The following is a 57026-nucleotide window of genomic DNA, read 5'->3' as shown; positions in this document are numbered from 1 at the left end:
GTGCACGATCACTCCCGGCAAATGCGCGATTTTTGGCATGTCGCGAATCAACTGATTGGGTTCGAGGAACGCATTGTTGACGAAGTAGTGACACTCGATGCGCGCAATCGACAGGGCGCGGTGGGTATCGGCGAAGCGCTCGACCACCTGCGGGTTGGGCCGCAGGGTCAGGGTCCGCCCCTCCCAAGTCGACCAGGCCTTGGCCGCGTGCATCTGGGCAATCTGATCGGGCCCGGTGAGGCGCTTATAGAACGCCTGCATCAACTCGCCGCGCTCCTCAAGCGGGATCGGCGCCAGGTAATCCTGCCAGTAGTCGGGGAACATGCGGCTGGCGCCTTCCTGGTAAAACCAGTGAAAATCCTGCGGCCGGCAGAGGAAGATGCCGCGCAGGATCAGCGCGTGCACCCGCTCCGGATGACGCTGGGCATAGGCCAGCGACAGGGTCGACCCCCAGGAGCCGCCGAACAGTACCCACTTGTCGATGCCCAGGTGTTCACGGATCTGCTCGAGGTCGGCAACCAAGTCCCAGGTGGTGTTGTTGTCCAGGCTGGCGTGCGGCGTCGACCGCCCGCAACCGCGCTGGTCGAACGTCACTATGCGGTACAGATTAGGGTCGAAAAAGCGCCGACTCAGGGCATCGCAACCGGCACCCGGGCCGCCGTGAATGAACACCACCGGCAACCCATCCGGCGAGCCGCTTTCGTCCACATACAGAACGTGCGGCGCCTCTACGGCCAACTCGTGGCGGGCGTAGGGTTTGATCTCCGGATACAAAGTCTGCATGGTGCACTCCTGGATTGATGCGTACGGTACGACCCAGCCACTGGGTCAGCGACCAAGCCGCCCGGGTTGGCGCCGCTAGCGTTTTCCGCTCTGCCCCGCATCATAACCATGAAAAAGGAGTTCAGCATGCCAACACGGAAATTAGCCCTATCTTTCATGATGTTGTTCGCCCTGCTAAGCGGTTGCGGGGAAGCCGACAACCCACAGGCCGCACTCGAAGCTGCCGTGCAGCAACTGCAAGACAACCTGGAGGCCAAGCAGACCGGTGCGGTACTCGAGCAGTTGCACCCAACCTTCTCAGCCCAACAGCAATTCGATCGGGACTGGGCGCAGCGCACCATGATGCTGCTGTTTATCCGCCACAAGAACATCAAGGTCATCGCCCTGAGCAAAGACAGCCGGGTCGACCCGACCTACAGCGAAAAAGGCCACACCGAAGCCCAAGTCGCCATGGCCGGAGCCGAAGGCCTGATCCCCGACAGCGCGCGGCATTACAGTGTAAAACTGGAATGGTGGCTGGAAGACGGCGACTGGAAGCTGGCGCGCCTGAATTGGGAATAGCCGCTGGCGTTACCGCACAATAAGCAACGCCCCTTACGGGGCGTTGCTTATTGCATTGGCATCTGCGCATCCGGCGTACGCCAGATCAGCTCAGACGTGTCATAACCCTGCCCGCGTGCCACCTCCACCAGCTTGTCACGCATGGCCGGCGCTACTTGCGGGTTGCGCGCCAGCAACCAGAGGTACTCGCGGTTGGGGTGTCCGACCAGCGCCGTCTGGTAATCGTCGTCCAGGTACAGCACCCAGTATTCGCCCTTGGCCACGCCCGGCAGCAGGTTGCTGAACCAGTTATCGAAGCGGACCCACAGCTTATCGGTCTGGCCCTCGACCTGCGGCACTGCCCTGCCGCTGACCTGCTGCCATTCGCCATCCAGGGTGCGGCAGCGATTAGTCACGCCGACCCCGCCATCATCCTGCAAGGCATAGTGCGCTTCGGACTGCGCGCAATTGCGCTGAAAAAACATCGGCAGTCGTGCCAACTCGTACCAAGTCCCCTGATAACGCTGCAAATCGACTTTATCGACAGTTTTCGGCGGCACCACACCCGTACCGGAATTGGCACAGCCGGCGAGCAGGGCGATAGCCAATAGCCCAACCAATACGCGCATTTTCGCCTCCTTATTTCAAACCCTTGCCAGAAAACATCAGCACCTTGTCACCGGCATACTGCACGCTGATAAAACTCTCTTGATCGCCCCAGGTGCAACTCGACATGCCCAGCGCACCGGAACACTCTGCCGGGCCACCGAGCAGGCTTTCCACCTCGGGCTTGCTCATCCCGGCTTTGAGCTTGGAATAGTTTTCCTGATTGATCTTGCTGCATGCAGCCAACAACACACAGCACGACAGCACCGCGAAATAGCGCAACGACATGGCACAAACTCCTGGATGAACGGTGTCGGCAAGCGTGGCACAGCAGCCCGCCGCTTGCCTGGTTGGACGTCAGAAACGCGAGCCGGGTTCCTCCAGGAACGCCAGTTCTTCCGCACGCGAAGAACGCCCGAGAATGCTGTTGCGATGGGGGAAACGGGCAAAGCGGGCAATGACCCGCTGGTGGCGCTCGGCATAATCCAGATAATCGGCGAATAGCGCACGCTCGGCGCTCGACGCTGCATCGCGCAGCGCGGTGAAGTGCTGGACGGCCAGGTTTTGCGTCGCCAGATCTTCGGCATGCTCAAGCACCAGATAAACGAATACCTGCTGGATTGGCGCCAGCTGCCGCTCAAGACTGCGCGCCAGCCCTTCCTGCACCAGCGCCTGGGCCAGGCGATCGCCGGCGAAGGCACGCGGGGTATCGCGGTAGATCATCCGTGGCAGTTGGTCGAGCAACAGCAGTGTCGCCAACCAACCCTGCGCATGCGCTTGCCAATCGCCCAACTCACCAGCCAGCGCCTGCTCGACCAGCGTGCCGAAACGCTGGCGCGCGTCGACATCCTGGCGGTCATGTTTACCGAACCACAGCTTGGTGCGCGCCGCAGCGACCTCGACAGCGGTTGGCGCGGGGCCGCAGCCGGCCGCACCGAACCACCAGTCAAGCAACGGCTGCCAGGCGGCGCTCATGGCTCAGTTCTGGTGATAGGCGGTGACGCGCTCGACTTCTTCCTTGGAGCCAAGGAACACCGCCACTCGCTGGTGCAGGGAGGTCGGCTGGATGTCGAGGATGCGTTGCACGCCATTGGTTGACGCGCCGCCAGCCTGCTCGATGATGAAGGACATCGGGTTGGCCTCGTACATCAGACGCAGCTTGCCGGGTTTTTCCGGCTCGCGGGAATCGCGCGGGTACATGAACAAACCGCCACGCGTGAGGATGCGGTGCACGTCGGCCACCATCGCTGCGACCCAACGCATGTTGTAGTCCTTGCCCAGCGGGCCGGTCTTGCCCGCCAGGAGCTCCTCGACATAGCGCGTGACCGGTGGCTCCCAGTGACGCTGGTTGGACATGTTGATGGCAAATTCCTGGGTGGTTTCCGGCACTTTGATATTGTCGTGGGTCAACACGAAACTGCCCAGCTCACGGTCCAGGGTGAAGCCTTTGACGCCATTGCCCAGGGTCAGCATCAGCATGGTCTGCGGGCCGTAAATCGCGTAACCGGCGGCAACCTGCCGAGTGCCTGGCTGAAGGAACGCGTCCTCGCCCAGGTCACCATTTTCGCCATTGCGCTCAGGGCAACGCAGCACCGAGAAAATCGTGCCGACCGAGACATTGACATCGATGTTGGACGAGCCGTCCAACGGGTCGAACACCAGCAGATAGGCGCCTTTCGGGTAGCGCCCAGGAATCTGATAGGCATTGTCCATCTCTTCCGAGGCCATGCCGGCCAGGTGGCCGCCCCACTCGTTGGCCTCCAGGAGAATTTCGTTGGACAGCACATCGAGCTTCTTCTGCACTTCGCCCTGCACGTTCTCGGTTTCCATGCTGCCGAGCACGCCGCCCAGAGCGCCCTTGGACACCTGATGGCTGATCGCCTTGCAGGCACGCGCCACCACCTCGATAAGGAAACGCAGATCGGCGGGAGTGTTGTGGCTACGGGTCTGCTCGATCAGATAGCGACTCAGGGTAACGCGGGACATGGAAGGCTCCGGGAAGGAAGAAAAATCGCGCGCAGTTTACCCCTTTACGGGCGGCGGCGCCTCCTACCGCCGCCCGTCGGTCGCTCGTTACCAGTCCCAGACCAGCGACAGGCTAACGCCCTGCTGCTTGTCGTCTTCAGCCTTGCGCAGGCTATACGCGCCACGCAATGCCAGGTCGCTGCTCAGCTTATGGCTAACACCGAGACTGGCGCGGTCCAGACGGTCGTCCGGGGTATAGCCCTGCAGCGTGAAGTCGAGGCTCGGCAAGCTGTTGAGGGCCATCGTCACCTCGCTGCTGTCGTCTTCGTACTCTTTCTCGCGCGCGATTTCCACGAACACCTGGGTGCTGGCACTGACCGCCCAACGACCTTGCAGGCCCACGCCCAGGCGCTTGGAGGTACGCTCCTGGTCATCGAAGCGCAACGCCGTAGAACTTGCGCCCTGCTCGGCGTACCCATCGATCTCCACCCGCGCGTAATCGGCGCTGATAAACGGGCTCAGGTGCCAGGTGCTGCCGGGCTGGGCGATGTCGTAGCCTGCCCGCCCACTCAACGCCCACAGCTGACCTTCGCTATCGCCTTGCTCGCTGCGCGCGACCACCCCGAGATTAAGACTGCGCTGTAAGTCGTGATAATCCAGGTGACCGACACTCGCCGATGCATCCGCCCACCAACGGTTGTGTTGGTACTGCGCGAAAGCCGTGGCCAGGTAACTGCGCAGGTCGTAATCGGAATCGGCGGTGCCCACCTCCAGCTCCTGCTCGAACAAACCGAGCGCTACGCCTAGCCGCCAAGCATCGTCCAGGCGGTAGCTGCCACCCAGGTTCAGACTATAGCCGTCGCCATCGCCGCCGGCCGAGCCGTCCTGCTCGTCGAAATCCTGGCGCTGGCCGCCGGCATTGACAAAAGCGCGCCACTGGCCGACGGGCTGCCATGCCTCCCAATCCGCCAGCAACTCACTGCGCAGCTGGTCTTGATGCGCACGCAAGGTGCCATGCGCCATTTCCGGCAGCAGGCTCAGCTCCCAGGGCGCAGACAGCAGCGAGTAGGTGTAATCGGCGAAAATCTGCTGCACCGCCGTGGTCGGGTGCACGCTGTCGTTGAACAGCAGCTTGCTGGGATCGGGGGTCGCACTGTTGATGCCCCAGGTGCTGTTGACGTTGGCGCAGCTGGAGAAGCAGGTCCCGATCAGGTTCTGGCTGGCGTCGAAACCAAAAAGCGCGGCGCTCTGAAGCACCTCGCTAAAGAGCAGCGGCACATTCAACGGAATGATTTGCGCATCGATACCTTCGAGCTGGCGCACCAGCTCGGTATTGAAATCACGCCCTATCGCCGAGATAGTCGGAGCCAGGCCGGTACCGGAAATCGCTGGCGTACTGCCTACGTCAGGCAGCATGGAAACCACGATATAGCGGGCACCAGCGCCCTGCAAAGCGGCAACGCTGGCAGCCAAACGCCCTGCGGCGACTTGCGGGCCATCGGTAAAGATCGTGCCCTGCAGGAAGTCGTTGCCGCCGCCATTGACGTAAAACAGGGTATTCGGATCGAGCGTCAAGCCACGGTTGGCCAAATCCACCAAGTAACCATCGCGGGTGCGGCTGCCCGCTACCGAGCCACCGGCTGCGGTAATCGAATCGAATATCTGATCGGTACGGTAACCACCTACGGCCCAGTTGGAGCCGTCAGGCCGGCCTTCGGCCGCAAACACTGCCGACGTTGAGGGTGTTTGCGGACCCAAGCCTAACTGCTCGCCGAGTAGCATCGGTGAGGTCGAACCAAAAATCTCGCCGCTGCCCGGTTGATAGGTCGGCCCGACCCGGTTGGTAAAACGCTGGGTCGCCCCAGGCGGACCATCCGGATCGGCGAATTGGCCGGCATCGCTCAGGCTGTCGCCAAACACCACCAGCCCACTGTACGGGGAGGCAGAACCAAGAGAGGGAAATGCGGCCAGTAGGCAGGCCGCCGCCAACGGGGTCAGGACTCGTTTCACCGGGAACTCCTTGAATTATTTTTATAGGACTTACCAAACTGTCGAATCTAGACAGTTTTGTGAACGAATGCACTAGCCCGGTACCTCGCCCCACCCATTTGGGTGATCCGCAGTCATGCTTCGTTGAGCTGGGCAAACACGCGATTACGACCACTGCGTTTGGCTTCGTAAAGAGCCGCATCGGCAACCTGCAGAAGCTCATCCAATACCTGCCCCTGGCGTGGCCAGAAGGCCAGGCCAGCCGACAAAGTGACGCGTTGCTCGCCACTACGCGTGATGACCGGCGTCGCCGCCAGCCGACTGCAAATCAGCTCCAGGCGGTTACAGGCTTCGCTCGCATCGGCGCCCGGCAAAATCAGCAGAAACTCCTCGCCGCCGATGCGGAACACTGCGTCCGAGCTGCGCAGGTTCATCAATAGGAGTTGTGCAACGCCTTTCAAGACATCGTCGCCCGCCAAATGACCGTGCTCGTCGTTGAGCCGCTTAAAGTGGTCAAGGTCGATCAGCGCCAGGGCTATCGGCGAGTGCTCGCGCTGGGCGCGTGCCAGCTCACGGCCAAAGAATTCATCCAAATAGCGGCGATTGAAAAGGCCGGTCAAGGGGTCGCACAGTGCCTGCTCCTGTAGCTGTTCATGCAGGCTGGAAATGGTGCGCAGGCGTTCCTCGCTGACGGCCAGGGCTTCGGCCAGTTTCAGCTCGCTGAGGTGGCGCTGGGTGACGTCGCGCAGGTAGAGCATCTGCCCGAGCACTGTCGTGCCGGTACGAGTAATGCGCTCGATGGCACGGATACGCACCTCGAAATAGCGCGCCGAACTGGTCAGGGTCAGCAGTTGGTCCTGCTCGACGCGCGCCTGGTTGGCCAGCAACGCCGACAAGTCGCCGCCAAACACTGGCCAATCGCCGAGCGTGCGGCCCTGCCAGCCGCTGCGCAAACCTGACAGTTTCAGCGCTGCGGGGTTGGCCTCGATCACCCGCAACTGCGGGTCCACCACCAGCACCGGATCGAGCAACGCTTCCAGCAGCAGATGGCGGGCTACCGGCAGCAAGTCGAACAGACGCACGCCGACAATCAGCCAGGCAAATGCGAGCAGGGTGAAGGTAAAGCTGAAAGGCGTCGGGTCGAAGCCAAAGAGCATCCAGCCGAACACCACATAACTGATATTGGCGACCCACGGCACCGCGGTGACGAAGACAAACGCCAGGTAGTGCCGGCGGTGCACGCCATAGCTGACCAGCGCCGCGCGCAGCACCACGCCCATGCAGAAGGCCATAAACAGGTAGACATACACCGCCGCCGCGTAGAACAACGGCCCGTGCTGATAGCGAATTGGCGACCCCGGCGCATCACTCAGCGGCGCGGTGCCTGCGCCGTAGAACAAGCCATGCCAGGGATTGCTCAAGGCCATCAGCCAGATCAGCAACGGCACCACGGTCAGGCCCAGGGTGCTGCTCAGCGGCAAGGGCTGGCGCACGCTGTTGACGTATTGCCAGAGGAACACCGCCCAGAAGGTCGGCACCGAGAGAATTCCCGGCCAGGCCATGGTCGCCCAGAACACCTTGCAACTGGCACCTTGCGTGGACATTTCCAGGCTGGCGGCGATCATCCACCAGAGGCTGGCCAGGTGCAGCACGATAAAACTCTCGCGCCCAGGGAAGTAGCGCTGCCGATTGACCCAGCGTGCCAGTAGCAACACGCCGATGCACACGGCGCCGGTCAGCACCACCGGCACGCTCAATACCCAGCCGGAATCGCCGCACATATTCATCGAGAGTGCGCTGCAATAGGCAAAGGCTGAGCGCGCCAGCAGAGCAGGCGCGACGATGTTACGAAAGTCGCCTGCTGGCGGGGCGAAATAGGGATACGCAAGGGCCTTCCTGACCTTAGAACCTGTTTACGATCTCGCGAGCTAGAGCCAGACAAGAACCGTCGAGAAAGCGCAGTTTACGAGTTGTAAATGAGCATTCTGACGGGAGCGCCTAGCCTGGGCTCGCCTATCCGAGGCTGTTTTTAACGCCGGATGGCCGGCGCGCCGCAGATCGTAAACAAGTTCTCAAACGCTAATCAATTTAAGATGCCGACCATACTGCAAAAGTCTTCAGGCAGCTGGGCTTTATTTATGCTTGATCGCCGCCAATAGCGCCTATTCAGCACTCGGCCGACGCAGCAGGCTGAGCGCCATCAGCGCCAGCAAGCCAACTCCCAGCAACAATACCGCCCACAATCCCCAGCGTTTCCAGTCGGCCCGTGCAGCGGCTGGCGCGGCCGGTGCAGTCGGTAACTGCACCTCGGCCTGGCCCAGTTGCGCCAGGCGCGCAGGTTGGTAGCCGGGAATCAGGGTCGCCAAGGGCAAGGCGGCCGATTGCGCGCCGGCACGCCCCACTGCCAAGCGATACGGCGGGCTGCCGCGCTGCAGGAACACCAGCTGACTGGCACGCACCGCCACCTGGATCTGCGGCGGAGCGCTGCCCAGACCGCCGCCGCGCTCATCGACCTGCAAACGCAGCTGCTGTGCCGGCCAGCCGGGTAGCTGCAGCTCGTCCTGACGAATTTCCGCGCCATTCTCCGGCAGGCGATAGAGCAGCCCCTGCGCCAGCGACTGCCAGGGCCCCTTGCCTTCGCTGCGGCCGCTGACGCGAATCGGGGCCAGGCTGTTGGCCTGACTGAGCTCAACCTTGAGCCGTTCCAACGGCAAGGCCAATGGCAATTGCCACTGATACTCGCCATCCGGGCTGCGCACCGCCGTCAGCGGCTGCGACCACGCCAGCGGCGCAGGCGCACTGTCGCTGCGCTGACTGCGCAAGGTGGCCGCCGTCAGTTGTGGGGCCTGTTGCGGGCTCAGCCAGAGCAGGCGCAGATAGCGCGCCTTGCGCCCCGGCAGCTCGACCTGCTGCTGATCGATACGCTCGCCACCAAACGACAACCGCGCCAATTGCCCGGTGCCCCAGGGCTGCCAGTCTTGCAGGTCATCACTGGCCTCAATGCTGAAACGCTGAAAACCCTCTTCGCCACCCGTCCAGTCCAGATTCAAGCGCACCAGGGCGGCCTCGATGCCACTGGCATCGAGCAACCAGCCACGCAGTTGCGCCGGCTTTTGCATCGCGTCCGGCTGCTCGTCCAGCAACTCGATCAGGGTGCCGCCGGTGCTACGTTGCACCCGCAGGCTCGGCGTGCCGGCGCTGTTGCCCGCTTCGGCATACAGCGGGAACCACTTCACCGCCTGCTCCTGCTGGCTCTCGCGGGCCTCGCTGTGCCCCGCCACCAGGGCGTAGGCCAGCGCCTGACCCTCGGCGTTGAACACCCGCAGGTCGCGCAAGTCGCCATAGCGCGCGGCGAAATGCAGCGCCATGGGCAGATCCAGACGATACCAGGGCCCCTCGCCCGAGAGCGTCAACGGCAGCTGCTGCGCATAGTCACCCGGCTGCTCCTGCGCCAGTGCCAGCGGGCTGAGCAACAGGCCGGCGAGCACGCCCCAGGCCACACAACGCGACTTCATCATCTTCATACCTGCTCCTGCGGCTGATCCACCTCGGCCTTGCGCGGCGGCAGCGGGGCGAAATAGCCGACTACCAGCAGTAACACGCCCACTCCAATAAACGACACGATGCGCTCCAGGCCACCACGGTTACCCAGTTCGACGAAGAACAGCTTGGCCACCACCAGGGCGATCAAAGCCGCACCGACCAGCCACAGTTCGCGCTGGCCACGGCGATTGCCGAGCACCATCAGCGGCAGAGCGATCAGCGTCCAGACGATCGACAGGCCGGCCTGCACCAGCATCGAATCGAGCAGCGCATCCAGCTGATAAGGCACGCCGCCCCAATGATGCGCGGTGCGCATGACCATCGCGGTCAACAAGGCAAACAGCGAAGCACCAGCCACGGCCTGAGTCAGCCACTGGCTGCGCTGGCCATTCAGGCCCTGCTCGGCCAGGGCCGCGCGCGACCAGGCATACACCGCGCCCAGGGCAAACAGCAGGCCCAGTTCCAGCGGGTTGAGCAGCGGCAGATAGGCCAGCGGCTCGGCGTCGCCGGCGCTCATCACGTTGGCCAGCCAGAACCAGCCGAGCATCAGCACGGCCAGCGGAGCCGCCGCCAACAGCCGATATTCCCGTGGATAGGCGGCCAACGGCCAAGGCCAATGCCGCGGCAACGCCATCAGCCACAAGTAACCGCTCGGCAGCAGCGCCCAACCCAGCCAACGCCAGGCGTTGTAATGCTCGGACAGGGCGAAGAACAGGTAACGCAGCTCCAGCGCCAGCACCCCCAGCAGCAACCAACAGCCCAGTACATGCGCGGCGCTCAAGGCACCGGCGGGCAGCAGCCCGGCCAGGCGGCGCAACGACCAGAAGTGCACGGCAAACAGCAGCGCCCAGGCCAGCCAACCGAACTGCGCCGCCGGGTGATAGTGCAGGTGCCAGGCATACAGCAACACCACCGCCGCCATCGGGATTAGCAGGCTGCACAGCAGCGCCAGCTCCGGCCAGCGCGCGCGCGGCGCAAGGAAGCTGGCGGTGGCCATGCTCAGTGCGAGCAGACCGAGCAAGGCCGCACTCTGCAACTCGGGGCCGACAAAACGCAGCACTTCGCTGCTCAGCGCCAGCGCCCACCAGGCCGCGCCCCACACCAGGAGCAATTGCGCCAGGCCGAGCAGGCTGAAATTGCCCAACGCTCCGGGCGCTTCGCGACGCGCCAACTGCTGCAAGCGCCAGGCCCCGACCAGCGCGGCAATGCCCAGCACCAGCGGCGTCCAGAAGTCGACATGGGCCAGCGGGCGCAGGCCCTCGGCGTCCAGCTGGCCGAACAACAGCGGGCTGACGCTGAGAAACACCAGACCGGCCAGCGCCTGCAGCAACAGACCGAAGACAAAGCTGGCGCGCTGTTGCAGGTGCAGGCTGAGCCAGATGATCAACAGCCCACTGCCGCCCCACACCGCGCTGGCCGTGGCCCACGGCAAGACGAACAGCACCGCCAGGTTGATAAACACCAGGCCGACCAACAGCACCAGCGACAGCCCGCGCAGCAGCCGGCGGTCGGCGCTGACCTGCGGATCCCGCGCCGCCAGCAACATCCCGGCGATCAGGCCGAAACCGATCAGCGAGGACGTCAGCAAACCCTGCCAGCCCGCGGAAAAACCACCGCCACCGGTCACCGCATCGCCGGCCATCTGCGCCATAAACACCAGGCCGCCGAGCAATTGCACGGCGAAGGCGCTGAACAGGAAGGCGCGTGATTGCAGGCGCAGGCCAATCAGCAGGGTCAGCAAACCGGCCAACGCCCAACTGATCGCCGTACCCTGGGCGTCGAACAGCAGCGGCGCAATCAGGTAGACAAAGGCCAGGCCGCCACAAGCCAGCACTGGCAGGCCACGCACCTCCCAACGGCTGGCCAGAGCGGCGTTCTGGCGCAATTGCCAGAAGCTGAACAACAAAGCCGCGCCGAGCATCAGCGCGCCTAGCGGCGCACCGTCCAGCAGGGTTTGAAAGCCGCCCTGCAAGCCGCTGACAAAGGCCAGCGCCGCGCCGAACTGCAGCAGCAGGGCAAACGCCCGCGCCAGGCCGCGCTGCTGACGCAAGCCGAGCCAGTAGATGCCCGCGCCCTCGACCGCCCAGGCCGCCGAGGTCCAGCGCGCATCCAGGCCCAGGGGAATCGCCAGGCTGGCAAACACCACGCCCAGCGCCAGGCAGGTTTCCACCAGTAGCACGGCCCGCTCGCCGGTACGACCAACCAGCAATCGCGCCAGCACCATATAAAACAGCCCCAGCGCCAGGGCGCTGAAGGCCGCGGCAAACTCGATGTGCTGCACCAGCGCAAACTGCAGGCCAAAGCCCACCAGCGGCGGACCGAACAGCACGGTGGCGTCGATATAGTCACCCTTGCGTGCGGCCCACAGCAGCAGCTCGTCGCGGTTCTCGGGCGCGCCTAGGGCTTCGCGCAACTTGCGCCGGGCAAACAGCAGGCCGATGGCCACGTACATCAGGAAGAACAGGACCAGGAACGGCTCGGTGCTCCACAGCAGTTCCGGCGTGTAGGAGCGAATACCCCAGGCGAAACCGATGCCGAAGGTGCCGACAAAGCCAATCAGGTTGAGCAAGCGCCAGGCCTTGAACCAGGCAATGGCGAAGATCCCGCTGTTGAGCAGGATGAAATAGGAGAACAGCGCCACATGGTTGCCGCTGCCGGTCGAGGTCAGGATCGGCGCGGCAAAACCGCCCAAGGCCGCCGCCGCAGCCAGACCCAAGGCATTCTGCTTGACCGCCAGAATCGCCGAAAACAGCGTGACCAGCACCAGCAGGCCCAGGGCCACGCCAGCGTCGAGCAGCGGATGCAGGCGCATGGCGGCGAACACCGTCAGGTACAGCACGGCAATCCCGGTGCCTTGCAGCATCAGCGCGTAGCTCGGGTTGCGCAGGCGCAGCCACCAACCCAGACCCAGCAAGGCCACCGCACTGGCGGCCACGCTGGCGTAGCGCATCTCAACCGGCACCACCATGCCCTCGGTGGCATAGCGCAGGAGGAACGCCAGGCCGAGAAACAGCAGCACCACGCCGACGCGCAGCACGGTATTGCCGCCCAACAGCCAGTTTTTCGCGGCGCTGAAGCCGCGTTCGATCAGCGTCGGCTCGCGTGGTGCGGCAGGCTTGCGGAGCGTGGCGGGCTTGGCGGCGATTTGCGGTTCAGAGGGCGCAGCCATGCTGGCGGCAGACGCGGCGGCAACTGGCGCTTCGGGCAACTGGAAATCCAGAGTCCAGTCCAGCTCTAGTTCAGGCTCGACGGCCTGAGCCCTCTGCGCGGCAACCTGAGGCGGTTCGGCGAGGGACGCGTCACTGCGCGGCTGAGCCGCTGGCTGCGGCGGCATAACGCCGGCCTGCTCCAGCGTGTGCAAGCGCTCATGCAGGGCCGTGGTGCCCTGATCGAAGCGCTGGGAGAAGGCCTTGAGCTGGTCCTTTAGCGCGCCATTCTCGCGCTCCAGCCCCTGCAACTTGAGCGCCTGACCCAGGCCCAGGCCAAGCAGAGCGCCCAGCAGCGCGGCGGTCAGCGTCTCATCCGCCAAGGCCCCGAGCACCAACCCCACCAGCATGAAGATCCATTGCATGCAGCGCGTTCCTATTGAGCTAAATCCGGACATCCTGTTGCCCGCACCGGGCGCGAACTGCGCAGCAGTATAGGAGCCTGCCCCGTGCATACCCAGAGAGACGAATGCCGCCCGCATCACAGCACAGCAAGAAATTGCCGGGAGCAATTTCTAAGGTTGCGCAGCAACGGCCCGCAGGGTGCCTGACATGGATGGCAGCCATAAGAAGTGGCCGCAACCGCACAAAATATGACCAGCCGGCAGATAGTCATTCACAAACGCGCCAAGGCCGCTATCATCGCGCGCCGCACAACTGATGCATGCGAGGGTCTGTTTCCGCTTCGTCGCGAACCACGTTGCTGCGCAACCCAAAGGGCCGGGCCAGTTTTAGCGCGATGCTGCGTTTCTCGACACTCATTTGGAACACCAAACTTCGCGTCTCATGCCTTGCCTCGCGCTAAAACTGGCTCCGGCGTGGCCGCGAACGAAACGGAAACAGACCCTAACTCCGATGAAAAACAACCTGATTGCCGCCGCCGAACTCGACCGCCTGGAAACCTGGGCCAAGTACACCGCCGATATGTGCCACAGCTGCATGTCCAGCTGCTGCACGCTGCCGGTCGAGGCGCGCCTGAACGACCTGATCCGCATTGGCGTGGTCGACGAGTTCGAGCGCAGCGAGCCGCTGAAGAACATCGCCAAGCGCTTGCAGAAGGACGGCATCGTCGAACGCTTCCATCAGAAGTCGGGGATCTTCACCCTGACCCGCATGAGCAATAACGACTGCTACTACCTCGATCGCAAGACCCGCCTGTGCACCATCTACGACAAGCGCCCGGACACCTGCCGCAATCACCCGAAGATCGGCCCGCGGCCGGGCTATTGCGCTTACAAGCCGAAGAGCTGACGCCGCCCGCCGACAGACACCCGAACCGAGACCACCCAGCCCACGCGTAATCAACGCGCAATAAAAAGCCCCCGCAGGCTCTCGCCGGCGGGGGCTTTTTAGTCAGCTAGAACTGGATCAGTTCTTGGCTTTCTTGGCAGCGCGGGTGCGCTCGCCTTCGTCGAGGATCTTCTTACGCAGACGGATCGACTTCGGCGTAACTTCACACAGCTCGTCGTCCTGGATGAATTCCAGAGCCTGTTCCAGGGTGAACTTCACCGGTGGAACCAGAGCGATGGTTTCGTCCTTACCGGAAGCACGCATGTTGTCGAGCTTCTTGCCTTTGGTTGGGTTAACGCCCATGTCGTTGTCACGGCTGTTCAGACCGACGATCTGACCGTTATAGATTTCCTGACCGTGTTCGACGAACAGCTTGCCGCGCGCCTGCAGGGTTTCCAGGGAGTAGGTCAGCGCCTTGCCGGTTTCGACCGATACCAGTACGCCGTTCTGACGGCCGGACATGTCGCCGGACTTCATGGTGTCGTAGCGATCGAAGATCGAGGTCAGGATGCCTGCACCGTTGGTCAGGGTCAGGAACTGGTTACGGAAACCGATCAGACCGCGAGCCGGGATGTTGTATTCCAGACGCACACGGCCTTTGCCATCCGGCACCATGTTGGTCAGGTCGCCTTTACGCAGACCCATCTCTTCCATGACCTTGCCCTGGGATTCTTCCGGGGTGTCGATGGTGACGTTTTCGAACGGTTCTTGCTTGACGCCGTCGACGATACGGATGATCACTTCCGGACGACCCACACCCATTTCGAAGCCTTCGCGACGCATGGTTTCGATCAGTACCGAGAGGTGCAGTTCGCCACGGCCGGAGACCTTGAACTTGTCGGCGCTGTCGCCTTCTTCAACACGCAGGGCCACGTTGTACAGCAGCTCCTTGTCCAGACGCTCTTTGATGTTGCGGCTGGTGACGAACTTGCCTTCTTTACCGCAGAACGGCGAGTCGTTGACCTGGAAGGTCATGGATACGGTCGGCTCGTCGACGGTCAGCGGCTTCATCGCTTCAACGTGGTTGATGTCGCACAGGGTGTCGGAGATAAACAGCTGGTCCATGCCGCTAACGCAGACGATGTCACCCGCGGTGGCTTCTTCAACGTCGATGCGGTGCAGGCCGTGGTGGCCCATCAGCTTGAGGATACGACCGTTGCGCTTCTTGCCGTCGGCGTCGATGGCGACCACCGGGGTGTTCGGCTTGACGCGACCACGGGCGATACGGCCAACGCCGATAATGCCGAGGAAGCTGTTGTAGTCCAGTGCGGAGATTTGCATCTGGAACGGACCATCGATATCAACCTGCGGGGACGGCACGTTGTCGACGATGGACTGGTACAGCGGGGTCATGTCTTCGGCCATCTCGGTGTGGTCCAAACCGGCAATACCGTTCAGGGCCGAGGCGTAGACGACTTTGAAGTCCAGCTGTTCTTCGGTAGCACCGAGGTTGTCGAACAGGTCGAAGATCTGGTCCAGAACCCAGTCAGGACGCGCGCCTGGACGGTCAACCTTGTTGATCACCACGATCGGACGCAGGCCGGCTTCGAAGGCCTTCTTGGTCACGAAACGGGTTTGCGGCATCGGGCCGTCCTGGGCGTCGACCAGCAGCAGCACGGAGTCAACCATCGACATCACGCGCTCAACTTCACCGCCGAAGTCGGCGTGGCCGGGGGTGTCGACGATGTTGATGTGGTAGCCGTTCCAGTTGATCGCGGTGTTCTTCGCGAGAATGGTAATGCCGCGCTCTTTTTCCTGGTCGTTGCTGTCCATCACGCGCTCGTCGTTGAGCTCGTTGCGCTCGAGGGTGCCGGACTGGCGCAGGAGTTTGTCTACCAGGGTGGTCTTACCATGGTCAACGTGGGCAATGATGGCGATGTTGCGTAGATTTTCGATCACGTGTGTATCTCGATCAGAGGATTCGGTGTGCCGCTAATTCTAGGCGGCGGATATTAACTAAATGCGAACTCGGCCAGGCGGGATAAAAGCGCAGTGGCTTTTACGCCGCCTGTAGGTCGGGAGGGCGATGGCGGATACTGCCGCCATTCAACCCGGGCGTTTTATGTCGGACGATAAACGCGCACATTGGCATGCCCCTCGCTGAGCAAATGGTGGGCATGCAAACGGCTCATCACGCCTTTGTCGCAATACAGCAGGTATTGGCGCGTGGCATCCAGCTCTTTGAAGCGGCTGTTCAAGGCATAGAACGGCAGCGTTTGCACATCGATGCCGGGCAGCGCAAGCGGCTGATCCTCGGCGCTATCCGGGTGGCGGATGTCAATGATGACATGCCCGGGCAAGGCTTCGCTGATTTCCTCGACCTGCACGTCCTTGCCCAGCTCGTCGATCACTTTGTCGATCGGCAGCAACGTCGCGCGCTCCAGGGCACGCTCGAGGATCGCCATGTCGAACTGCGACTCTTCATAAACGATACGTTCGGGCTTGGCCTTGGTGGTCGGGTTCACCGAAATCACGCCGCAGTATTCCGGCATGTGCTTGGCGAACTCGGCGGTGCCGATGCGCGTCGCGGTGTCGATGATGTCCTGCTTGTGGCTGGCGATCAGCGGACGCAGCACCAGCATGTCGGTGGCCGAGTCGATCACCGAGAGGTTGGGCAGGGTCTGGCTGGACACCTGGGAAATCGCTTCGCCGGTGACCAGCGCATTGATCTGTAGGCGCTCGGCCATGCGCGTCGAAGCGCGCAGCATCATGCGCTTCAAGATCACGCCCATCTGGCTGTTGTCGACCTTGCCGAGAATCTCGCCGAGCACTTCCTCGAACGGCACGCTGATAAACAGCACGCGCTGTGAGCTGCCGAACTTCTGCCAGAGGTAATGCGCCACCTCCATCACGCCCAACTCGTGAGCCCGACCGCCGAGGTTGAAGAAGCAGAAGTGGGTGACCAGGCCGCGGCGCATCATCTGATAGGCGGCGACGGTGGAGTCGAAACCGCCGGACATCAGCACCAGGGTCTGCTCCAGCGAGCCAAGCGGATAACCACCCAGGCCTTCGTGCTGGTGATGGATGACGAACAGGCGCTGGTCGCGAATCTCCATGCGCACTTCGACATCCGGGCTCTTCAACGAGATACCGGCCGCCGCGCACTGCAGGCGCAACTGGCTGCCGACGTAACGCTCGATGTCCATGGAGCTGAAGCTGTGCTTGCCGGCACGCTTGCAGCGCACGGCGAAGATCTTGCCCGGCAGCAGGTCGGCGAAATGCAGCTTGCACTTGGCCAGCACATCGTCGAAGTCGCCCAGCGGGTATTCGTCGACTTGCAGGAAATGGGTAATGCCCGGCGTACAGCTGAGGCGCTCGATCATTTCGCGCAGCACTTTCGGCTCGCTGAGCGTGGTTTGCACTTCCAGGTTGTCCCACACACCCGTGACCAGCAGCTGCGGATCGAGGTCGCGCAGCACCGAACGAATGTTCTTCGCCAACTGCCGGATAAAGTGCTTACGCACCGGCGGGCTTTTAATGGTGATTTCCGGGAAAACTTTAACGATCAGTTTCATGAAAGCAGCGCGGGCCACAGCGGCCGAAAAACAGGGGCGCGGATTATAGCGGAAATTGCTCAAGCTTTAACCAAAAATCCCACACCAGCTTTACGACGCACCATTAAGAGGCATGGCGAAATTAAATCGACCCAAATTGGTGCATATATTGTTGCCATGCCAGCGCGCAGCCCCCGCCACGCCTGACTTTCAGGCCGCCAACCCATTCCAGGGCACTGGCATGCAATTTGCTCCCTTGTGAGGCAGGTTGTCCTGGCGGACTATGCCGCCGGGCTTCACCGTACTATTGAGGGCTCATCATTCCGAGCCTTATCCACCTGGAGGACAGCATGTCGAAGTCGATTCAACTTATTAAAGAACACGACGTGAAGTGGGTTGACCTGCGCTTCACCGACACCAAGGGCAAACAGCACCACGTGACCATGCCGGCACGCGATGCGCTGGACGACGAGTTCTTCGAAGTCGGCAAAATGTTCGACGGTTCTTCCATCCATGGCTGGAAAGGCATCGAAGCCTCCGACATGATCCTGCTGCCGGTTGACGAAACCGCCGTACTGGACCCGTTCACCGAAGAGCCGACCCTGATCATCGTCTGCGACATCATCGAGCCAAGCACCATGCAAGGCTACGATCGTGACCCGCGCTCGATCGCCAAGCGCGCTGAAGAGTTCCTGAAAACCACCGGTATCGGTGACACCGTATTCGTCGGCCCAGAGCCTGAGTTCTTCATCTTCGACGAAGTGAAGTTCAAGTCCGACATCTCCGGCTCGATGTTCAAGATCTTCTCCGAGCAAGCGTCCTGGAACACCGACGCCGACATCGAAGGCGGCAACAAGGGCCACCGCCCAGCCGTCAAAGGTGGCTACTTCCCCGTTCCGCCGTGCGACCACGACCACGAAATCCGTACTGCCATGTGTAATGCCATGGAAGAAATGGGCCTGGTCATCGAAGTTCACCACCACGAAGTGGCGACTGCCGGTCAGAACGAAATCGGCGTGAAGTTCAACACCCTGGTAGCCAAGGCTGACGAAGTTCAGACCCTCAAGTACTGCGTACACAACGTGGCCGATGCCTACGGCAAAACCGCGACCTTTATGCCGAAGCCGCTGTACGGCGACAACGGTTCGGGTATGCACGTACACATGTCCATCTCCAAAGATGGCAAGAACACCTTCGCTGGCGAAGGCTATGCCGGCCTGTCCGACACCGCCCTGTACTTCATCGGCGGCATCATCAAGCACGGTAAGGCCCTGAACGGCTTCACCAACCCGTCGACCAACTCCTACAAGCGTCTGGTCCCAGGTTTCGAAGCGCCAGTCATGCTGGCCTACTCGGCGCGTAACCGTTCGGCTTCGATCCGTATTCCGTACGTGTCCAGCCCGAAAGCCCGCCGTATCGAAGCACGCTTCCCGGATCCGGCTGCCAACCCGTACCTGTGCTTCGCGGCACTGCTGATGGCTGGCCTGGACGGCATCCAGAACAAGATCCACCCTGGCGATGCTGCCGACAAGAACCTGTATGACCTGCCGCCAGAAGAAGGCAAGCTGATCCCGCAAGTGTGCGGCAGCCTGAAAGAAGCCCTGGAAGAGCTGGATAAAGGCCGCGCGTTCCTGACCAAGGGCGGCGTGTTCTCCGATGACTTCATCGACGCTTACCTTGAGCTGAAGAGCGAAGAAGAAATCAAAGTCCGCACCTTCGTACACCCGCTGGAATACGACCTGTACTACAGCGTCTAAACCAGCAACACGCCACCTCGGTGGCGTGATTGAAAAAAGCCTCTCCGGCAGCCGCCCGAGAGGCTTTTTTTATGGACAGATTTGGCAGCGTTTCGCGGATCAATCCGCACGCAGACGCCGTGCGCTGGCTGAGCCGGAGCAGCCTTGGCTTGCATTGAGCGCGCCGCCTGATCAAGCCTCTCCCCACAAACCCCGACGTTCAGCGGAACAGTGCCTTTTCAGGCCACCGCGACCGCGGATCGTGGACCGCGCCGCAGACACCTTTGAGCGACCTGTTTGGTGCGCCGGTACACACGGCAACATCCACACCCTTGCCAGCCCGGCCCACCAATGCAAGTCTTAGCACCACATACCCTGGGAGATTGGCCATGCGCCGGATGCTCACCTGCCTGCTGCTGACCCTGGCCTTACCGGCCAGCGCACAGATCTACAAATACACCGACGCCAACGGCAATACGGTCTTCACCAACCAGCCGCCGGATGGTGCCGCCACGCAGAGCGTCGAGCTGCCGAAAACCAATACCGTGCAGATGCAGGCTCCCAGCGTGCCCGTCGCCCCGAGCGAACTGGCGACGCCGGCAGCGCCGTACCGCCTGCTGCAACTGACCGGCATCCCCGACGATGAGGCCCTGCGCGCGAATAACGGCACCTTCAGCGTCGGCGTGCAGCTGGAACCGCGACTGGCCGCCGGTCATCGCCTGCGCCTGCTGCTGGACGGCAAACCCTATGGCCAGCCAAGCAACGTGCCGCGCCTGCAATTGACCAGTATCGATCGCGGCGAGCACAGCCTGGCCGTCGAAGTGCTGAGCGGCGACCAGTCGATCCAGCAAAGCGCCACCACCATCTTTACCGTGCAACGGGTCAACACCAGCAGCCCAGCCCTGCGTCCGCCACCCACGCCCAAACCGACTCCGGCGCCCTGAACCATGCGCAACATGCTGCTTTGCTTTCTGCTATTCGCCCTGCCCGCGGCCGCCGAGGTCTACACCTATATCGACGCCGAAGGTAACCGGGTCTTTACCGACAAGCCCACCCAGGGCAATGCCGAGCGCATCCAACTGGCGCCCAGCAACGCCATGAGCGCGCCGGGTAGCGCACCACCACCGCCGCCGCTAGCGGCACCCGCCAGCACGCCAATGCTGGCCTATCAAATGCTGCGCATCCTGGTTCCACAGCCCGATGCGACCATTCGCGATAGCGCCGGCAACCTGATTGTCACGGCCACCAGCGAACCAGGACTGCACCCTGGGCACGGCTACCGCCTGCTGCTGGACGGCCAAGCCGTGGGCGACGCCGGGCGCAGCCCGGTATTTCCACTGGAGAACATCGATCGCGGCACCCACCAACTGGCCGTGGAAATCGTCGATGCCCAGGGCCGTACCGTCGAGCGCACCCCCAGCCAACCGCTGCACATGCTGCGTATTTCTCTGGCGCAGAAACGCACGGCCAATCCCTGCAAAAAAGACGAATACGGCGTGCGCCCGGAATGCCCGTTGAAAGACAAACCCGTGGAAAAGAAAGACATCCCCTTTGTTCCCTTCATCTAACCAGCCGACCATCGCACCAATTTGGTGCCATAGCCCGCACCACTTTCTATACTCTCCCCATTTTGGTTCGCCCGCACGCCTGAGCCTGCGCTGAAAAGCGGCCCGCGCTGCCGATTGCGTGGGTTGCGCGCGTCTTTTCGGGGCTTTGGTTTGCTTCTTGCATTTTCCCGCCTATTGCCGGAAAGCCCATGCCTATGACCATCAACGACGCACTGCACCGCCTGCTGCTCGATAACCTGACCACTGCCACCCTGCTGCTCAACGCCGACTTGCGCCTTGAGTACATGAACCCGGCAGCGGAGATGCTTCTGGCCGTCAGCGGTCAACGCAGCCATGGACAATTCATCAGCGAGTTGTTCACCGAATCGACGGAAGCCCTCAGCGCCCTGCGCCAAGCCGTCGAACACGCCCACCCCTTCAACAAGCGCGAGGCCGTACTCACCGCGCTGACGGGCCAGACGCTGACTGTCGACTATGCGGTAACGCCGATCCTCAATCGCGGCGAGACCTTGCTGCTGCTGGAAGTACACCCGCGCGACCGTCTGCTGCGCATCACCAAGGAAGAAGCGCAGCTGTCCAAGCAGGAAACCACCAAAATGCTGGTGCGCGGCCTGGCTCACGAAATCAAGAATCCGCTCGGCGGCATCCGCGGCGCCGCGCAATTACTGGCCCGCGAACTGCCCGAGGAAAGCCTCAAGGATTACACCAACGTGATCATCGAGGAGGCCGACCGCCTGCGTAACCTGGTCGACCGCATGCTCGGCTCGAACAAGCTGCCGTCGCTGGCGATGACCAACGTGCACGAGGTACTCGAACGCGTCGGCAGCCTGGTCGAAGCGGAAAGCCAGGGCAGCATCACCCTGGTGCGCGACTACGACCCAAGCATCCCCGACGTGCTGATCGACCGCGAACAGATGATCCAGGCCGTGCTGAATATCGTGCGCAACGCCATGCAGGCGATTGGCGCACAGAACGAGCTGCGCCTGGGCCGCATTACCTTGCGCACGCGCACCCTGCGCCAGTTCACCATCGGCCATATTCGCCATCGCCTGGTGACCAAGCTGGAAATCATCGACAACGGCCCGGGCATTCCGCCGGAACTGCAGGAAACCATCTTCTACCCCATGGTCAGCGGGCGTGCCGACGGCACCGGTCTCGGCCTGGCCATCACCCAGAACATCATCAGTCAGCACCAAGGCCTGATCGAGTGCGAAAGCCATCCCGGGCATACCGTGTTCTCGATCTTCCTGCCGCTGGAACAAGGAGTAACTCCGTCATGAGTCGCAGTGAAACCGTGTGGATTGTCGACGACGACCGTTCCATCCGCTGGGTGCTGGAAAAGGCCCTGCAACAGGAAGGCATGACCACGCAAAGCTTCGACAGCGCCGACGGCGTACTCAGCCGCCTGAGCCGGCAACAGCCGGATGTGATCATCTCGGATATCCGCATGCCGGGGGCCAGTGGCCTGGAGCTGCTGGCACGGATTCGCGAACTGCACCCGCGCCTGCCAGTGATCATCATGACTGCACACTCGGACCTGGACAGCGCGGTGGCGTCCTACCAGGGCGGTGCCTTCGAATACCTGCCCAAACCGTTCGATGTCGACGAAGCGGTCTCGCTGGTCAAACGCGCCAACCAGCACGCCCAGGAGCAGCAGGGCCTGCATGTCCCTGTCGTCCTGGCGCGCACCCCGGAAATCATCGGTGAAGCGCCGGCCATGCAAGAGGTGTTTCGCGCCATCGGCCGCCTCTCGCACTCCAACATCACCGTGTTGATCAACGGCGAATCCGGCACCGGTAAAGAACTGGTCGCCCACGCCCTGCACCGCCACAGCCCACGCGCGGCTTCGCCGTTTATCGCGCTGAACATGGCGGCGATTCCGAAAGACCTGATGGAATCCGAGCTGTTCGGCCACGAAAAAGGCGCCTTCACCGGCGCCGCCAACCAGCGCCGCGGACGCTTCGAGCAGGCCGATGGCGGCACCCTGTTCCTCGACGAAATCGGCGATATGCCGGCCGACACCCAGACCCGCCTGCTGCGCGTGCTGGCTGACGGCGAATTCTATCGGGTCGGCGGGCATACGCCGGTGAAGGTCGACGTGCGCATCATCGCCGCGACCCACCAGAACCTGGAAAGCCTGGTGCAGGCCGGCAAGTTCCGCGAAGACCTGTTCCACCGTCTCAACGTGATCCGCATCCACATCCCGCGCCTGTCCGACCGCCGCGAAGACATCCCGACCCTGGCCCGACACTTCCTCAGCCGCGCCGCCACCGAGCTGGCGGTCGAGCCCAAGCTGCTAAAAAGCGAAACCGAGGACTACCTGCAACACCTGCCGTGGCCGGGCAACGTGCGCCAGCTGGAAAACACCTGCCGCTGGATCACCGTAATGGCGTCGGGGCGCGAAGTGCATGTCGACGACCTGCCGCCGGAACTGCTCAACCAGCCGCAAGACAGCGCCCCGGTAAGCAACTGGGAACAGGCCCTGCGCCAATGGGCCGACCAGGCTCTGGCACGCGGCCAGTCGAACCTGCTCGACAGCGCGGTGCCGGCGTTCGAGCGGATCATGATCGAGACCGCCCTCAAGCACACCGCCGGCCGCCGCCGCGACGCCGCCGTGTTGCTCGGCTGGGGTCGCAACACCCTGACCCGCAAGATCAAGGAACTCGGCATGAAGATCGATAGCGCCGATGACGATGATGGTGACGACGCCTGACGCAACGCAGGCAATGTTGTACGCAGAGTCGGTAGGGTGGGTTAGTGGCGCTGAGGCCGGCTGGCAAAGCAATGGCGCAATAGGTGCGCCCCGTAACCCACCCGACGAATTACCGCACTCCAGGCATCGCGCAGTCGGCTGCATGGTTCAGCACATAACGGGGACATAGCCTTCTTCATGGCGATGTCCCCGTTATGTGTTGATGCAGACCGCGAGCGGCTTTGCCCACGCAAGCTCTTCAGCTTTCAACGCTTTTCGCGGGTAAACCCGCTCCCACAAAAGCGCGGCTTCTCCTACAACACGTAAGCGGGACATAGCCCAATAAAATGCGCCTTATCGGCGCCTGACAGCAGCGCCGTGCACTTTGCCGGTACATTTTCGCGGGCGGTGCAGCGCCGCTGTAACGGCCTGAAGGCCGTAGCACGCAGTAATCACGCGATTTCAGCCTGCCGTAATAAAACTGGCACACCCTCTGCATAGACTAAAGCAATCCCAGTTTCGGGGACCTTGGTACAGGCAGGCCGGGGATTCCCCTCTTTTATTGCTCCTCCAGGCTGATCACCAGCCGCCAGCGACCGTCCACTTCCTCAGCGCGCCAGTCGCCGCGCAGTGGACGGGCTGCTACCACCCGCAACAGCAAATCCTTTCGCGCACGCTGCAAACGCCAATTGGCGGCCTTGCCCTGCACGCGCAACTGACCATCCTGCTCACGGCCAAAGCTCTGCAAACGCAAGATGAATGCGCCCTCGGCATGTTCCTCGCGGGGCACCGGCTCGACGTTGAACCACAGCACCAAGCCCTGGTCGACGATCTCGACTTGTTTCAGCCACAGCGGATCGGGCTGCAATACGCGACCGATCATCATGCCGATGAGGAAACCGAACAGTGCCAGTGAGCCGATCACCCGCAACCAGGGACGCGGCCGCGAACCGATATCGGGGGTAGAATGTCGGCCGTCTTCAGGCCTGGAGCCGCGCATGTTTCACGTCATCCTTTTTCAACCGGAAATTCCGCCGAATACCGGCAACATTATCAGGCTCTGCGCCAACAGCGGCTGCCACCTGCACCTGATCGAGCCACTGGGTTTCGAGCTGGACGACAAACGTCTGCGCCGTGCCGGGCTGGATTACCACGAATACGCCACCTTGCAGCGTCATGTCGATCTCGCCAGTTGCCTGCAGAGCCTCGGCCAGCCACGCGTGTTCGCCTTTACCACCAAAGGTTCGCAGCCGTTCCACGACGTCAGCTACCAGCCCGGCGACGCCTTTCTGTTCGGCCCGGAAAGCCGCGGCCTGCCGCAGGAAGTCCGCGACAGCCTGCCCGCCGAACAGTGCGTGCGCCTGCCGATGCGCGACGGTTGCCGCAGCCTCAACCTGTCCAACACCGTCGCCGTGGCGGTCTACGAAGCTTGGCGCCAGCAGGGTTTTGCCGACGCCCAGTAGCCTGCAGAAGGGTGCCGCCAAAAGACTATGTACCCATAACCTGTTGCGCGAGGTAGGCGCTTTTGTAGGAGCGGGCTTGCCCGCGAGGGTTTATCCGAGACTCCGCGCAGATAGGTGAAACCAAAGCTCGCGGCCAAGACCCCGCCTACCGGAGAGATTGGCTCAGGCTGTCACTCTGGCAACACATGCTTGAGACACAGCCACAAAAAACGCCCCGTAGGGCGTTTTTTTATCCAGCAGCGCGAACGCTTAGCTTAGTGAGCCGTTGCCGCTTCACCCGCCTGAGCCTGCTGGATGCGCTGCAATTCCTGCGCATAGAGGGCATCGAAGTTCACCGGAGCCAGCATCAACGCAGGGAAGGAACCGCGCACCACCAAGCTATCGAGGGTCTCGCGGGCATACGGGAAGAGGATGTTCGGGCAGAACGCGCCAAGGGTGTGGCTCATCGACGCGGCGTCCAGGCCCTTGATCAGGAAGATCCCGGCCTGCTGCACTTCGGCGATGAAGGCGGTTTCTTCGCCGTTCTTCACGGTTACCGAGAGGGTCAGCACCACCTCGTGGAAATCACCATCCAACGCCTTCTGCCGGGTGTTGAGGTCCATCGCCACGCTCGGCGTCCATTCCTGGCGGAAGATTTCCGGGCTCTTCGGCGCTTCGAAAGACAGGTCGCGCACGTAGATGCGCTGCAGGGAAAACTGCGGGTTCTGTTCGCCCTGAGCGGCGCCGTTGCTAGCTTGTTCAGTCATGGCAAAGCCTTCTTATCGTGGGTACTAACGAGAGGGTTTGAGAATCAGGCCTTGAGCAGCGCGTCGAGCTTGCCGGCGCGCTCCAGGGCATACAGATCGTCGCAGCCGCCCACATGGGTGGCGCCGATCCAGATTTGCGGCACCGAGGTTTGCCGCGCCTTGCGGGTCATCTCGGCGCGCAGCTCGGGCTTGCCGTCGACCTTGATTTCATCGAAGGACACCCCTTTGTTCGCCAACAATTGCTTGGCACGGGTGCAGTAGGGGCACCAATCGCTGGAATAAATGACGACTGCCGACATATCACTTCACCAGCGGCAGGTTGTCGCCACGCCAGCTGGCGATCCCGCCAGACAGCTTGGCCGCGGTGTAACCGGCTTTCTTCAGGTCACGGCTGGCGGCGCCGGCATGCTGGCCCATGGCGTCGACCACGATCAGCGTCTTGGCCTTGTGTTTTTCCAGCTCGGCGATGCGCGCGGTGAGTTTTTCATAGGGAATGTGCAGGGCGCCGGCGATATGCCCGGCGGTGAAATCCTTTTGCCCACGGACGTCCAGCACTACGCCTTGCTCGCTGTTGATCAGCGCGGTCAGCTCGCGGCTGCTCAGGCTCTGCCCGCCCTTGCGCAGTTCGGTGAAGATCAGCAGGGCAAGGAAGGTGACGAACAATCCGCTCAGCACATAATGGGTCGTGGCAAATTCAATCAGATTGGCAAGCATTACGCGGTTCCGGGACGGTAAAATGTCGGCCAGTATACACAGCCCCACAAGTCGACCAAACCCCGTCCGGCGGTGACGTTTTCCACACTTGGCCGTAAAATGCCCGACCTTGTTTCCCGCCCATCGACCCAGAGCGAACCAGCTTTATGAGCGCCACGCCCAAACCCCTGGTACTGATCATCCTCGATGGCTTCGGCCACAGTGACAGCCCCGAGTCCAATGCCATCATGGCCGCCAACACTCCGGTCTACGATCATTTGCGCGCCACCCAGCCGCACGGCCTGATTTCCGGCAGCGGCATGGACGTGGGCCTGCCGGACGGGCAGATGGGCAACTCCGAGGTCGGCCACATGAACCTCGGCGCGGGCCGCGTGGTGTACCAGGACTTCACCCGCGTGACCAAAGCGATCCGCGACGGCGAGTTCTTCGACAACCCGGTGATCTGCGGCGCCGTGGACACCGCGGTCAGCGCCGGCAAGGCCGTGCATATCCTCGGCCTGCTCTCCGACGGTGGCGTACACAGCCACCAGGATCATCTGGTGGCCATGGCCGAGCTGGCCGCCCAGCGCGGCGCCGAGAAAATCTACCTGCACGCCTTCCTCGACGGCCGCGACACCCCGCCGAAAAGCGCACAGAGCGCCATCGAGCTGCTCGACGCCACCTTCGCCAAACTCGGTAAGGGCCGCATCGCCAGCCTGATCGGCCGCTATTTCGCCATGGACCGTGACAACCGCTGGGATCGCGTCGAACAGGCCTACCAACTGATCGTCGACGGCGTCGGGCAGTTCAACGCCGCCAGCGCCACTGCCGGCCTGCAAGCCGCTTACGAGCGCGGCGAGAGCGACGAATTCGTCAAAGCCACCACCCTCGGCGAGCCGGTCACGGTCGAAGACGGCGACGCCGTGGTGTTTATGAATTTCCGCGCCGACCGGGCTCGGGAACTGACTCGCTGCTTCGTCGAGCCGGGCTTCCAGGAGTTCCAACGCGCCCGCGTACCGCAACTGGCCGGCTTCATCATGCTCACCCAATACGCCGCGAGCATCCCGGCACCCAGCGCGTTCAAGCCGGCCGCCCTGAACAACGTGCTCGGCGAATACCTGGCGAACAATGGCAAGACCCAGCTGCGCATCGCCGAAACCGAGAAGTACGCCCACGTCACCTTCTTCTTCTCCGGCGGGCGCGAAGAGCCGTTCGACGGCGAAGAACGCATCCTGATCCCCTCGCCGAACGTCGCCACCTACGACTTGCAGCCGCAGATGAGCGCCCCGCAAGTCACCGACCGCATCGTCGACGCCATCGAACAGCAGCGTTACGACGTGATCATCGTCAACTACGCCAACGGCGACATGGTCGGCCACACCGGCGTGTTCGCCGCCGCCGTGGCCGCCGTGGAATGCCTGGACGCCTGCGTCGGGCGCATCGTCGCGGCGCTGGATAAGGTCGGTGGCGAAGCGCTGATCACCGCCGACCACGGCAACGTCGAGCAGATGGAAGACGCGTGCACCGGCCAGGCGCACACCGCCCACACCTGCGAGCCGGTGCCATTCATCTACGTCGGCAAGCGCGCCCTCAGCCTGCGCGAAGGCGGCGTACTGGCCGATGTGGCGCCAACCCTGCTGGCCCTCATGGGTCTGCCGAAACCGGCGGAAATGACTGGCACCAGCATCGTCGACCTGAACTGAGCAGCGTAGGCTGGGCCTCAGCCCACCGCTCAGCTATAGCGGCGGGCTAAGCCCGGTCTGCAAGCAGCGCTGAGGCACAGCCTAACCCAGCAAAAGCGATGCTGGGTGCTGGCAAAAAACGCCGTTAGCTCGCCTGCGCATCTTGCAGCTTGCCGCTGCTTTTTTAGGCATACTAGGCACGTCCCCCGCCCAGGTGCCGCCTGCCCCATGTTCCGCGCCCTCACCCTTATTTTTCTCGCCTGCTTGCTCGCCCCGGCCTTTGCCGACGAGAAGGCCGACGCCCAGAAGCAACTGGAGGCCGCGCGCAGCGACGTCATCGAGCTGAAAAAGCTCCTGGAAAAACTGCAGCAGGAAAAATCCGGCGTGCAGAAAGACCTGCACAAGACCGAAACCGAAATGGGTCAGCTGGAAAAGCAGGTCAAAGGCCTGCAGAACGAGCTCAAGCACAGCGAAGAGGAAATCCAGCGCCTCGACCTTGAGAAAAAAAAACTCGAGGGCGCACGCCTTGAACAGCAACGCCTGATCGGCATCCAGGCCCGCGCCGCTTACCAGAGCGGCCGCCAGGAGTACGTCAAGCTGCTGCTGAACCAGCAGAACCCGGAAAAATTCTCGCGCACCCTGACCTACTACGACTACCTCAGCGAAGCGCGCATGGAGCAGTTGGCCACGTTCAACGAGACCCTGCGCCAACTGGCCAACGTCGAGCAGGACATTGCCAACCAGCAAGCGCAGTTGCTGGAGCAGAAGAGCGCGCTGGACAGCCGCCGCGAGCAACTGGCCGAGGCGCGTAAAGAGCGCCAGCTGGCCTTGGCCAAGCTGAACAAGGAATTCTCCGCCCGCGACCAGAAACTCAAGGCCCGCCAGCAAGAACAGGCCGCCCTGGCCCGCGTACTGAAAACCATCGAAGAAACCCTCGCCCGCCAGGCCCGTGAAGCCGAACAAGCGCGCCAGCGCGCGCTGCTGGCGGCCCGCGAAGAACCACTCAGCACCCCGGCCAACCCAGTCAGCAGCGGCCCGCGGGTCAGTTCCGGCGCAACCTACGGCGGCCCGTTTGCCAAGGCCCGGGGCAAATTGCCGTGGCCGGTGGATGGCCGTCTGGTGGCGCGTTACGGAACCCCACGCGGCGGCGACGCTCGGACTAAATGGGACGGCGTGTTGATCGGCGCCTCGGCCGGCAGCCAGGTGCGCGCCGTGCATGGCGGCCGCGTGGTGTTCGCCGACTGGTTGCGCGGCGCCGGGCTTCTGGTCATTCTCGACCATGGCAACGGCTATTTGAGCCTGTACGGGCATAACCAGAGCCTGCTGAAAGACGCTGGCGATGTGGTCAAGGCCGGCGAGCCGATCGCTACCGTCGGCACCAGTGGCGGGCAAGACACGCCCGCGCTGTATTTCGCGATTCGCCAGCAGGGCCGCCCCAGCGACCCCGCACAATGGTGCCGCGCGCAAGGATAAGCGCTGCGCTCACTTTTTTAGGAGTAAGTCCGCTATGCCGCATTTGTCTCGCCTCACCGCCCTGGCCCTGGCTATTGCCCTGCTCAGCGGCGCCCCTTTGCTGCAAGCCGAAGAAGCGCCGCCAGCGACCGCCACGACAAACGACAAAGCACCGCTGCCGCTGGACGACCTGCGCACCTTCGCCGAGGTGATGGACCGCATCAAGGCCGCCTATGTCGAGCCGGTCAGCGACAAGACCCTGCTGGAGAATGCGATCAAGGGCATGCTCAGCAACCTCGATCCACATTCCGCCTACCTTGAGCCGGAAGCCTTCCTCGAACTACAGGAAAGCACCAGCGGCGAATTCGGCGGCCTGGGTATCGAAGTCGGCATGGAAGATGGCTTCGTCAAAGTGGTCTCGCCGATCGACGACACGCCGGCCTCGAAAGCCGGCATCCAGCCCGGCGACCTGATCGTCAAGATCGACGGCCAGCCGACCAAGGGCCTGTCGATGATGGAAGCGGTGGACAAGATGCGCGGCAAGGCCGGCAGCAAGATCCTCCTGACCCTGGTGCGCGAGGGCGGCCGGCCGTTCGACGTGGAGCTGACCCGCGCAGTGATCAAGGTCAAGAGCGTGAAGAGCCAACTGCTCGAAAACGGCTACGGCTACCTGCGCATCACCCAGTTCCAGGTCAACAGCGGTGAAGAAGTCGGCAAGGCCCTGGTCAAGCTGCGCAAGGACAACGGCAAGAAACTCAGCGGCCTGGTATTGGACCTGCGCAACAACCCTGGCGGCGTGCTGCAAGCCGCCGTCGAGGTCACCGATCACTTCCTCAAGAAGGGCCTGATCGTTTACACCGAAGGGCGCATCGCCAACTCCGAGCTGCGCTTCTCCGCCGATCCGGCCGATGCCAGCGAAGGCGTACCGCTGGTGGTGCTGATCAACGGCGGCAGCGCCTCGGCCTCGGAAATCGTCGCCGGCGCCTTGCAGGACCACAAACGCGGCGTGCTGATGGGCACCGACAGCTTCGGCAAAGGCTCGGTGCAAACCGTGCTACCGCTGAACAACGACCGCGCCCTGAAGCTCACCACCGCGCTGTACTTCACCCCCAACGGCCGCTCGATTCAGGCCCAGGGCATCATTCCCGACATCGAAGTGGCGCGCGCCAAGGTCACCCGCGAGCAGGACGATGAAAATATCAAGGAAGCCGACTTGCAGGGCCACCTGGGCAACGGCAACGGCGGCGCGGACAAGCCCAGCCTGGGCAAAACCAGCGCACCGGCCCGCCCACAGGATGACGATTATCAGCTGAGCCAGGCGCTCAACCTGCTCAAGGGCCTCAACGTCACCCGCAGCGAATAAGCTCAGGCAGCAGACACGAAAAAGCCCGGCAGATGCCGGGCTTTTTCGTGTCGATCGCAGTTGCGCCTTGAATCTGGCTCTCACGGGCGCGGGCATGGCCCGCGCACAAGGACTGCTTACAGGTAGCTGTTGGTCATCTCGTCGACGAAGCCTTCGCTGCGCAACTCGTCCAAGGCTTTTTGCAGACGCTGCACCACCTCGTCCGGGGTGTCCTTGTTCAGCGCCAGGTACAACTCGGCGTCGTTGAAGCGCAGCACGGTGGTCAGGCCGCTGACGCCTTCCTGCTTGGCCAGGTAGCGACCGACCGGGTCGGTGGTGGCCCACAGGTCGATCTTGCCGCTGAGCAGTTTCTTCACGTTTTCCTGGTCGCGCAGCGCGTTGACCGGCTTCAGCCCCTGGCTTTCCAGGTGCTGGCTGACGGCGTCGTTCTTGTAGGCGCCGACGGTGTATTGCCCGGCATCCTTCAGGTTCGGCACGCTGAGGTTATTACCCGGCGCGGCGAGCAGCACCCAACCGGTCTTGGCAATCGGCCCGACCCACTTGAACAGCGGTTGGCGCTCTGCGGTGAACGTGGTGGAGAACAGGCCGTAATTCGCCTTATCCAGAGTCAGGCGATAGAGCCGATCCCAAGGGAAGCGCAGGGTCAGGGTGTAGTTGATGTTGGCGCGCTTGAACATCTCGCGGACGATTTCCGCGCTGATGCCGTCGATGCCGTCGTCACGGGCGAAGTTCTTGTCGTCGACCGCCATGTTGAACGGCGGGAAGTTTTCGGTCAGCAGTACCACTTTATAGTCGGCCGGTAGCTCAGCCTGGGCCGCGCAGGCACTAAGGAGTAGCCCGAACAACACACTGCACTTCAGAGTTTTCAACATAGGTCTTCCCGCTCGCATGAATTGTGATTATGGCTAGCGGCTTCCCTGCTCGGGCTTGTGCCCGGCGACGTATGAGGCTTGGCGTCAACCATCCATGGCAGAGGGCCGGCTTGTGGCCGGCCCTCTGGGTCTTACAGGTAGCTGCTGAGAATGTCGTCGACGAATCCTTCGCCGCGCATTTTGTCCAGCTCAGCTTGCAGCTTCTGTACCACCTCGTCCGGCACGTCTTTGTTCAGCGCCAGGTAGAGTTCGGCGCTGTCGAAGCGCAGGATGGTCTTCAGTCCGGAAATGCCTTCCTGCTTGGCCAGGTAGCGCCCCGCCGGATCGCCAGTGGCCCACAGGTCGATCTGCCCGGCCATCAGCTTCTTGGCGTTTTCCTGGTCGCGCAGGGCGGTCAGCGGTTGCAGACCCTGCTGCTGCAAGTGCTCGGCAATCGCGTCGCCCTTGTAGGCGCCCACCTTGTATTGCTTGGCATCTTCCAGGCTTTTAAGGGTGATCGGGCTGTCGCTCTTGCCGAGCAGCACCCAATCGTCCGGCCCGATTGGGCCGACCCATTTGAACAACTCTTCGCGCTCCGGCAGACGCGCGGTGACGAATACGCCATAGCCCGGCTTTTCCAGCGCCAGCTTGTAGATGCGGTCCCAGGGGAAGCGCAGGGTCAGGCTGTATTTGATCCCGGCACGCTTGAACATTTCGCGCACGATATCCACGGCGATGCCGTCGATATTGTCTTCCTGAGCGAAGTTCTTGCCGTTGATGGCCATGTTGTACGGCGGGAAATTCTCCGTCAGCAACACCAGGTTGTAGTTCGGATCGATTTCAGCGCGCAGCGCGCCCGACATCAGCAACAGCGCGCCAGCACAGGCCAGCCACAAACGTTTCCACATAAGCCACAACCTACAGAGTCAGGATTTATTCAAAGGAGGCGCTCAGCTTAGCCCGGTTTGGCCACAGACCAAACCCGGATGTTCATATCATTGCGCTACGTCGCTCTGCGATGGCGCACGGCACGACTCAGCGCACCACGATACCGCGGCTGGCCAGGTAGGCCTTGGCTTCCGGCACGGTGTATTCGCCGAAGTGGAAGATGCTCGCGGCCAACACCGCCGCTGCCTTGCCTTCGAGAATCCCGGCGGCCAGATGTTGCAGATTGCCGACACCGCCGGAGGCGATCACCGGAATGCCCACGGCCTCGGAAATGGCGCGGGTGACGCCAAGGTCGTAGCCGCTTTTGACGCCGTCCTGATCCATGCTGGTGAGGAGGATTTCGCCGGCACCGAGGTCTTCCATCTTCTTCGCCCAGAGCACCGCGTCCAGGCCGGTCGGCTTGCGCCCGCCGTGGGTGAAGATTTCCCAGCGCGGGGTTTCACCGGGCTTGGAGACCTTCTTCGCATCGATGGCGACCACGATGCACTGCGAGCCGAAGCGCGACGCCGCCTCGCCGACAAACTCCGGGGTGAACACCGCGGCGGTGTTGATCGAGACCTTGTCCGCACCGGCATTCAGCAGGTTGCGGATGTCCTGCACGGTACGCACGCCACCGCCGACGGTCAGCGGGATAAACACCTGGCTGGCCATGCGCTCGACGGTATGCAAGGTGGTGTCACGGCCGTCGACGCTGGCGGTGATGTCGAGAAAGGTAATCTCGTCGGCGCCCTGCTCGTTGTAGCGGCGCGCGATTTCCACCGGATCGCCGGCGTCGCGGATGTTCTCGAACTGCACGCCCTTGACCACGCGGCCGTTGTCGACGTCGAGGCAGGGGATGATGCGTTTGGCAAGGGCCATGGCGGTGCTCTCGTAGAATGGGTCGGGCGGCGCTCCGCGAGCGCAGCGATACCCATCGATCGGGTGGTTGGCGATGGGTTACGCCGCTGCGCGGCTAACCCATCCTACGGCTTAGCCTGTGTAGCTATCGCAGAAGGCCTGGGCTTCGGCAACATCCAGGGTGCCTTCGTAGATCGCCCGGCCGGTGATCGCACCGATGATGCCCGGCGAGCGCGCCAACAACAGCTTCTCGATATCGCCGAGGTTGTGGATGCCACCGGAAGCGATCACCGGGATGCGGCTGGCGGCGGCCAGGGCCACGGTGGCCTCGACGTTACAACCCTGCATCATGCCGTCTTTGGCGATGTCGGTATAAACGATGGCGGACACCCCGTCGGCCTCGAAACGCCGCGCCAGATCGACCGCCTGTACGCTGCTGACTTCGGCCCAGCCGTCGGTGGCGACGAAACCGTCCTTGGCATCCAGGCCAACGATGACCTTGCCCGGGAAGGCCTTGCAGGCGTCCGTCACGAACTGTGGATCTTTCACCGCCTTGGTGCCGATGATCACGTAGCTGACGCCGGCTTTGACGTAATGCTCGATGGTTTCCAGCGAGCGGATGCCGCCGCCGATCTGGATCGGCAGGTGCGGGTAACGCTTGGCGATGGCGGTGACCACCTCGCCATTGACCGGCTGACCTTCGAAGGCACCATTCAGGTCGACCAGGTGCAGCCGACGACAGCCGCCCTCGACCCACTTGGCGGCCATGCTCACCGGGTCATCGGAAAACACCGTGGAATCGTCCATGCGGCCCTGGCGCAGACGCACACAAGCGCCGTCCTTCAGATCGATAGCGGGGATAATCAGCATCGGTTGAACCTGCTCAAGTCATTTGAATTCGGTGGGTCAGCTCTTTTCCAGCGCCCAGAGGTCGCTTTCGATGCTTTCGAACCTGTCTTTCAGGTGCGCCTGCACATCGAGAATCGCCTTGTTGTAGTAATACGGAGCAATCTCGCGGGCAAAGAGGTCGAGCACTTCCTGCACCTCGAAGGAGCCCAGCTGCAACTCGAAACGCTCGGCCAAAAAGCGCTTGAGCAGCTGCAACGCAGCCTGCTCCTGGGCACTGTCGAGCGCCAAAATCGGCTCTTTCTTCGCCCGGCTCATTTACCAGCGACCATCCCAGGCGACGAAGTTCTGCAGCAATTGCAGGCCATGGGTGTGGCTCTTCTCCGGGTGGAATTGCACGGCAAAACGCGAGCCTTCGGCCAGCGCCGCGGCGAAATCCTTGCCGTAATGACCGCGACCGACCACCTGCGTGGGGTTGCCGGCCTCGATGTAGTAGCTGTGCACGAAGTAGAAGCGCGCCAAATCCGGGATGTCGTGCCACAGCGGATGCTTGATCGACTGCGCGACTTCGTTCCAGCCCATGTGCGGCACTTTCAGCGGCTCGCCGTCCTCGACCATGCCCTTGCCGAAAAAGCGCACTTGGCCGGGGAACAGGCCAATGCAGTCAACGCCGTCGTTCTCTTCGCTGCGCTCAAGCAAGGCCTGCATGCCCACGCAGATGCCGAGGAACGGCCGATCCTGGCTGACTTCACGGACCAGCTCATCGAAACCCAGACGACGGATTTCAGCCATGCAATCGCGAATCGCGCCAACCCCGGGGAATACCACGCGGTCGGCTTCGCGAATCACCTGGGCATCGCTGGTCACCAGCACCTTGCCGGCCCCCACGTGTTCGAGGGCCTTAGCCACCGAGTGCAGGTTGCCCATGCCGTAGTCGATTACTGCAACTGTCTGCATTTACAGACAACCCTTGGTCGACGGCATCTGCCCGGCCATGCGCGGGTCCAGCTCGGTGGCCATGCGCAGGGCGCGACCGAAGGCTTTGAACACCGTCTCGATCTGGTGGTGAGTGTTGGTGCCGCGCAGGTTGTCGATATGCAGGCTGACCAGGGCGTGGTTGACGAAGCCCTGGAAGAACTCCTGGAACAGGTCGACGTCGAAGCCGCCGACCACCGCGCGGGTGAATGGCACGTGCATCTGCAGGCCCGGACGACCGGAGAAATCGATCACCACGCGCGACAGCGCTTCATCCAGCGGCACATAGGAATGGCCGTAACGGGTCATGCCTTTCTTGTCGCCGATGGCCTTGGTGAACGCCTGGCCGAGGGTGATGCCGACGTCTTCCACGGTGTGATGGTCGTCGATATGCAGGTCGCCTTTGCACTCGATATCCAGGTCGATCAGACCGTGGCGGGCGATCTGGTCGAGCATGTGCTCAAGGAACGGCACGCCGATATCGAAACGGGCCTTGCCCGTGCCATCCAGGTTGATCGAGACCTTGATCTGGGTCTCCAGGGTATTGCGCTCGACGGATGCCGTACGTTCGGCCATCACCTGCTCCACAAAATCGTTGTGCGAAAGGGCGGTCATTATAGGCCGATAAGCGCAAAACCTTGAAGCAAGCCGAGCAGAGACAAAAAATCCCGCTGACGCGCGGTGGCGCCAGCGGGATTCGGGGTGCAGCGCGCGGCTTACTGGAACAGCGTCGCAGTCTTTTGCAGGGTGATCCAGATGCCCCAGGCCAGCGGCAGCCCAACCACCAGCCAGGCGGCGATGGCCAGCGGCTTGGACGCCGGGTCGGCCGACCACTCCAGCACCGCGACTTCGCCACGCCCAGCGTCATGGCTGAGCGCACGCTCGGCGGCCAGCTCGGCTTCGGTCATGAAGTACTTGTCTGCTACCGGGCGTATCAGCAGGTTGCAGATAAAGCCCAGCACCAGCAGGCCGGCGAGGATGTACAGGGTGATGTCGTAGGCCGCGGCGCGCTCGACGCCGATGCTCAACTGGTACTCGCGCAGGTAGTTGACCAGCACCGGCCCGAGCACGCCGGCAGCAGCCCAGGCGGTCAGCAGGCGACCGTGAATGGCGCCGACCATTTGCGTGCCGAACAGGTCGGCCAGGTAGGCCGGCACCGTGGCGAAACCACCGCCGTACATCGACAGGATCACGCAGAACGCCAGCACGAACAGCGCCAGGCTCCCCAGCTGGCCGAGCAACGGCACTGCGGAGTAGAGCGCGAAGCCCAGGCCGAAGAACACGAAGTAGGTGGCTTTGCGGCCGATGAAATCCGAGCAGGAGGCCCAGAAGAAGCGCCCGCCGATGTTGAACAGACTGAGCAAACCGGTGAAGCCGGCGGCAATCGCGGCGATCTGGCCAAGTTGCGCAGCGCTCAGCTCGTTGAACGCCAGGTCGTTGCCCAGCAGTTGGCCGGCGAAGACTTCCTGCAACAGCGGCGACGCCATGCCGATGATGCCGATACCGGCCGACACATTGAGGCACAGCACGGCCCAGATCAGGCGGAACTGCGGGGTTTTCCAGGCCACGCTGACATGCACATGGCGGTTGGTGATCATCGCGTTGCTGGCGTTGCTCTGCGGGGCTTTCCAGCCCGCCGGTTTCCAGCCGGTTGGCGGCACGCGGTAGGCCAGCGCGCCACCGATCATGAAGACGAAGTAGATCACCGCCATGACCACGAAGCTCTGCCATACGCCGACGCCGTCAGCGCTGGCGAAGTGATTCATCAGCTCGGCCGCCAGCGGCGCACCGACCATCGCCCCGCCGCCGAAACCCATGATCGCCATGCCGGTGGCCATGCCGCGCTTGTCCGGGAACCACTTGATCAGCGTCGACACCGGCGAGATGTAGCCCAGACCCAAGCCGATACCGCCGATCACCCCGGAACCCAGCCACAGCAACCAGATCTGATGGCTGTAGATGCCCAAGGCGGAAATCAGCAGACCGCCGCACCAGCACAGCGCCGACACCACACCGGCCTTGCGCGGGCCAGCATGTTCCAGCCAGCCGCCCCACACGGCCGCCGAGCAACCGAGGAAGACGAAGAACAGCGTGTAGATCCAGCCCAGCATGGAAATCTGCCAATCGCAGTTGCTGGCGAAGATCTGTTCGAAGAAACCGATATCCGCGGCGCAGGCCAGCGGAGCGTCGATACCTACCGCCTTGGACAGCGGTAACCAGAACACCGAAAAGCCGTAGGCCATGCCGATGCATAAATGGATGGCCAGGGCGGCCGGCGGAACCAGCCAGCGGTTGAAGCCGGGCGTCGCGATGATACGTTCCTTGGACAGGAACGCAGGCGTCGCTGAAGCGCCGTCCAGCACGAGGGCGTCAGTCATAGAATTATTCTCTGTTATGGTTTGCAGGCAAGACATTGGCGCTGAAGCGCGCGCAGGATAGCGGACGCGAATTGAAGCCAAGTGCGACGAGGGTAGCATTGCCGCCGCCCGCACCGCAGATGCAACCCATTATCCATTAGTCGTACAGGCCCCGCCGCGAAATGCCCGTAATCGTCGAACACCCGCCAGCCGGCAACACTCAAGACCTCATCGACCTGCGCAAGATTTATCAGGACGCGCCGCCGTGGCTGCTGGCGCCCTATGCCGATGCGCAGAACCTGATCGACTCAGCCCTGGCCAACGGCACGCTGATCGCCGGGCGCTTCAACGACCGCCTGCTCGGCGCCGCCCTGCTGGAGCAAGGTGACCACAGCTGGCGTCTGTCGCATGTCTGCGTACGCGCCATCACACGGCAACGGGGCGTCGCCCAGCGCCTGCTCGACGAAGCCCAGCGCCTGGCTCGCGCCGCCGACAAACCACTGCGCCTGGCCGCGCCGCTCGATCGCCTGGAGTGCCAAGCCCTGGCCACGCGTACGGGGCTGCCGCTGGACAGCCTCTGAGGCCTGTTCGCCACGTGCCGCTGGTGGACAAGGCTTTGCCATGTCCACGCTACGAATTAAGGGCAGCCTGCTGAGGCGACATGCCGCCGGCTTGTCCGCCTGGGACCAGGCTCATCCCGAGAATGGCTGCGCCGTTTCCGCGCGCGCCACCAGCCAGCCCAGCCAGAGCAGGCTAACTGCGCACAACCCCGCCAAAGCCACACCCCACAACCACTGCCCAGGCGCCAGCCACACCCCCCAACTGAGCGCCAACACGGCCATCGCCAGCAGGCGAACGCCTTCCAACAGCCACAACTGGCGCTTGCCTTCGAACAGCAAACCCAGGCTGACGCACCCACTGAGAATCACCAGCACCAGCAACCACGGCTCCCACACGGCTGCACGTTTGATGCTGAACAGAAAAACCAGGGTCAGCGCATTGATCATCAGGAACTGGGCAAAGGCATAGCCCTTCAGCCTGACGGGATAGGCCCGGGTAAACTTCTCCGCCCCCATCTGCGGCCACGGCTGCTGGCGCACATCCGCCGGCCGCCAGCCGGTGGGCATCCACCACAGGCGCAGCTTGTCCCACCAGGAACGGGTGGCCACGGCATCGGCCCAGAGCAAACGCCACCAACTGAATTGCAGGCGGATCGGATCGAAGGTGCTCACCGGCGTGGTCACCCCATAACGCACCGGCTCGCGCTCCTCGGCGTAGGTGCCGAACAGCTTGTCCCAGAGGATGAACACGCCGCCATGATTCTTGTCGATGTAGCAGTCGTTCTGGCCGTGGTGCACGCGGTGCAGCGACGGGGTGATCAGCACCCGTTCCAGCCAGCCGAGACGGCCGACATGCTGGGTGTGAATCCAGAATTGATAGACCAGCTGAATCCCCAACAGCACAAGAAACACCGGCAAGGGCACACCGAGCACAGCCAACGGCAGGTAGAACGGCCAGTCGAAAGCGGTCTGAAAGGCGCCCTTGCGCAGCGCCGTGGACAGGTTGAAATCCTCGCTGGAGTGATGCGGTTGGTGCGCGCCCCACAACAGGTTGTGACGGTGCAACGTGCGGTGCGCCCAGTAGAAACAGAAATCCACGGCGATAAATCCGCCAAGCCAGAGCCAAGGCGAGCTCGCCTCCCACTCCAGCAGCCGGGCGTGCTCGTACAGCCAGGCGTATGGCACGATCAACAACAAGCGCAACGGCCCTTCCAGCAATACACGCAGCACCGCCGTGTTGATGCTGGTGCTGGCATCGGCCAGGCGGTAGGTGTGCCGGCCACTGTGGCGCTCGTAGGCCAACTCCAGCAGCATCAGCAGGATGTACAGCGGAAACGCCATGACTGCGACGTTCATAGCCACCTCTAACGTTATTGTTATGCTCCGCAGCCTAACGCTGCCACCCGCGATGTGCGCCAGCCAAACCCGCCAAAGCCCAGCACCGAAGACGCCATGGACACTATCGACACCCTGATCATCGGCGCCGGCGCCCTCGGCCTGGCGTGCGCCGCGCGCCTGGCCACGGCGCAGCAGAGCACCCTGATCGTCGAGGCCGAAGCGCTGATCGGCAGCCATACCTCCAGCCGTAATTCCGAGGTGATCCACGCCGGTATCTACTATGCGCCTGGCTCGCTCAAGGCCGAACTGTGCCGGGAAGGTCGCGAGCGCCTGTACGCCTGGTGCGCGCAACACCGGGTGGCGCACAAGCGCATCGGCAAGCTGCTGGTGGCGGTGAGCGAGGCCGAGCGCAGCACGCTCGAGGCCCTGGCCAGCAATGCCGCGGCCTGTGGCGTGAACGATTTGCACCCGCTGACGCAGCACCAATTGCAGCAGCAGGAGCCCGCCGTACGCGGCGTCGCCGCACTGCTGTCGCCCACCAGCGGAATCATCGACAGCCACGCCTACCTGCAGTCGCTGCTCGCCGCCGCGGAAAACCAGGGCGCGCAACTGGCGCTGCACACCCGTGTCGAACGACTGCAACCCAGCGCCGCGGGCTGGGTCGTCAGCGGCATCAGCGGTGGCGAGGCGTTTCAGCTCAGAGCACAGCGGGTGATCAACGCTGGCGGCCTGTTCGCCCAGCAACTGGCGCAGCGCACCGAAGGCCTCGCGACCAGGCACATCCCGCCGCTTCATCTGTGTCAGGGTCGTTATTTCACTTACAGCGGGCGCGCGCCGTTCCAACACCTGATCTACCCAATGCCGGAAGCCAACACCGCCGGCCTGGGCATTCACGCCACCCTGGACCTGGCCGGCCAACTGCGTTTCGGCCCGGACACGCACTACCTCGAGACGATTGATTACCGCGTCGACGAACGCTTGCGCGAGCCATTTGCCACGGCGATCCGCCGCTATTTCCCCGGCCTCGACAGCGCTCGCCTAACGCCTGGCTATAGTGGCATTCGGCCAAAACTCGCCGGCCCCGGGGAACCGGCCAGCGACTTCCACATCCAAACCTCTGCCGAGCACGGCCTGGCAGGGCTGATCAATTTGTTCGGGATCGAGTCGCCTGGGCTGACCGCCAGCCTGGCGATTGCCGAACGCGTGGCCCTTTTCAGCGATCTGTAAACACGGTCGGCGCTATACTCGTGCCCTCTTCTATCCAGTCATTCAAACAAGGATTCGTCCATGAAAGCGCTCGGCAAAATCCTGGGTCTGTTTTTCCTCGGACTGTTGCTGATCATCGTGGCCCTGGGCTTTGCCCTGACCCACCTGTTCGATCCCAACGACTACAAAGACGAAATTCGCCAGCTGGCCCGGGAAAAGGCCAACCTGGAACTGACCCTCAACGGCGACATCGGCTGGAGCCTGTTTCCCTGGCTCGGCCTGGAACTGACCGACGCCACCCTGGCCAGCGCCACCACGCCCGAACAACCGTTCGCCGACCTGCGCCTGCTCGGCCTGTCAGTGCGCGTGCTGCCGCTGCTGCGCAAAGAAGTGCAGATGAGCGACATCCGCATCGACGGCCTCAACCTCAATTTGCAGCGCGACGAAAAAGGCCGTGGCAACTGGGAAGACGTCGGCCGCCCAGCCAAACCGGCGGCCCCGAGCCCAACGGCAAGCGCCGACAGCACGCCCGCCACGCCCGATAGCGCCAGCGGCGAGCCGACCGCAAGCGACACGCCGATCAAGCTGGATATCGACAGCCTGATCGTCAACAGCGCACGCATCGACTACCGCGACGCGCAGAAAGGCCAGCAATTCAGCGCCGAAAGCATCCAGCTGACCACCGGAGCAATCCGCGAAGGGGCGAATATTCCGGTCAAACTCAGCGCCTTCTTCGGCACCAACCAGCCGGTCATGCGCGCGCGCAGCGAGTTGCAGGGCGAGTTGCGTTTCGACCGCGCCCTCAAACGCTACCAGTTGGAAGACGCCAAACTCTCCGGCGAAGCCTCTGGCGAACCATTCGACGGGCAGACCCTGACCTACGCCGTGCAGGGCCAATTGCTGGTCGATCTGGCCGCCCAGGTCGCCGAATGGAATGGCCTGAAACTCTCGGCCAACCAACTGCGCGCCCTCGGCGAGCTGAAAGTCCGCGACCTCGATAAAGCCCCCAAATTGACCGGTGGCCTGTCCATCGCCCCGCTCAACCTGCGCGAGTTCCTCAGCGGCATCGGCCAGAAATTGCCGCCGATGCAGGACGATAAAACCCTCGGCCAGTTCGAACTGGTCACCCGCCTGAACGGCACCGCGAACAGCCTGACCCTGGAAGACCTGAAGTTGCAGCTCGACGACAGCAGCTTCAGCGGGCAGATCGCCGTCGCCGACTTTGCCAAGCAAGCCCTGCGCGTGCAGCTCAAGGGCGACCGCCTGGACCTCGACCGCTATCTGCCGGGGAAAAACCCGGACGCCAAAAGCGCCAGCGCCGCCCGCACCGCAGAGGTCAAACAAAGCGTCGCCAGCGCCGGACAGAACGGCAGCACACCGCTGCCCAACGCGCCGACCCAGCAAGCCTGGAGCGCCGCACCGCTGCTGCCGATCGAACAACTGCGTACGCTCGACCTGCATGTAGCCCTGGGCCTCGACCAACTGACAGTGAAGCAGCAGGCGATCAGCAACTTCAGCCTCAAGGCCAAGAGCCTAGGCGGCCTGCTGACCCTCGAAGACGCCCGCGGCAGCCTCGGCAACGGCTCGTTCGAGGCCAAAGCGAGCATCGACACACGCCCCGCTATCCCGCTGCTAAGCGTGCAAAAGCGCCTGAGCCGCATCCCTGTCGAGCCATTCCTCAAGAGCGACGAGCAACCCGCGCCACTCAAGGGCCTGCTCGACTTTCAAGCCAACCTGAGCACCAGCGGTAACAGCCAGAAAGCCTGGATCGACGGCCTCAACGGCACCGCCAGCTTCCTGCTCAACGACGGCGTGCTGGTCGACGCCAACCTCGAGCAGCAACTGTGCCGAGGCATCGCCACGCTCAACCGCAAAGCCCTGAGCGGCGATCCACGCGGCAAAGACACGCCATTCGAGACCCTGCAAGGCAACCTGACCCTGCGCAACGGCGTGGCCAACAACCCCGACCTCAAGGCGCGCATCCCTGGCCTTGCGGTCAGCGGCAACGGCGACCTCGACCTGCGCGTGCTGGGCCTGGACTACCGTGTCGGCATCACCCTCGAAGGCGACCAGCGCGCCATGCCCGACCCGGCCTGCCAGGTTAACGAGCGCTACGTCGGCATCGAATGGCCGCTGCGCTGCCGTGGCCCGCTGGAGCTCGGCGCCAAAGCCTGCCGCCTGGACCAGGACGGCATGGGCAAGGTCGCCGCCAAACTGGCCGGCAACAAGCTCAACGAGAAGCTCGAAGAGAAACTCGGCGACAAGGTCAGCCCGGAACTGAAAGACGCACTCAAGGGCTTGTTCAACCGATGAGCCCGGAACAGTTCTCCGCCGCAGTACTCGACTGGTACGACCGCCACGGGCGCAAGGACCTGCCCTGGCAACAGGGCATCACGCCCTACCGCGTGTGGGTCTCGGAAATCATGTTGCAACAGACCCAGGTCAGCACCGTGCTCGGTTACTTCGACCGCTTTATGGCGGCCCTACCAACGGTGCAGGCCCTGGCCGCGGCGCCCGCGGACGAAGTGCTGCACCTGTGGACCGGGCTGGGTTACTACACCCGCGCGCGCAACCTGCAAAAGACCGCGCAGATCGTCATGGCCGAGCACGCCGGCGAGTTCCCCCGCGATGTCGACGCGCTCACCGCCCTGCCTGGCATCGGCCGCTCCACCGCCGGCGCCATCGCCAGCCTGAGCATGGGCCTGCGCGCAGCGATCCTCGACGGCAACGTCAAGCGTGTGCTGGCGCGCTACGTCGCGCAAGAGGGTTATCCCGGCGAACCAAAGGTCGCCAAACAGCTATGGGACGTCGCCGAGCGCTTCACCCCGCACGCCCGGGTGAACCACTACACCCAGGCGATGATGGACCTCGGCGCCACGCTCTGTACCCGCAGCAAACCCAGCTGCCTGCTCTGCCCACTGCAACGCGGCTGCCAGGCGCACATGCTCGGCCTGGAGATTCGCTACCCGATTCCCAAGCCGCGCAAGGCGCTGCCGCAGAAACGCACCCTGATGCCGCTCCTGGCCAACCGCGACGGCGCCATCCTGCTCTACCGCAGGCCAGCCAGCGGCCTGTGGGGCGGCCTCTGGAGCCTGCCGGAGCTGGACGACTTGCACGCCCTGGAAACACTGGCCAGCCAGCACGCCCTGCGCCTGGGCAGCCGCCGCGAACTGGGCGGCCTGACCCACACCTTCAGCCACTTCCAACTGGCCATCGAACCCTGGCTGATCGAGGTCGAAGCCGCGCCCAACAGCGTGGCCGAGGCCGACTGGCTCTGGTATAACCTCGCCACCCCGCCGCGCCTGGGCCTCGCCGCCCCAGTGAAGAAACTGCTGAAGCGCGCGGCCGATGCACTCGCAACTGGAGAACCGTGATGACCCGCACCGTACAGTGCCGCAAACACAAACAGGAACTACCCGGCCTGGATCGCCCGCCCTACCCAGGCGCCAAAGGCGAAGACATCTTCAACAACGTCTCCAAGCAAGCCTGGGACGAGTGGCAGAAACACCAGACCCTGCTGATCAACGAACGGCGCCTGAACATGATGAACGCCGAAGACCGCAAGTTCCTCCAAGCCGAGATGGACAAGTTCCTCTCCGGCGAGGAATACGCCCAAGCGGAAGGCTACGTGCCACCCAGCGCATAGCTCGTACTGTGGGAGGCGCTTTAGCGGCGACATGCCTCAAGCACAGTCGCGGCTAAAGCGGATGCCGCCCAACCCCTCCCACGACCGCCGCCCCGCAGCACCGTCGTAACCCGGATGGAATCCGGGAAAACCCGGCACCTGAAAAGTCTCCCGGGACTGCATCCGGGCTACCCAGCACCACCGGCCTTTTCCCAGCACCCGAACCTAACCGCCCGTATTAATTAAATATTTCTCAAACTCACGCTTGACACCTACCCGGCAAATCCGTCTAATAGCGCCCCGTTGCCCAGGTAGCTCAGTCGGTAGAGCAGGGGATTGAAAATCCCCGTGTCGGCGGTTCGATTCCGTCCCTGGGCACCATTACATCTAAGCCCTTGATTCCTAACGGAGTCAGGGGTTTTTTGTTTCTGGGACATAGCTAAGCCCGCCTTATCTGGTACACAAAGGCGGTACACATGCACCCTTCCAGCCGTATCATCACCGGATCATCCAAACTCCGTAGCCGTTCCTTCATGGCCCAACCCTTCAAGCACCCAACGACTGGCGTGTATTACATTCGCCGCCGCGCCCCCGAAGGGCTGCAAGCTACTCTTGGCCGCGAGTACAAGCGATCACTACAGACACGCGACCCCATTGAAGCGAAGGCACGCTTTGCCGCTGAATGGTGCAAGAGCGAAGAGGCATTCTCCCTCGCACGGGCACAGCTATCGGGCACCCCTCTACTGAACGCCCGAGATATTCAACAACTTGCTGCACGCTGGTTCAGATCAGAGCTACAACAATTGGAGCAAACCGGGGACTTCAAAGTCTTCTTGCTACAAGGCACGTCAACCAGCCACGAGACACCCCACGGAGCCATAGAGCATCAGCCTTGGGAAAGCTTGCGTTTCGCCACAGAAGAAGGCTTCGATCTTGACCCCCGCGAAACAGCACTACCGTATGTACTCCGCACCCTGAAGGCAGAAAACATACCCACCCCCGCCGCCGACAGCCGCCCGCTGATAGATCTATGCGATGCATTTTGGAGTCACCTGCTTCACCTATCCGACATAGCAAAGCTTCGAGATAGCGGCGACTGGATCACCCAGCCCAAGGTTTTAGATGCAGAGCCCTTATCCATCGCACAAGCACCAACCAAGAGCAAAACATTACTTGAGCTATTCCAAGCTTATAGCGAAGCCAAGCGGCTAGACGATGGCGACAACCGCAGCACCAACAAAACCCTGAGCGAGTTCGGAAGCACCGTTCGCCGCTTCATCGAACTGTTCGGCAACCTCCCCCTCAACAAGATCGACAGAGGGACGATTCAAGACTACAGGGCAAAACTTGCCAGGTTCCCGACAAAGGCCAAGGGGGCAGGAAGCCTTACAGCTCCGGAGCTGATAGCCAAGGCCGAAGCAGAACAGCTACCAACGTTATCGCCCGCAACGGTACACAACAAACTCAGCGCAATATCAGCCGTTCTTGGCCATGCCGTTCGCATGGACTGGATCAAAGAGAATCCCATCGAAGCCTCCGGCATCGCCAAGGCGGCAGGAAGAGCAGCAAGCACCAAAGGCGCTCGACGCCGCAAAGACTATTCAGCAAAGGAACTACTCAAGATATTCAGCAGTCCAGCATTTACCAAGGATGGATGGCGGCTGCCTCGCAGTGATTTTGGACAGGCCTTCTACTGGCTCCCCTTGCTCATGTACTACACCGGGGCAAGGCGCGAGGAGCTTGCCCAGCTCGCCGCCAGAGACGTTTTGACCGATGAGGCAGGGGTACCCTGCCTTTCTATCCTGGCGGCGCAGGAAGAGGCCGATGCGGGCCGCACAGTGAAGAATCAAGGCAGCCGCAGAATGGTGCCATTACATGACGACCTCATCACCCTCGGCTTCCTCGAATACAGCGGCAGCCAGGCAGCCGATGGACAGCTATTCCCTATGCTCAAACCCAACCCAGGTGGCTACTACAGTGTGAATTGGGGCAAGGCCTGGGCTAACTATCTTCGTAAGACCGTCAACCTAGACAGCACCGCCAGCCCGGCCCACGGCTTTCGCCACACATTCAAAACGCTATGCAGACAGGCAGGCATACCCGAAGACATACACGACGCGATCACCGGCCACACTGACGGCAGCGTCAGCAGGGAATACGGATGCATGCCACTCAGCCGAATAGCCGAGGAGCTGCGGAAGCTTCCCCCAGTGCCAGCCATTCTGTAGCTAAGACAGATCCCCCCTCAAACTCCCCCCAATATAGATTGATGGGAGAGTCGTCTCTAGGGGCTGTTCTGGTAACTCACATCGCTGATCGCTCGCTTAGCAGCTCGCTCACCCTGCTGCCCTCGGATCAACTACCCCCTACCCCTGGCACTAAGGCCTGGGTATAGGTCGGCTGTGATCGCCGGTTGCAGTACGCATGCTCTATTTCCTGTAGATGGGTCAATTCAATTGCTTGCAGAAATTGACATGCCCAAACGCTGTATCAGACGACTAACAGCAGTAGCCGTGAACACTGCACCGCGCGCAGTCCTGTGCCCACCGGCATTCAGCCAGTCAGCCAACCCCTGCAAAGTATTCACCCCATCGAACAAGGCCGCCTTGACCTCGCTACGCATCCCTTGCGCGTACTGATCTGCATTGGCCTTCACCGCCTGGACAGCGGCTCCGTTACCCGCCCTGTTAGCTGCTATACGGCCCGCTGTGCGACGCTCCACCTTAGCTTGTGCATCCGCATCACCGGCCTCTGCGCGCGCCTTCAAGGAAGCCAGAGCATCCTTGGTACGTCTGGATATAAACTCCCTCTCTTGCTCAGCCAATGCCGCATAGAGATGGAGTTGGAATTTATCTGCATTCGGCATGGTGGCCACCTTGAAATCCACCAGTTTCAGCAACCCCGCAATATGCTCTACATCACGACTCAAGCGATCTAGCTTAGCCACGACCAAGATGGCCCCAACCTCCCGACACATTGCCAACGCCGCTCGGCACTGCCCCCGACTCTCGGGAGCTACAGCGCCAGACTCACTATCCTCAAAAGCAGCTATCACATCCCAGCCGTTCTGCTTAGCTGCTATCCGAACGTACTCCCGCTGCGCATCAAGACCAAGCCCCGACTCTCCCTGCCGAGCCGTAGATACCCGATAGTAAGCAACAACATTCACGCCCTACTCCTGGCAGCGCAAGCTGCTGTTATCAAACCGTAGACCGCACAATATCAAACAATAGACGCTCGTCAACAGTATGATAAATGCCAGCACTCATTGCCCTCTAATGACCGACTAGCAGCTGCTTGACCACGTCTACTCCACCGCAGCACCATGCCAAAAGGACGAGCAGTAAGAGCCAAAGAGGCAGCGACTGGTAGAGATGGGCAGAGAAGGCGGGGGAGCAATTCGACCTCTAAGCATTAGGCACTCCCTCAAGTGAGCCTGACATATTTAGGCCGACACCATTTTGAATAATAAGGATATTGCAATGCACAACAAGTACATCCCCTTCTTAATCCTCACAACCCTATCACCCCAACTATTTGCGGATAGCATCTATTTAAAATGCAGCCTAACGGACAGACCAGAAATCAATCTATTAGAGGTATACTCCCCACCACCAGCAGACATAAGCAATATTCAAAATAAATACCTTCAAGACCTCGCCATGAGTGGAGTTGGCTACTGGGCAATCACTCCCCCAGAGACATGGAAAATTGACCTCTCTGAAAATTTAATTACCACCCCAGAAGAAACAACATCATTCCAAGATATAGAAGTTAGCGAAACCAAAATACATGCACTTTCAAACCACGGAACATTTAATCTCAACAGAATATCTGGAAGCCTTAGCTACACAAGATCACTAAAGGAAGAAACCTTAATCAAGTGGACTAATCTGCATGGTGCCCCTCTCCCCAAACACCTTACCTATGAGCTCCACTGCATCCCCTCAAGCGTCCCACTGATCTAGCCTGACGAGACAATTGGTACGCAAAACAGGTACACTTCGAGCCGCTTACCTGCCTCGAAAGCAGCGGCAACCCTGGGTTTAGCTAATACCTACCAGTGTCGGCGGTTCGATTCCGTCCCTGGGCACCACTAATACCGAAAACCCCAAGCGAAGATAATTCCTTGGGGTTTTTTATTGCTTGCGATTTCACGCTCCTGCACCGGGCTATTCCACAGGGGCGAGCGGCCAAGCAAATTGCATCGGCGCGACAGCCAACTGCGGCGAGGCGACACCCACGGCCACGCGGCCTTGCATGGCCAGTAAACGGCTTGGCGGTCAGCGAAACGCTATGCTAGCTTGGCGCTCGCCAGGAAGGCCACGTAACGCCTGAGCGCACCCGCACAAGAAGAGGACACCCCATGGCCGAGGCTGCGCCCGCGCTGGAAATCCGTAATCTGCACAAACGCTACGGCGACCTCGAAGTGCTCAAGGGCATTTCCCTAACCGCGCGCGATGGCGATGTGATCTCCATCCTCGGCTCGTCCGGCTCCGGCAAGTCGACCTTCCTGCGCTGCATCAACCTGCTGGAAAACCCCAATCAGGGGCAGATCATCGTCGCCGGCGAAGAGCTCAAGCTCAAACCCGGCAAGCATGGCGACCTGGTCGCCGCCGATGGCAAGCAGATCAATCGCCTGCGCAGCGAACTGGGCTTCGTCTTCCAGAATTTCAATCTGTGGCCACACATGAGCGTACTCGACAACATCATCGAGGCGCCGCGCCGCGTGCTCGGCCTGAGCAAGGCTGAAGCCACCGAGCGCGCCGAGGCGCTGCTGGCCAAGGTCGGCATCTCCGACAAGCGCCACGTGTACCCGAACCAATTGTCCGGCGGCCAGCAACAACGCGCGGCGATTGCCCGCACCTTGGCCATGCAGCCGAAAGTGATCCTGTTCGATGAGCCGACCTCGGCACTCGACCCGGAGATGGTACAAGAAGTGCTTAATGTGATTCGCGCGCTCGCCGAGGAAGGCCGCACCATGCTGCTGGTGACCCACGAAATGGGCTTTGCCCGTCAGGTTTCCAGTGAAGTGGTGTTCCTCCATCAGGGCCTGGTGGAGGAACAGGGTTCGCCCGAGCAGGTGTTCGACACCCCGAACTCGGCACGCTGTAAACAATTCATGTCCAGCAATCGCTAAACACGGAGCAACATCGCATGCAGAACTACAAGAAGATCCTGCTGGCCGCTGCCGCCACCCTGGCTTTCGGCACCAGCGCCGTCGCTGCTGACAAACTGAAAATCGGTACCGAAGGCGCCTACCCACCGTTCAACCTGATCGACGCCAGCGGCCAGGTCGGTGGTTTCGACGTGGAAATCGCCCAGGCCCTGTGCGCCAAGATGAAGGCCGAGTGCGAAGTGGTCACCTCCGACTGGGACGGCATCATCCCGGCCCTGAACGCCAAGAAATTCGACTTCCTGGTGGCCTCGATGTCGATCACCGAAGAGCGCAAGGCGGCGGTCGACTTCACCGAACCCTACTACACCAACAAGCTGCAGTTCATCGCCCCGAAAGGCGGTGACTTCAAGACTGACAAGGCCAGCTTGAAAGGCAAGGTCATCGGCGCCCAGCGCGCGACCATCGCTGGCACCTGGCTGGAAGACAACCTGAACGGCGTGGTCGACATCAAGCTCTACGACACCCAGGAAAACGCCTACCTCGACCTGTCCTCGGGCCGCCTCGATGGCGTGCTGGCAGACACCTTCGTCAACTGGGAATGGCTGAAGAGCGATGCCGGCAAGAGCTTCGAGTTCAAGGGTGACCCAGTATTCGATAACGACAAGATCGGTATCGCCGTACGCAAGGGCGACGCTCTGCGCGACAAGCTGAACACCGCGCTGCAAGAGATCGTGGCCGACGGCACCTACAAGAAGATCAACGACAAGTACTTCCCGTTCAGCATCTACTAAGCAGCCAGCTCTGCGTCGCCCACCCGGGCGGCGCAGGCTTCTGAGCCCCCATGACTCTCGACCTCTACGGATTCGGCCCGGCCCTGGCCGCCGGCACCCTGATGACCATCAAGCTGGCGCTCAGTGCGCTGAGCCTGGGTCTGGTGCTCGGCCTGCTCGGCGCCCTTGCCAAGACTTCCCCGTACAAGCCGCTGCAATGGCTTGGCGGTACTTACTCGACCATCGTGCGCGGCATCCCCGAACTGCTCTGGGTATTGCTGATCTATTTCGGCACGGTCAACCTGATGCGCAACCTGGCTGACCTGCTCGGGCTGCAGAGCCTCGAACTCTCGGCCTTCGCCGCCGGCACCATCGCCCTCGGCATCTGTTTCGGCGCCTACGCCACCGAAGTGTTTCGTGGCGCCATTCTGGCCATCCCCAAAGGCCACCGCGAAGCCGGCCAGGCCCTGGGGCTGTCCAAACCACGGATTTTCTGGCGCCTGATCCTGCCGCAGATGTGGCGCATCGCCCTGCCCGGTTTGAGCAACCTGTTCATGATCCTGATGAAGGACACCGCGCTGGTTTCGGTGATCGGCCTGAACGAGATCATGCGCCGCTCGCAAATCGCCGTGACGTCGAGCAAAGAGCCGTTCACCTTCTTCCTGGTCGCCGCCTTCATTTATCTGGGCCTCACCGTGCTCGCCATGATCGGACTGCACTTCCTTGAGAAGCGCGCCAGTCGTGGTTTCATCAGGAGCGCCGCATGAACTGGGAAGTCATCATCAAATGGCTGCCGCGCCTGACCGAGGGCGCCCTGCTGACCCTCGAACTGGTGGCTATCGCCGTAATCGCCGGGTTGATCCTGGCCCTGCCCATGGGCATCGCCCGCGCCTCGAAACACTGGTACGTGCGCGCCGTGCCCTACGGCTACATCTTCTTCTTCCGCGGCACCCCACTGCTGGTGCAGCTGTTCCTGGTCTACTACGGCCTGGCGCAGTTCGACGCAGTGCGCCAGGGCCCGCTCTGGCCCTACCTGCGCGACCCATACTGGTGCGCGATCCTGACCATGACCCTGCACACCGCCGCGTATATCGCGGAAATCCTGCGCGGTGCCATCCAGGCCGTGCCGCAGGGCGAAGTGGAAGCCGCGCGCGCGCTGGGCATGTCGCGCGCCCAGGCCATGCTGCACATCATCCTGCCGCGTGCCGCGCGCATCGGCCTGCCGGCCTACAGCAACGAAGTGATTCTGATGCTCAAGGCCAGCGCCCTGGCCAGCACCGTGACCTTGCTTGAACTGACCGGCATGGCGCGCACGATCATCGCGCGCACCTACTTGCCGGTGGAAATATTCTTTGCTGCGGGCATGTTCTACCTGCTGATCGCCTTCTTGCTGGTGCGCGCCTTCAAACTGCTGGAGCGCTGGCTGCGCGTCGACGCCTGCCAGGGCCGCTGACGCCAAGGGGCTTGGCCGCACACTGCCATGAACGACCACCCCCTTAGCGGCGACGCCTTGCTTCAGCGCTTTCAAGCGCTGGAGCACTTCCTCGTCACCCACCAATCGCTGTGGCGGCCACGGCCGTTCACTCACCGGCAATTGCCGTGGGAGACCGAACACCCTGAACTGGCCCAATGGCTCAGATCGCGCAGCCTGGAAGAGGCCGAGGCCGCACACAACCAACCGCACCAACTGGACGCCCCCGCGCCCTTCCGCGAGCTGGCCAGCCAGGCCTGCGCCCTGAGCCGAGTCGGCGAGCTGCCACAGCAGCCGCTGCGCCCACTGCCAGCGCGCTTCTCCGTCGATGTGCCTGGGCGCAAGTGGCAACAAATCCAAGCCTTCGCCAGCCGCCTGCACTTTCAACAGGCGCCGCAACACTGGCTCGACTGGTGCGCTGGCAAGGGCCACCTCGGCCGCCTATTGAGCCACGAAGGGCAAGCGCTGACATGCCTGGAACACAACCCGGAGCTGGTGCGCAGCGGGCAACAGCTAAGCGCCAAGCTGAACCTGAGCGCCAGCCACATCGCACAGGATGTGCTGGCCGACAATGCCGGCGCGCGCCTCAAAGCCGAACACACCCCTGTCGCCCTGCACGCCTGCGGCGACCTGCATGTGCGCCTGCTGCAACTGGCCAGCGCCGCCGGCTGCCAACAACTCGCTGTGGCCCCCTGCTGCTATAACCGCATCAGCACACCGACCTACCAGGCGTTATCCGAGACAGCCAAGGCTTCGGCCTTGCACCTGTCGCTCGACGACCTCGCCCTCCCCCTGAGCGAAACCGTTACCGCAGGCGCCAGGGTGCGCCGCCAGCGCGACTGCTCCATGGCCAGACGACTGGGCTTCGACATCCTGCAACGGCAACTGCGCGGCATCGACGACTACCTGCCCACCCCCTCGTTACCGCCAGCCTGGCTGGCAAAAGACTTCGCCGACTACTGCCAAGACCTCGCCGCCCTCAAAGCCCTGCCCACGCCCAGCCGTGCATACGACTGGGCGGCGCTGGAAAGCCAAGGCTGGCAACGACTGGCCCAGGTACGCAATCTCGAACTGTTGCGCGCCCTGTTCCGCCGCCCGCTGGAGTTGTGGCTACTACTCGACCGTGGCCTGTACCTGAACGAACAAGGCTTTGCCGTGCACCTCGGCAGCTTCTGCCCCCGCCAGCTCACCCCGCGCAACCTGCTACTGCTCGCCGAACGCGCCTGATTTGCCCACATAAACTGTGGATAAGTGTGTTGATAGATTCTGGGCAACCACTCACAAGGCCGGGCTTATAGGCCCCCAAAGCAACTGATCGTTTTTTGATCTAAAGATAAAAATCAATAAAAACAGCCATTTACAATTATCCGTGAGCTGCCGCACAGAAACCGCGCACGACCGCGCCACACGCCTCCCACTTGTGCATAAGGATTTTGCTACTGATAGCCAGACCAGCACCAAACTGCTCGCAGACGGCTTTACTCAGGCAAACGAATGGATATAATGGCGACCCTCAAATGCCGGTATAGCTCAGCTGGTAGAGCAACTGACTTGTAATCAGTAGGTCCCGGGTTCGATTCCTGGTGCCGGCACCATACAAAACAAAGGGTTACGTGAAAACGTAGCCCTTTTTTGTGCCTGAAATTCGGCCTGGGGTAGGATTGGGGTAGGGATTTGCCACCTCATGAACTCTTCGTTAGAAAAATACCGGGGCAGCCACATACCGCTCGTCGGAAAACAGACACAGGCCCGCCCAAATATCGGCGAGCTTTCTTTCCCTCCAAAAATTGCCACAAGCGATTTTCGTCATCTTGAAAGCCATTCATGACGGCGGCCTTTTTCACCCAGATGACGTAAAGTGGGGACTTGCACAGCCCCTGAGAGCTGAATAGTGTGACTGGGCGGGCCATCAGACCTGACTCAAGGATCACTAGCACCATGAAGCAACTTGTTATGGTGGCTGTATGCGGGGCGCTTCGGCGCGCCGAGTTCCTAGAGTCTCGGTCTTCCACACCCGCATACAGCCGCCACCCATCATGTGGAAGTGATGCAGGCGGTCTCTAAAACTCTAGAGGTCACCCTATGCACCCGAGCGACTCATCCCCAAGCTTTACCCCACTACACTCCAGCGAGCACAACTGCCTGCTCGGCTTTCGCAGCGACGCCAAAGCCATCGAACTCTACGACGCGGCCACGCTCCGCCAAAACGCAGTGCTGGATTTGCTCTGTGCTCTCAGCGGGTCCGATTTAAACTCGCTTGCCTACGAGCCAATGAATGGATGTATTCAAGCGATCCGATTGCTGTGCAACGATGCTGCTGCTCTGTATTCGGCAGCATGGGACGGCGTACAGCGAGAAGCGACTGACGCCACTTGAACGGAGGGTGCGCAGTTACTCCCTCGCACCTTTCGAGGAAAGCTCGGTTTCGTAGCGCTGAACAAAATCGACCAGGTTGAGACCTAGTACGTGGCAAATGTCTCGCAGCTGAACTAGGTCAAGTCTTCTAAGGCCACGTTCAATGTCACTGGTGAAGGATTGCGGGCGGCCTAATGCTTCAGCGAACTGCGCCTGCGTCAGGCCTGACTCAGTACGACACTGCTTAATCATACGAAGCAGCACTAAGTTCTCATCTCGATAAATCGACTTTTCCACAGAGACGCATTCCAGCTGTTGACAAAGCCAGAATGTATATCTAAATTACAGATATCTGAATTACAGGTATACAGATATGAACGTCGTGCACATCTCCACAATCATCCCTCTCGATCCAGAGCGATCCGCACTTCTCGATGTCAAAAACCGCGTTTTGCTTTTAACCCTTGAGCGCCTGGTAAGTCGATTCGACATCGAACTACCGGTTGTACTGAGCCTTTTGTCTGGATCAGACATCCACATCCGTCTCGACCCGGTGAGTGGCAATCCATGCTTGCTATTCGATGACATTCCAACGCTTTTGGACCTTATCCGCCCCGCTCAACGGAATGACCGTCATAACAGGCAACACATGAGCATGCTCCTCCAGCACGCTGGATTATCAATATCGCTGAAGTTTTCGGGCCTCATCGATCAACCGCGCGCCCTGAGCAGGGAATTAATTTCAACCCTGTGCCCAAGCTGGGCCGAGGATGAGAAGACCCTTCGTGGCTTGCTCGACTTCACACAAAAAGTCGCTCCCCGTTAACTCAACACGGACATACCAGAGTGCCTCTAAGCCGCACGTAAAGATGGTTAAAAAGCATGAGCGATAAAGAAATATTCCAACGCTTCATAGAAGAAGTCCTGATGAGTGGGCCAGAGGCAACACTACCCTGCAACCTCAGCGACTATTGGCTGACAGCGCTTCAGCAGAGCACAGACAGGTGCTTAGAAAACCTCGCCACCGAGCGCCCGGAAGATGACGACAGCTTGTCTCTGCCACTAGCTGCGATCCTGCACATTCTGTGTGCCAAAGCCGGCAGTGCAGAATTTCACGTACCAATGGAGGAGCTATTCAACAATTTTGAATATCTCAGGATAGAGCTAGCAATCGAGGAGCTCCGACGAAAAACGGACTACCTAAATGAGCCGGCCACGCTCGCTTCGATTTTTACCGACCGGGAACTAAGGTTTTCACCTAGCGCCCCAAACTAAAAAACCGCTCCGGCGACTACAACAACTTATCCGCAATCCGATAACCAAAAAATGAAGCGCGTCAGCGATCTTGGCAGACTGCTGAATTGCAACGGCGAGCCTGCATCCGACAGTCTCATCATGAGGGCGAACGCAGTGAATGGACTAGATGCAATGACTGACCTGCTCTACGGACCAGGCCAGCACATGGCCGGAAGCGACATGTCGAATGAAGAGGCCATGACTTATGCACGGAACAGCTTTCCGTTTGGTAATTACTGCATCGTGCGCGACTGGATCTGGATCGATCTTGATGTCACTGACGAGCAACGCTCCGAACTGGCAAAAACAAGGCGCCAGCCGGTGATCCTATACGCTCACGGCGTCGTCATCGACAGCGAACGTAGATGGGATGTCGGCGACTTCGTCCGCACGTCACCACTCCACGTATTTGAGGAAAGCTTTCATTTTAAAACGCTCCACACCGTTTACCTGCTGCTTGGTGCCGGTACACGGAAGCAAGCCAGCGCGAAAACCGTTACTCGTATTTTCTGATTATGCAGCAGGCTAAATATGATGCGGGTCCATCTACTGTCAGATTTGCACAACGAGTTCGACACGTACATACCTAGGGGTGTCGATGCTGATGTCGTAATCCTCGCTGGCGATATCGATGTAAAGACTCGGGGAATTAGCTGGGCCATGCGGGCGTTTCCCTGCCCCGTTCTTTATGTACCCGGAAATCATGAGTACTACGGCGGACACCTCTTAGGAACACTGGCGAAAATGCGTGGTTCCTGTGCGGCATCTCATGTTCAGGTACTGGATCGAGATGCAGTTGAAATAGGTGGCGTTCGATTTCTAGGCGCGACGGCGTGGACTGATTTTTCCGCGACAGGAAACACGCCGTTGGCGTCGATCACAGCACAGAGTTCAATGAATGATTACCGCCTGATTCGTACTGGTGAGAACTACCGGCGCATAAAACCTAGTGACCTTGCTGCCGAGGCGCACAGGACGCGTGAATGGCTCCTGAGCAAACTGGCTGAGCCATTTTCAGGGCCCACAGTGGTAATCACGCATCATGCGCCGCTGCTGCGCTCATTGGCGGGAAGCCCATATGCAGGCGGTCATCTTGATGCTGCGTATGCAAATGACTGGATTGATCTACTTGGCGAGGATCGCGTGGCACTGTGGGTACACGGCCACTCTCATACTTCGGTTGACTATCACGAAGCTGGAACACGGATCGTTTGTAACCCAAGGGGATACCCTGGCGAATGCACAGGCTTCGACCCGCATCTAATCATCAATCTCTGAGGAGCAACAATGCGCTCAATGCCTGTACACGGTGAGCAGTTACTGAATGAGGCGATGAACTGCACATTCAGCCAACCGGTTACGGCGTATCTAACTGAAGCCCGCATTATTGCCTGCTGCTGTATAGGCCTGACGCATCGTCATGTACGAGCCGATCCAGTTTCGGGGCAGTTTACAGATGGACGCTTGATTCGCACCTCGACCATCTTACGTGTCGGACAGGAAGGCGGGTTATGGGTACTCCATACATACACTGGCAGTTTTTATGTCATCGCGTCATTCCGCGCCGATGACGGCTATCAGTCGCTGATGGAATATCGAGTATTTCTAACATCGGGGTATCACCCAGCACCCGGCAGACTGTTGCTGCTGACCGAAAACTG

The 57026-nt window shown here is 61.7% G+C and carries 54 protein-coding genes and 3 tRNA genes (1 of these 57 running past the window's edge); 31 read left to right on the top strand and 26 right to left on the bottom strand.

The window, feature by feature from the left end:
* Nucleotides 1-783, bottom strand: partial view of a prolyl aminopeptidase gene (gene pip / locus B3M58_RS01345; RefSeq protein WP_296216751.1) — the 5' portion only. Its footprint begins 189 nt before the window's first position; only the first 783 of its 972 coding nucleotides appear in the window; the start codon lies at nt 781-783; its stop codon lies off the left edge, out of view.
* A gap of 126 nt (nt 784-909) precedes the next feature.
* On the opposite strand from pip, the gene B3M58_RS01340 reads away from it, so the two are divergent.
* Complete coding sequence (locus B3M58_RS01340) at nt 910-1344, top strand: hypothetical protein (RefSeq protein WP_296216750.1); 435 nt, start codon at nt 910-912, stop codon at nt 1342-1344.
* A gap of 47 nt (nt 1345-1391) precedes the next feature.
* Here B3M58_RS01340 and B3M58_RS01335 read toward each other — a convergent pair whose 3' ends face one another.
* From B3M58_RS01335 to B3M58_RS01300, 8 genes are all read right to left on the bottom strand, one after another.
* Nucleotides 1392-1952, bottom strand: a complete 561-nt coding sequence (locus B3M58_RS01335) for a lipocalin family protein (RefSeq protein WP_296216749.1) — start codon at nt 1950-1952, stop codon at nt 1392-1394.
* 10 nt (nt 1953-1962) lie between these two features.
* Complete coding sequence (locus B3M58_RS01330; RefSeq protein ID WP_296216748.1) at nt 1963-2217, bottom strand: hypothetical protein; 255 nt, start codon at nt 2215-2217, stop codon at nt 1963-1965.
* 69 nt (nt 2218-2286) lie between these two features.
* On the bottom strand, nt 2287-2904 hold the full coding sequence (locus tag B3M58_RS01325; RefSeq protein ID WP_296216747.1) for a DUF924 family protein: 618 nt from the start codon (nt 2902-2904) through the stop codon (nt 2287-2289).
* Between the two features lie 3 nt (nt 2905-2907).
* Nucleotides 2908-3915: a class 1 fructose-bisphosphatase gene (locus B3M58_RS01320; protein ID WP_296216746.1), complete on the bottom strand. Its 1008-nt coding sequence runs from the start codon at nt 3913-3915 to the stop codon at nt 2908-2910.
* Between the two features lie 87 nt (nt 3916-4002).
* Entirely contained in the window at nt 4003-5904 is a 1902-nt protein-coding gene (estP, locus tag B3M58_RS01315; RefSeq protein WP_296216745.1) for an esterase EstP, read from the bottom strand.
* A 113-nt stretch (nt 5905-6017) separates the two neighbouring features.
* The gene (locus B3M58_RS01310; RefSeq protein ID WP_296216744.1) at nt 6018-7670 is read right to left on the bottom strand and encodes a histidine kinase N-terminal 7TM domain-containing diguanylate cyclase; all 1653 of its coding nucleotides are present in this window, start codon (nt 7668-7670) and stop codon (nt 6018-6020) included.
* A gap of 375 nt (nt 7671-8045) precedes the next feature.
* Nucleotides 8046-9401 (bottom strand): DUF3999 domain-containing protein, encoded by a 1356-nt coding sequence (locus B3M58_RS01305; RefSeq protein WP_414704039.1) that lies wholly within the window; start codon nt 9399-9401, stop codon nt 8046-8048.
* 2 nt (nt 9402-9403) lie between these two features.
* Nucleotides 9404-12997, bottom strand: a complete 3594-nt coding sequence (locus tag B3M58_RS01300; protein ID WP_296216742.1) for a DUF2339 domain-containing protein — start codon at nt 12995-12997, stop codon at nt 9404-9406.
* A 490-nt stretch (nt 12998-13487) separates the two neighbouring features.
* Here B3M58_RS01300 and B3M58_RS01295 point away from each other — a divergent pair, with 490 nt between their 5' ends.
* Nucleotides 13488-13883 (top strand): YkgJ family cysteine cluster protein, encoded by a 396-nt coding sequence (locus B3M58_RS01295; protein WP_296216741.1) that lies wholly within the window; start codon nt 13488-13490, stop codon nt 13881-13883.
* A gap of 117 nt (nt 13884-14000) precedes the next feature.
* Here B3M58_RS01295 and typA read toward each other — a convergent pair whose 3' ends face one another.
* Nucleotides 14001-15821, bottom strand: coding sequence for a translational GTPase TypA (gene typA / locus B3M58_RS01290; RefSeq protein WP_296216740.1), 1821 nt, complete (start codon nt 15819-15821; stop codon nt 14001-14003).
* Nucleotides 15822-15982: 161 nt separating this feature from the next.
* Nucleotides 15983-17437, bottom strand: a complete 1455-nt coding sequence (gene thiI, locus B3M58_RS01285; protein WP_296216739.1) for a tRNA uracil 4-sulfurtransferase ThiI — start codon at nt 17435-17437, stop codon at nt 15983-15985.
* 329 nt (nt 17438-17766) lie between these two features.
* Here thiI and glnA point away from each other — a divergent pair, with 329 nt between their 5' ends.
* From glnA to ntrC, 5 genes are all read left to right on the top strand, one after another.
* Complete coding sequence (glnA, locus tag B3M58_RS01280; RefSeq protein ID WP_296216738.1) at nt 17767-19173, top strand: glutamate--ammonia ligase; 1407 nt, start codon at nt 17767-17769, stop codon at nt 19171-19173.
* Nucleotides 19174-19541: 368 nt separating this feature from the next.
* On the top strand, nt 19542-20096 hold the full coding sequence (locus B3M58_RS01275) for a DUF4124 domain-containing protein (RefSeq protein WP_296216737.1): 555 nt from the start codon (nt 19542-19544) through the stop codon (nt 20094-20096).
* Between the two features lie 3 nt (nt 20097-20099).
* The gene (locus B3M58_RS01270; protein ID WP_296216736.1) at nt 20100-20720 is read left to right on the top strand and encodes a DUF4124 domain-containing protein; all 621 of its coding nucleotides are present in this window, start codon (nt 20100-20102) and stop codon (nt 20718-20720) included.
* 194 nt (nt 20721-20914) lie between these two features.
* Entirely contained in the window at nt 20915-22000 is a 1086-nt protein-coding gene (glnL, locus tag B3M58_RS01265; RefSeq protein ID WP_296216985.1) for a nitrogen regulation protein NR(II), read from the top strand.
* Complete coding sequence (gene ntrC, locus B3M58_RS01260) at nt 21997-23433, top strand: nitrogen regulation protein NR(I) (RefSeq protein ID WP_296216735.1); 1437 nt, start codon at nt 21997-21999, stop codon at nt 23431-23433. Before glnL ends, ntrC begins: the two co-directional genes overlap by 4 nt.
* Nucleotides 23434-23971: 538 nt before the next feature.
* Here the strand turns inward: ntrC and B3M58_RS01255 are convergent.
* On the bottom strand, nt 23972-24412 hold the full coding sequence (locus B3M58_RS01255; protein WP_296216734.1) for a hypothetical protein: 441 nt from the start codon (nt 24410-24412) through the stop codon (nt 23972-23974).
* Between B3M58_RS01255 and trmL the strand changes: the two genes are divergently transcribed.
* Nucleotides 24411-24875, top strand: a complete 465-nt coding sequence (gene trmL, locus B3M58_RS01250) for a tRNA (uridine(34)/cytosine(34)/5-carboxymethylaminomethyluridine(34)-2'-O)-methyltransferase TrmL (RefSeq protein ID WP_296216733.1) — start codon at nt 24411-24413, stop codon at nt 24873-24875. The genes B3M58_RS01255 and trmL overlap by 2 nt on opposite strands.
* Before the next feature lie 254 nt (nt 24876-25129).
* On the opposite strand, the gene secB is transcribed toward trmL, so the two are convergent.
* From secB to B3M58_RS01235, 3 genes are read right to left on the bottom strand one after another with little or no spacing between them, the layout of a single operon-like run.
* Nucleotides 25130-25621: a protein-export chaperone SecB gene (gene secB, locus B3M58_RS01245; RefSeq protein WP_296216732.1), complete on the bottom strand. Its 492-nt coding sequence runs from the start codon at nt 25619-25621 to the stop codon at nt 25130-25132.
* 44 nt (nt 25622-25665) lie between these two features.
* Nucleotides 25666-25920 carry a glutaredoxin 3 gene (gene grxC, locus B3M58_RS01240; RefSeq protein WP_296216731.1) on the bottom strand — a complete coding sequence of 85 codons (255 nt, stop codon included), beginning with the start codon at nt 25918-25920 and terminating at the stop codon, nt 25666-25668.
* 1 nt (nt 25921) lies between these two features.
* The gene (locus tag B3M58_RS01235) at nt 25922-26335 is read right to left on the bottom strand and encodes a rhodanese-like domain-containing protein (protein ID WP_296216730.1); all 414 of its coding nucleotides are present in this window, start codon (nt 26333-26335) and stop codon (nt 25922-25924) included.
* Nucleotides 26336-26481: 146 nt separating this feature from the next.
* On the opposite strand from B3M58_RS01235, the gene gpmI reads away from it, so the two are divergent.
* From gpmI to B3M58_RS01220, 3 genes are all read left to right on the top strand, one after another.
* Nucleotides 26482-28017, top strand: coding sequence for a 2,3-bisphosphoglycerate-independent phosphoglycerate mutase (gpmI, locus tag B3M58_RS01230; protein ID WP_296216729.1), 1536 nt, complete (start codon nt 26482-26484; stop codon nt 28015-28017).
* 207 nt (nt 28018-28224) lie between these two features.
* Nucleotides 28225-29469 carry a murein hydrolase activator EnvC family protein gene (locus B3M58_RS01225; protein ID WP_296216728.1) on the top strand — a complete coding sequence of 415 codons (1245 nt, stop codon included), beginning with the start codon at nt 28225-28227 and terminating at the stop codon, nt 29467-29469.
* Between the two features lie 34 nt (nt 29470-29503).
* Complete coding sequence (locus B3M58_RS01220; RefSeq protein ID WP_296216727.1) at nt 29504-30811, top strand: S41 family peptidase; 1308 nt, start codon at nt 29504-29506, stop codon at nt 30809-30811.
* A gap of 116 nt (nt 30812-30927) precedes the next feature.
* On the opposite strand, the gene B3M58_RS01215 is transcribed toward B3M58_RS01220, so the two are convergent.
* The 8 genes from B3M58_RS01215 to B3M58_RS01180 all read right to left on the bottom strand — a co-directional run bounded on the left by B3M58_RS01215 (nt 30928) and on the right by B3M58_RS01180 (nt 37646).
* Nucleotides 30928-31683 (bottom strand): substrate-binding periplasmic protein, encoded by a 756-nt coding sequence (locus tag B3M58_RS01215; protein WP_296216726.1) that lies wholly within the window; start codon nt 31681-31683, stop codon nt 30928-30930.
* A 131-nt stretch (nt 31684-31814) separates the two neighbouring features.
* Nucleotides 31815-32570, bottom strand: coding sequence for a substrate-binding periplasmic protein (locus B3M58_RS01210; protein ID WP_296216725.1), 756 nt, complete (start codon nt 32568-32570; stop codon nt 31815-31817).
* Nucleotides 32571-32697: 127 nt separating this feature from the next.
* A complete protein-coding gene (hisF, locus tag B3M58_RS01205; protein WP_296216724.1) occupies nt 32698-33468 on the bottom strand; it encodes an imidazole glycerol phosphate synthase subunit HisF in 771 nt (256 codons plus the stop codon).
* 111 nt (nt 33469-33579) lie between these two features.
* Complete coding sequence (gene hisA, locus B3M58_RS01200; protein WP_296216723.1) at nt 33580-34317, bottom strand: 1-(5-phosphoribosyl)-5-[(5-phosphoribosylamino)methylideneamino]imidazole-4-carboxamide isomerase; 738 nt, start codon at nt 34315-34317, stop codon at nt 33580-33582.
* A gap of 36 nt (nt 34318-34353) precedes the next feature.
* On the bottom strand, nt 34354-34611 hold the full coding sequence (locus tag B3M58_RS01195) for a DUF2164 domain-containing protein (RefSeq protein ID WP_296216722.1): 258 nt from the start codon (nt 34609-34611) through the stop codon (nt 34354-34356).
* On the bottom strand, nt 34612-35250 hold the full coding sequence (hisH, locus tag B3M58_RS01190; RefSeq protein WP_296216721.1) for an imidazole glycerol phosphate synthase subunit HisH: 639 nt from the start codon (nt 35248-35250) through the stop codon (nt 34612-34614).
* Nucleotides 35251-35844 (bottom strand): imidazoleglycerol-phosphate dehydratase HisB, encoded by a 594-nt coding sequence (gene hisB, locus B3M58_RS01185; RefSeq protein ID WP_296216720.1) that lies wholly within the window; start codon nt 35842-35844, stop codon nt 35251-35253.
* Between the two features lie 140 nt (nt 35845-35984).
* Entirely contained in the window at nt 35985-37646 is a 1662-nt protein-coding gene (locus B3M58_RS01180) for an OFA family MFS transporter (RefSeq protein WP_296216719.1), read from the bottom strand.
* Between the two features lie 161 nt (nt 37647-37807).
* On the opposite strand from B3M58_RS01180, the gene B3M58_RS01175 reads away from it, so the two are divergent.
* The gene (locus B3M58_RS01175; RefSeq protein ID WP_296216718.1) at nt 37808-38206 is read left to right on the top strand and encodes an acetyl-CoA sensor PanZ family protein; all 399 of its coding nucleotides are present in this window, start codon (nt 37808-37810) and stop codon (nt 38204-38206) included.
* A gap of 111 nt (nt 38207-38317) precedes the next feature.
* Here the strand turns inward: B3M58_RS01175 and B3M58_RS01170 are convergent, their stop codons facing one another.
* Nucleotides 38318-39541 carry a sterol desaturase family protein gene (locus B3M58_RS01170; RefSeq protein WP_296216717.1) on the bottom strand — a complete coding sequence of 408 codons (1224 nt, stop codon included), beginning with the start codon at nt 39539-39541 and terminating at the stop codon, nt 38318-38320.
* 96 nt (nt 39542-39637) lie between these two features.
* On the opposite strand from B3M58_RS01170, the gene B3M58_RS01165 reads away from it, so the two are divergent.
* The 6 genes from B3M58_RS01165 to B3M58_RS01140 all read left to right on the top strand — a co-directional run bounded on the left by B3M58_RS01165 (nt 39638) and on the right by B3M58_RS01140 (nt 46582).
* Nucleotides 39638-40750 (top strand): NAD(P)/FAD-dependent oxidoreductase, encoded by a 1113-nt coding sequence (locus B3M58_RS01165; RefSeq protein WP_296216716.1) that lies wholly within the window; start codon nt 39638-39640, stop codon nt 40748-40750.
* Between the two features lie 60 nt (nt 40751-40810).
* Nucleotides 40811-43042, top strand: a complete 2232-nt coding sequence (locus B3M58_RS01160; protein WP_296216715.1) for an AsmA family protein — start codon at nt 40811-40813, stop codon at nt 43040-43042.
* Nucleotides 43039-44103 carry an A/G-specific adenine glycosylase gene (gene mutY / locus B3M58_RS01155; protein ID WP_296216714.1) on the top strand — a complete coding sequence of 355 codons (1065 nt, stop codon included), beginning with the start codon at nt 43039-43041 and terminating at the stop codon, nt 44101-44103. Before B3M58_RS01160 ends, mutY begins: the two co-directional genes overlap by 4 nt.
* Nucleotides 44103-44375, top strand: coding sequence for an oxidative damage protection protein (locus B3M58_RS01150; RefSeq protein WP_296216713.1), 273 nt, complete (start codon nt 44103-44105; stop codon nt 44373-44375). Before mutY ends, B3M58_RS01150 begins: the two co-directional genes overlap by 1 nt.
* A 284-nt stretch (nt 44376-44659) precedes the next feature.
* A tRNA-Phe gene (locus B3M58_RS01145) sits at nt 44660-44735 on the top strand.
* Nucleotides 44736-44830: 95 nt separating this feature from the next.
* Nucleotides 44831-46582: a site-specific integrase gene (locus tag B3M58_RS01140; protein ID WP_296216712.1), complete on the top strand. Its 1752-nt coding sequence runs from the start codon at nt 44831-44833 to the stop codon at nt 46580-46582.
* 224 nt (nt 46583-46806) lie between these two features.
* On the opposite strand, the gene B3M58_RS01135 is transcribed toward B3M58_RS01140, so the two are convergent.
* Nucleotides 46807-47523 (bottom strand): recombinase family protein, encoded by a 717-nt coding sequence (locus B3M58_RS01135; protein ID WP_296216711.1) that lies wholly within the window; start codon nt 47521-47523, stop codon nt 46807-46809.
* Between the two features lie 313 nt (nt 47524-47836).
* Between B3M58_RS01135 and B3M58_RS01130 the strand changes: the two genes are divergently transcribed.
* From B3M58_RS01130 to B3M58_RS01095, 8 genes are all read left to right on the top strand, one after another.
* Nucleotides 47837-48322 (top strand): hypothetical protein, encoded by a 486-nt coding sequence (locus B3M58_RS01130; protein WP_296216710.1) that lies wholly within the window; start codon nt 47837-47839, stop codon nt 48320-48322.
* Nucleotides 48322-48450: transfer RNA gene (locus B3M58_RS01125), tRNA-Ser, on the top strand. The genes B3M58_RS01130 and B3M58_RS01125 overlap by 1 nt, the downstream gene beginning before the upstream one ends.
* 270 nt (nt 48451-48720) lie before the next feature.
* The gene (locus B3M58_RS01120) at nt 48721-49494 is read left to right on the top strand and encodes an ABC transporter ATP-binding protein (protein WP_296216709.1); all 774 of its coding nucleotides are present in this window, start codon (nt 48721-48723) and stop codon (nt 49492-49494) included.
* Between the two features lie 17 nt (nt 49495-49511).
* Nucleotides 49512-50264, top strand: a complete 753-nt coding sequence (locus B3M58_RS01115) for an ABC transporter substrate-binding protein (RefSeq protein ID WP_296216708.1) — start codon at nt 49512-49514, stop codon at nt 50262-50264.
* Between the two features lie 50 nt (nt 50265-50314).
* Nucleotides 50315-51010 carry an ABC transporter permease gene (locus tag B3M58_RS01110; RefSeq protein WP_296216707.1) on the top strand — a complete coding sequence of 232 codons (696 nt, stop codon included), beginning with the start codon at nt 50315-50317 and terminating at the stop codon, nt 51008-51010.
* A complete protein-coding gene (locus tag B3M58_RS01105) occupies nt 51007-51696 on the top strand; it encodes an ABC transporter permease (protein ID WP_296216706.1) in 690 nt (229 codons plus the stop codon). The genes B3M58_RS01110 and B3M58_RS01105 overlap by 4 nt, the downstream gene beginning before the upstream one ends.
* A 27-nt stretch (nt 51697-51723) precedes the next feature.
* Nucleotides 51724-52941 (top strand): methyltransferase, encoded by a 1218-nt coding sequence (locus B3M58_RS01100; protein ID WP_296216705.1) that lies wholly within the window; start codon nt 51724-51726, stop codon nt 52939-52941.
* A 292-nt stretch (nt 52942-53233) separates the two neighbouring features.
* Nucleotides 53234-53309: transfer RNA gene (locus B3M58_RS01095), tRNA-Thr, on the top strand.
* A 796-nt stretch (nt 53310-54105) separates the two neighbouring features.
* Here B3M58_RS01095 and B3M58_RS01090 read toward each other — a convergent pair.
* Nucleotides 54106-54366, bottom strand: a complete 261-nt coding sequence (locus B3M58_RS01090; protein ID WP_296216704.1) for a helix-turn-helix domain-containing protein — start codon at nt 54364-54366, stop codon at nt 54106-54108.
* A gap of 76 nt (nt 54367-54442) precedes the next feature.
* Here B3M58_RS01090 and B3M58_RS01085 point away from each other — a divergent pair, with 76 nt between their 5' ends.
* The 5 genes from B3M58_RS01085 to B3M58_RS01065 form a co-directional block, all read left to right on the top strand.
* Nucleotides 54443-54895, top strand: a complete 453-nt coding sequence (locus B3M58_RS01085) for a hypothetical protein (RefSeq protein WP_296216703.1) — start codon at nt 54443-54445, stop codon at nt 54893-54895.
* A 56-nt stretch (nt 54896-54951) separates the two neighbouring features.
* Nucleotides 54952-55344 (top strand): hypothetical protein, encoded by a 393-nt coding sequence (locus B3M58_RS01080; RefSeq protein WP_296216702.1) that lies wholly within the window; start codon nt 54952-54954, stop codon nt 55342-55344.
* A gap of 153 nt (nt 55345-55497) precedes the next feature.
* Nucleotides 55498-55878, top strand: a complete 381-nt coding sequence (locus tag B3M58_RS01075) for a DUF6957 family protein (protein ID WP_296216701.1) — start codon at nt 55498-55500, stop codon at nt 55876-55878.
* A gap of 21 nt (nt 55879-55899) precedes the next feature.
* Nucleotides 55900-56643 carry a metallophosphoesterase gene (locus B3M58_RS01070; RefSeq protein ID WP_296216984.1) on the top strand — a complete coding sequence of 248 codons (744 nt, stop codon included), beginning with the start codon at nt 55900-55902 and terminating at the stop codon, nt 56641-56643.
* Between the two features lie 9 nt (nt 56644-56652).
* On the top strand, nt 56653-57026 hold a 374-nt coding region (locus B3M58_RS01065), incomplete at its 3' end, for a hypothetical protein (protein WP_296216700.1).

The organism is Pseudomonas sp. UBA2684 (genome assembly GCA_002354655.1).
GTDB lineage: Bacteria > Pseudomonadota > Gammaproteobacteria > Pseudomonadales > Pseudomonadaceae > Aquipseudomonas.
This window is presented reverse-complemented; position numbering and strand designations above follow the sequence as displayed.

Excerpts from the sequence above, each read along its gene's own strand:
- trmL (WP_296216733.1), top strand. The coding sequence starts at position 24,411 with ATGTTTCACGTCATCCTTTTTCAACCGGAAATTCCGCCGAATACCGGC.
- B3M58_RS01175 (WP_296216718.1), top strand. The coding sequence starts at position 37,808 with ATGCCCGTAATCGTCGAACACCCGCCAGCCGGCAACACTCAAGACCTC.
- grxC (WP_296216731.1), bottom strand. The coding sequence starts at position 25,920 with ATGTCGGCAGTCGTCATTTATTCCAGCGATTGGTGCCCCTACTGCACC.
- B3M58_RS01170 (WP_296216717.1), bottom strand. The coding sequence starts at position 39,541 with ATGAACGTCGCAGTCATGGCGTTTCCGCTGTACATCCTGCTGATGCTG.
- B3M58_RS01340 (WP_296216750.1), top strand. The coding sequence starts at position 910 with ATGCCAACACGGAAATTAGCCCTATCTTTCATGATGTTGTTCGCCCTG.
- glnL (WP_296216985.1), top strand. The coding sequence starts at position 20,915 with ATGACCATCAACGACGCACTGCACCGCCTGCTGCTCGATAACCTGACC.
- B3M58_RS01160 (WP_296216715.1), top strand. The coding sequence starts at position 40,811 with ATGAAAGCGCTCGGCAAAATCCTGGGTCTGTTTTTCCTCGGACTGTTG.
- B3M58_RS01275 (WP_296216737.1), top strand. The coding sequence starts at position 19,542 with ATGCGCCGGATGCTCACCTGCCTGCTGCTGACCCTGGCCTTACCGGCC.
- B3M58_RS01225 (WP_296216728.1), top strand. The coding sequence starts at position 28,225 with ATGTTCCGCGCCCTCACCCTTATTTTTCTCGCCTGCTTGCTCGCCCCG.
- B3M58_RS01165 (WP_296216716.1), top strand. The coding sequence starts at position 39,638 with ATGGACACTATCGACACCCTGATCATCGGCGCCGGCGCCCTCGGCCTG.
- gpmI (WP_296216729.1), top strand. The coding sequence starts at position 26,482 with ATGAGCGCCACGCCCAAACCCCTGGTACTGATCATCCTCGATGGCTTC.
- B3M58_RS01140 (WP_296216712.1), top strand. The coding sequence starts at position 44,831 with ATGCACCCTTCCAGCCGTATCATCACCGGATCATCCAAACTCCGTAGC.
- mutY (WP_296216714.1), top strand. The coding sequence starts at position 43,039 with ATGAGCCCGGAACAGTTCTCCGCCGCAGTACTCGACTGGTACGACCGC.
- B3M58_RS01270 (WP_296216736.1), top strand. The coding sequence starts at position 20,100 with ATGCGCAACATGCTGCTTTGCTTTCTGCTATTCGCCCTGCCCGCGGCC.
- B3M58_RS01215 (WP_296216726.1), bottom strand. The coding sequence starts at position 31,683 with ATGTTGAAAACTCTGAAGTGCAGTGTGTTGTTCGGGCTACTCCTTAGT.
- B3M58_RS01110 (WP_296216707.1), top strand. The coding sequence starts at position 50,315 with ATGACTCTCGACCTCTACGGATTCGGCCCGGCCCTGGCCGCCGGCACC.
- hisA (WP_296216723.1), bottom strand. The coding sequence starts at position 34,317 with ATGCTGATTATCCCCGCTATCGATCTGAAGGACGGCGCTTGTGTGCGT.
- B3M58_RS01180 (WP_296216719.1), bottom strand. The coding sequence starts at position 37,646 with ATGACTGACGCCCTCGTGCTGGACGGCGCTTCAGCGACGCCTGCGTTC.
- B3M58_RS01255 (WP_296216734.1), bottom strand. The coding sequence starts at position 24,412 with ATGCGCGGCTCCAGGCCTGAAGACGGCCGACATTCTACCCCCGATATC.
- B3M58_RS01085 (WP_296216703.1), top strand. The coding sequence starts at position 54,443 with ATGAACGTCGTGCACATCTCCACAATCATCCCTCTCGATCCAGAGCGA.
- ntrC (WP_296216735.1), top strand. The coding sequence starts at position 21,997 with ATGAGTCGCAGTGAAACCGTGTGGATTGTCGACGACGACCGTTCCATC.
- B3M58_RS01150 (WP_296216713.1), top strand. The coding sequence starts at position 44,103 with ATGACCCGCACCGTACAGTGCCGCAAACACAAACAGGAACTACCCGGC.
- thiI (WP_296216739.1), bottom strand. The coding sequence starts at position 17,437 with ATGAAACTGATCGTTAAAGTTTTCCCGGAAATCACCATTAAAAGCCCG.
- hisF (WP_296216724.1), bottom strand. The coding sequence starts at position 33,468 with ATGGCCCTTGCCAAACGCATCATCCCCTGCCTCGACGTCGACAACGGC.
- B3M58_RS01120 (WP_296216709.1), top strand. The coding sequence starts at position 48,721 with ATGGCCGAGGCTGCGCCCGCGCTGGAAATCCGTAATCTGCACAAACGC.
- B3M58_RS01080 (WP_296216702.1), top strand. The coding sequence starts at position 54,952 with ATGAGCGATAAAGAAATATTCCAACGCTTCATAGAAGAAGTCCTGATG.
- B3M58_RS01105 (WP_296216706.1), top strand. The coding sequence starts at position 51,007 with ATGAACTGGGAAGTCATCATCAAATGGCTGCCGCGCCTGACCGAGGGC.
- B3M58_RS01320 (WP_296216746.1), bottom strand. The coding sequence starts at position 3,915 with ATGTCCCGCGTTACCCTGAGTCGCTATCTGATCGAGCAGACCCGTAGC.
- B3M58_RS01335 (WP_296216749.1), bottom strand. The coding sequence starts at position 1,952 with ATGCGCGTATTGGTTGGGCTATTGGCTATCGCCCTGCTCGCCGGCTGT.
- B3M58_RS01075 (WP_296216701.1), top strand. The coding sequence starts at position 55,498 with ATGACTGACCTGCTCTACGGACCAGGCCAGCACATGGCCGGAAGCGAC.
- B3M58_RS01195 (WP_296216722.1), bottom strand. The coding sequence starts at position 34,611 with ATGAGCCGGGCGAAGAAAGAGCCGATTTTGGCGCTCGACAGTGCCCAG.
- B3M58_RS01295 (WP_296216741.1), top strand. The coding sequence starts at position 13,488 with ATGAAAAACAACCTGATTGCCGCCGCCGAACTCGACCGCCTGGAAACC.
- glnA (WP_296216738.1), top strand. The coding sequence starts at position 17,767 with ATGTCGAAGTCGATTCAACTTATTAAAGAACACGACGTGAAGTGGGTT.
- B3M58_RS01070 (WP_296216984.1), top strand. The coding sequence starts at position 55,900 with ATGCGGGTCCATCTACTGTCAGATTTGCACAACGAGTTCGACACGTAC.
- B3M58_RS01210 (WP_296216725.1), bottom strand. The coding sequence starts at position 32,570 with ATGTGGAAACGTTTGTGGCTGGCCTGTGCTGGCGCGCTGTTGCTGATG.
- B3M58_RS01235 (WP_296216730.1), bottom strand. The coding sequence starts at position 26,335 with ATGCTTGCCAATCTGATTGAATTTGCCACGACCCATTATGTGCTGAGC.
- B3M58_RS01100 (WP_296216705.1), top strand. The coding sequence starts at position 51,724 with ATGAACGACCACCCCCTTAGCGGCGACGCCTTGCTTCAGCGCTTTCAA.
- B3M58_RS01115 (WP_296216708.1), top strand. The coding sequence starts at position 49,512 with ATGCAGAACTACAAGAAGATCCTGCTGGCCGCTGCCGCCACCCTGGCT.
- hisH (WP_296216721.1), bottom strand. The coding sequence starts at position 35,250 with ATGCAGACAGTTGCAGTAATCGACTACGGCATGGGCAACCTGCACTCG.
- B3M58_RS01325 (WP_296216747.1), bottom strand. The coding sequence starts at position 2,904 with ATGAGCGCCGCCTGGCAGCCGTTGCTTGACTGGTGGTTCGGTGCGGCC.
- B3M58_RS01300 (WP_296216742.1), bottom strand. The coding sequence starts at position 12,997 with ATGCAATGGATCTTCATGCTGGTGGGGTTGGTGCTCGGGGCCTTGGCG.
- B3M58_RS01305 (WP_414704039.1), bottom strand. The coding sequence starts at position 9,401 with ATGATGAAGTCGCGTTGTGTGGCCTGGGGCGTGCTCGCCGGCCTGTTG.
- B3M58_RS01310 (WP_296216744.1), bottom strand. The coding sequence starts at position 7,670 with ATGAATATGTGCGGCGATTCCGGCTGGGTATTGAGCGTGCCGGTGGTG.
- hisB (WP_296216720.1), bottom strand. The coding sequence starts at position 35,844 with ATGGCCGAACGTACGGCATCCGTCGAGCGCAATACCCTGGAGACCCAG.
- B3M58_RS01220 (WP_296216727.1), top strand. The coding sequence starts at position 29,504 with ATGCCGCATTTGTCTCGCCTCACCGCCCTGGCCCTGGCTATTGCCCTG.
- secB (WP_296216732.1), bottom strand. The coding sequence starts at position 25,621 with ATGACTGAACAAGCTAGCAACGGCGCCGCTCAGGGCGAACAGAACCCG.
- B3M58_RS01130 (WP_296216710.1), top strand. The coding sequence starts at position 47,837 with ATGCACAACAAGTACATCCCCTTCTTAATCCTCACAACCCTATCACCC.
- B3M58_RS01330 (WP_296216748.1), bottom strand. The coding sequence starts at position 2,217 with ATGTCGTTGCGCTATTTCGCGGTGCTGTCGTGCTGTGTGTTGTTGGCT.